Source organism: Pseudomonas sp. RL_5y_Pfl2_73, from assembly GCF_963970515.1.
Classification (GTDB): Bacteria; Pseudomonadota; Gammaproteobacteria; order Pseudomonadales; family Pseudomonadaceae; genus Aquipseudomonas.
Genome location: NZ_CAXAPD010000010.1, coordinates 1 through 56,030 on the forward strand (window position 1 = coordinate 1; position 56,030 = coordinate 56,030).

A 56,030-nucleotide genomic window follows, 5' to 3' on the forward strand; every position below is an offset into this window, starting at 1 on the left:
CGATTCACTCGGGCTGTGTCCTTGCTTGATCGGTGTGTGTTCGCAACTATCACCGTAGACCAAGGCCAGCCTTTTTTCATTTTTTGCAGCCGTATCAGTTAGTTAGCCGTTAAGTAAGTGCCATTCCTGTCAGACCCCATTTCTGACAACGATTTATCATTCATGGATTCTTATCTCCTTACGGTCGACATTTGGATCATTGACCAACAGTGCGCCATCCCTGTAATGACTTCTTCGGTAAAATGTCACGAAAAGACTATTTCTCTCATAAGAAACACTGGGATGGTGTGTAGCGCCATGCCAGCTATCGTCTGATCTCAAAAAAGCAAACGCTATATTAGGTTCATAAGGAATTCTTCTGAATTCTTCAAAGCCACCTTCAGTTTTTACAAACAGCCCAAGCCCTGATTCTTTATAATCCGCACTTTCTGGCAAATACCATCCAAATGTCATTGCCTTTTCAACAATATCCGTATGCGGAGGCAAATCAAAACCGGCAAAATCTTTATACAAATGCGGATAAGGTGTCACATCAAGATCAGAGCCAAACTTTCCCAGCAAAAGACGCTTGAATGGCTCACTGCAAAGAAGCTCAACAATATCAATAGCAACTTTAGACCTCGAAAAAACCTTACCAAGATCAATCGAAATTCCTTCCAGAGACAAAGGCAATTCAAAACGAGTCGAACTCCCATTTCTCAAGGTGCTTTTATGCATCAACGGCTTGTATAAATCCAACGCTGGCAAGCTGGAAATAAACTCTCTGTACAATTCTGCTGGAACAAAGTCCTTTACTTCAAAAAAACTGAACGGCTCACTCACCAGTTCAGCGCCTGTTATTTTTTGAGAAACATACTTCATAAGTCCGGACACACCCACCTCCATACGGCTTTTTCGAGATCCATCTCAACATGAATGAAACATTTAACCACCCGTATCTTTTATAGGCTTCGCCCTCACACCCAGCAACGGAATTCTTGTAGTTAAATTCCCAAAAAATCGAAGGAAGCTTCTTACACTAAATTTGTTTTAGTAGAAATCAAGTCGCGGGCCGGGTTATTATTTTTTCAAGATCAATGCCCTACGCTGTTTATCGATACCCATCGGTATTTAGGAAAAGGACTTTTATGAAACGCACCCTCATCGCCTTCCTGTCATTGATCGTCACCGCCATCATCGTCGCGGGCGGCTACCTCTACAGCAAGCAGCCCACCCGCCAAGGCACGGTGCAGTTGCAAGGGTTGCAGGGCTCGGTGACGGTGCGCTACGACGAACGCGGTGTGCCGCATATCCACGCGGAGACCGAAACCGACCTGTACCGCGCCCTCGGTTATGTCCATGCCCAGGATCGGCTGTTCCAGATGGAGATCATGCGCCGCCTCGCCCGTGGTGAACTGGCCGAGGTGCTAGGGCCGAAACTGCTCGACACCGACAAACTGATGCGCAGCCTGCGAATCCGCGAACGCGCCGCGGCCTATGTGACCGAGCAGGACCCACAATCCCCGGCCTGGCTCGCCATGCAAGCCTACCTGGACGGGGTCAACGCCTATCAGGACAGTCACACCCGGCCCGTGGAGTTCGATGTGCTGGGTATTCCCAAGCGCCCCTTCACCGCCGAAGACACCGTGAGCATTACCGGCTACATGGCCTATAGCTTCGCCGCCGCCTTTCGCACCGAACCCCTGTTGACCTACGTGCGTGATCAACTGGGCGCCGAGTACCTGAGCATCTTCGACCTCGACTGGCAGCCCCAGGGCGTGCTGGCCGAAGGTCGCAAGGTCGGCCTGCCCCTGGCCGCCGCCGACTGGAAAGACCTCAACGCCCTGGCCCGCCTGAGCGAGCAGGCCCTGGCCGATAACGGCCTGCCGCAGTTCGAGGGCAGCAATGCCTGGGCGGTCTCTGGCAGTCGAACCCACAGCGGCAAGCCTTTACTGGCGGGTGACCCGCATATCCGTTTTTCCGCGCCGTCGGTGTGGTACGAAGCGCATCTGTCCGCGCCGGGTTTCGAACTCTACGGGCACTATCAGGCCTTGATGCCCTTTGCGACGCTGGGCATGAACAAGGATTTCGGCTGGAGCGTCACCATGTTCCAGAACGACGACCTTGACCTGATCGCCGAGAAGGTCAACCCGGACAATCCCGAGCAGGTCTGGTATCGCGACAAATGGGCGGACATGACCCGCAGCGAACAGCAGATCGCGGTCAAGGGCCAGGCGCCGGTGACGCTGGTGCTGCGCCAGTCGCCCCACGGTCCGATCGTCAACGATGCCCTCGGTGCGAACGCCGGCAAGACCCCGGTCGCCATGTGGTGGGGATTCCTGAAAAGTCGCAACCCGATCCTCGGCGCCTTTTACCAGCTCAACCGCGCCGATACCCTGGCCAAGGCCCGTGGCGCCTCGGCCAAGATCCACGCCCCCGGGCTGAACGTGGTGTGGGCCAACGCCAAGGGGGACATCGGCTGGTGGGCCGCCGCGCAATTGCCCAAGCGGCCGGCCGGCGTCAAGCCTGGGTTCATCCTCGACGGCAGCAGCCCGGAGGCGGAAAAGGAAGGTTTCTATCCGTTCAGCAGCAACCCCCAGGAAGAAAACCCGGCGCGGGGCTACATCGTCTCGGCCAATTTCCAACCCGTACCGGCCGGCGGCATCGAGATCCCGGGGTACTACAACCTCGCCGACCGCGGCCAGCAACTCAACCGTCCGCTCAGCGACAAGCAGGCGAAGTGGGACATCGAAACCACCCAGAAACTGCAACTGGGCACCACCACCGCCTATGGCCCTCGCCTGCTCGCGCCTTTGCTGCCGGTGCTGCGTGAAGGGGTCAGCGACCCGCAGGAACGCAAATGGGTGGAACAACTGGCCCAATGGCCAGGCGATTACCCCCTGGACTCCACCAGCGCCACGCTGTTCAACCAGTTCCTGTTCAACCTGGCCGACGCCGCCCTGCACGATGAACTGGGCGACGGCTTCTTCGAAACCTCGCTGTCGACCCGGGTCATCGATGCGGCCCTGCCACGCCTGGCGGCCTCAAAGGATTCACCGTGGTGGGATGACCGCACGACCCTCGGCACAGAGACCCGTGCCGACACCGTAAAAAAGGCCTGGGACAAGAGCCTGGCCCACCTGAAGGTCACCCTCGGCGACGATGCCACGCAATGGCAATGGGGCAAGGCCCATACCCTGACCCACGGCCACCCGTTGGGCCTGCAAAAGCCGCTGGACCGGCTCTTCAACGTCGGCCCCTTCGCGGCACCCGGCACCCACGAGGTGCCCAACAACCTCTCCGCCAAAATCGGTCCGGCACCGTGGCCGGTGACCTATGGGCCTTCGACGCGGCGCATCATCGATTTCGCCGACCCGAGCCACAGCGTCACCATCAACCCCGTTGGCCAGAGCGGCGTGGCGTTCGACAAGCATTACGCGGACCAGGCCGAGGCGTACATCGAGGGGGTCTATCACCAGGCGCACTTGGCCGAGGAGGAAGTGCTGGCCAATACCCACTCGACCCTGAAGCTGCTACCGGGCCGGGCCGCACCCTGATTCTGGCCAGTGTAATTTTTCATCGCCAACGCGCTCAATCGTCATTGTTGGTCAAGACTACCGGGGGTCAACGCCCCCCCTCTCATAGGAGTCAACGCGATGTTCAATAACTGGTCCGAACTGCTGCCCACCATCAAGAGCGCCTTTGGCGCCCTGGGCAAAAGCAATCCGAAGATGGTCAAGGCCTACATGGCCCTGGATGAAGCCGCGGCTGAAAACGACGTGCTCGATGCCAAGACCCGTGAGCTGATCTCCATCGCCGTCGCCATCACCACGCGCTGTGACGGTTGCATTGGCGTACACACCGACGCGGCCATCAAGGCCGGCGCCACCCGCGAAGAAATCGCCGCCACCCTGGCCACCGCGGTGTCCCTGAACGCGGGCGCGGCGTACATCTACTCCCTGCGCGCGCTGGAGGCTCACGACGCGTTAAAGAAGTGAAGGACCAATAGCCTGCCCGCCGCTATCGCGAGCAGGCTCCCACACAATGGGATCTGCATTCGGCTGCGGATTTATAGGCAATCCAAAAAACCTGTGGGAGCCAAGCTTGCTCGCTCCCACATTTGCTCCCTGTGTCGGTTAGACCGACGTGGTCTCGGCCCGGCGGACTTCCGGTTGTTTCCAGGAGTCGGCGGCGCTTTCTTCGATGGCTTGCTGGATCGCGCGCTTGCGGTTTTCTTCGGCGCGACGGCTGAAGTACCAGACCAGGAAGGTCACCAGCGACACCGCCAGCAGGATCAGGCTCGCCACGGCGTTGATTTCCGGTTTCACACCCAGGCGCACGGCCGAGAAGACTTCCATCGGCAAGGTCGTCGAGCCGGGGCCGGAGACGAAACTCGCCAGCACCAGGTCATCCAGGGACAACGCGAAGGACATCATGCCCCCCGCCGCCAGTGACGGCGCGATCATCGGGATGGTGATCAAAAAGAACACCTTCCACGGCCGCGCACCGAGGTCCATGGCCGCTTCTTCGATGGACAGGTCCAGTTCACGCAAGCGCGCCGAGACCACCACCGCCACATAGGCCGCGCAGAACGTGGTGTGGGCGATCCAGATCGTGACGATGCCACGCTCTTGGGGCCAGCCGATCGTCTGTGCCATGGCCACGAACAGCAGCAACAGCGACAGACCAGTGATGACTTCCGGCATCACCAGCGGCGCGGTGACCAGGCCACCGAACAGCGTGCGGCCCTTGAAGTGGGTAATGCGGGTCAGTACGAAGGCTGCCAGGGTACCCAGGGCCACCGCGGCAATCGCCGTGTAGCAGGCGATTTCCAGCGAGCGCAGCACCGACCCCATCAACTGGCTGTTGTCCAGCAGGCCGACGTACCACTTGATCGACCAGCCGCCCCACACGGTCACCAGTCTCGAGGCGTTGAACGAGTAGATCACCAGGATCAACATTGGCGCGTAGATGAACAGAAAACCCAGCACCAGCATCAGGCTTGAAAAACTGAAGCGCTTCATTCCTTGCCCTCCATTTCTTTGGCCTGGCTGCGGTTGAACAGGATGATAGGCACGATCAGGATCGCCAGCATCACCACCGCCAGGGCGGATGCCACCGGCCAGTCTCGGTTATTGAAGAATTCCTGCCACAGCACTTTGCCGATCATCAGGGTTTCCGGGCCACCCAGCAGTTCCGGAATCACGAACTCGCCCACCACGGGGATGAACACCAGCATTGCGCCTGCGATGATGCCGTTCTTGGACAGCGGCACGGTGATTTTCCAGAAGCTGTTGAAGGTGCTCGAACCCAGGTCCGACGCGGCTTCCAACAGGCTGGGGTCATGCTTCACCAGGTTGGCGTACAACGGCAGGATCATGAACGGCAGATAGGAGTAGACGACCCCGATATACACCGCCAAGTTGGTATTGAGGATCTGCAGCGGTTCGCTGATCCACCCCATGCCCAGCAAAAAGCTGTTGAGCAAGCCGTTGTTGCTGAGGATGCCCATCCACGCATAGACGCGGATCAGGATCGCGGTCCAAGTCGGCATCATGATCAGCAGCACCAGCACCGTCTGCATCTCTTTGCGGGCATTGGCAATGCCGTAGGCCATTGGATAACCGATCAGCAGGCACAAGACGGTGCTGATCAGCGCCATCTTCAGCGAGCCGAGGTAGGCGGCAATGTACAACTCGTCCTCGCTCAGCAACACGTAGTTGGCGAGGTTGAGCAGCACCTGCAGTTTCTGATCGACGTAGCTGTAGATCTCGGTGTACGGCGGGATGGCCACGTCGGCTTCGGCGAAGCTGATCTTCAGGACAATGAAGAACGGCAACATGAAGAACAGGAACAGCCAGATGAAGGGCACCCCGATGACCAACTGGCGGCCACCGGGCGTTATTCGATCGAGTCGGCGTTTGAATTTGCGCAGGTTCATGAGCGAAGCACCACGCCGCTGTCATCTTCCCACCAGACGAACACCTGATCGCCCCAGGTCGGGCGCTGGCCGCGACGTTCGGCGTTGGCGACGAAGGACTGCACCAGCTTGCCGCTCGGCAACTCGACGTAGAACACCGAGTGGCCGCCCAGGTAGGCGATGTCATGGACCTTGCCGCTGGACCAGTTGTGCTCGCAATCCGGCTGCTCGGCGGTGACCAGCAGTTTTTCCGGGCGGATGGCGTAAGTGACGGACTTGTCCTGCACCGAAGTACTGATGCCGTGACCCACGTAGATGTTGCGGTCCAGGTCCTTGCAAGTCAGCACCGCGTGGCCTTCGGCGTCGTCCACCACTTCGGTCTCGAAGATGTTGACGTTGCCGATGAACTCGCAGACCAGCCGACTGGTCGGGGTTTCGTAGATGTCGATCGGGCTACCAATCTGGGCGATCCAGCCCAGGTGCATGATCGCAATGCGTTCGGCCATGGTCATGGCCTCTTCCTGATCGTGGGTCACCATGACACACGTCACGCCGACCCGCTCGATGATTTCCACCAGCTCAAGCTGCATTTGCGAGCGCAGTTTCTTGTCGAGAGCCCCCATCGGCTCGTCGAGCAACAACAGCTTGGGCCGTTTGGCCAGGGAACGAGCCAGGGCCACACGCTGACGCTGGCCGCCGGAGAGCTGGTGCGGCTTGCGCTTGGCGTACTGGCTCATCTGCACCAGCTTGAGCATTTCAGCCACACGGGCATCGACCTCGGCTCTCGGGATCTTGTCCTGTTGCAAGCCGAAGGCGATGTTCTGCGCCACGGTCATGTGAGGGAACAAGGCGTAGGACTGGAACATCATGTTGATCGGCCGCTCATAAGGCGGCAAGTCGGTGATGTCTACACCGTCGAGGAAAATGCGCCCCTCGGTGGGCCGCTCGAAACCGGCCAGCATGCGCAACAAGGTGGACTTGCCCGATCCCGAACCGCCGAGCAGGGCGAATATCTCGCCTTTCTTGATTTCCAGGGACACATCGTCCACGGCAATCGTCTCGTCGAACTTCTTCGTGACCCGGTCGATTTTGACCAACACCTGCTTGGGTGTCTGGTCGCCCTCGAGGGCTTTCTTATAGGCGCCGGAGGCAACTGCCATTTACGAAACTCCCACAGATTTTGCAGATTTTCAGTTCGCCCCACGCGGACGAACCTTAAGAGTGTTGACGTTATTTACCCGACTTGACCTTGGTCCAGCTGCGGGTCATGAGTCGTTGGATCTTGCGCGGCAACTCGGAGTTGACGTAGAGCTTGTCGACGACCGCTTGCGGTGGGTAAACCGCTTCGTCGGTGCGTACTTCCTGATCCATCAGTTCGCCAGCCCTCGGGTTGGGGTTGGCATAACCGACTGCGTCGCTGACCTGGGCGATGACCTCAGGCTTGAGCAGGTAGTTGATGAAGGCATGCGCTTGCTTGACGTTGGTGGCGTCGCGCGGGATCGCCAGCATGTCGAACCAGAGGTTGGCGCCTTCCTTGGGGATCACATAGACGATTTCGATGCCTTTACCGGCCTCACTGGCACGGGCGCGGGCCTGGAAGACGTCACCGGAGAAACCGGCGGCCACGCAGATCTCGCCATTGGCCAGGTCAGAGATGTACTTGGAGGAGTTGAAGTAGGTCACGTAAGGCCGGATCTTGAGGAGCTGGGCCTCGGCCTTCTTGTAGTCTTCAGGGTCTTCGCTGTTGGGATCCAGGCCCAGGTAATTGAGCATCGCCGGGATCATCTCGTCACCCGAGTCGAGGAACGAAACGCCGCAGCTGGACAGCTTCTTGATGTTTTCCGGCTCGAACAGCATGGCCCACGAATCGATCTTTTCGACCCCCAGCACCGCCTTGATCTTCTCGACGTTGTAGCCAATGCCGTTGGTGCCCCACAGATAAGGCACGGCGTACTGGTTGCCCGGGTCGTTCTTTTCCAGGCGCTTGAGCAGCACAGGGTCGAGGTTGGCGTAGTTGGGCAACTGCGCCTTATCGAGCTTCTGGAACGCTCCGGCCTTGATTTGCTTGCCCAGGAAGTGGTTGGACGGCACCACCACGTCGTAGCCGGTGCGCCCGGCCAGCAACTTGCCTTCCAGGGTTTCGTTGGAGTCGAACACGTCATACACCGGCTTGATGCCAGTGGCTTTTTCGAAATCCGCCAGGGTGGTCTCGCCGATGTAGTCCGACCAATTATAAATATGCACGGTGGAGGCGGCCTGGACGCTGACGGCGAGCGTCAGGCCGGCACCGACCAGCAAGGCGTTACGTAACAAAGAAAAGACTGGCACGTGGAGGTCCTCTTAAATAGTTGGGCCCAAGTTGCCCCCGTTACTTGGCCAAGAGAGGCCCTGCAACAAAACCGGCGCGCAACTTACCCTCGATAAACCGATCCAGCAAAACTTTTAGTTATTTAATGGCTCCTGTTGCCGCCACCGCGATGGCAGCGACAACAGGAAGATGCTTCAGGCCGGCTTATCTACCGGATTTGATCTTGGTCCAGCTGCGGGTCATGATCCGCTGGGTCGCGGCGGGCAGGTCGGCAATCGCGTAAAGCTTGGCTTGCACGTCTGCCGGCGGGTAGATGCCCGGGTCGCTGGTGATTTCCTTGCTGACCAGCGGCGTGGAGGCCGCGTTGCCGTTCGGGAAGCTCACGGTGTCGGTGATTTCAGCCATGATTTCCGGCTTTTGCAGGAAGGTCATGAACTTGTAGGCACCCTCGACGTTCTCGGCATCCTTGGGGATGGCGACCATGTCGAAGAAGCTGCCAGCACCTTCCTTCGGAATGTTGTAGCTGACTTTAACCTTGCCGCCGGCTTCGGCAGCACGGGACTTGGCCTGGTAGATGTCGCCCGAGTAGCCGACCGCTACGCAGATGTTGCCGTTGGCCAGGTCGGAGATGTACTTGGAGGAATGGAAGTAACCAATCGAAGGACGGATCTTGAGGAACAGTGCCTCGGCTTCAGCCAGTTGTTTCTTGTCCTGGCTGTCGGTCGGGTAGCCCAGATAATGCAGCGCCACCGGGATCATCTCCGTCGGCGAGTCGAGAAAGCTGATGCCGCAGGATTTCAGCTTGGCGGCGTTTTCCGGCTTGAACAGCAGGTCCCACGAGTTGGTCGGCGCGTCGGCCCCCAGGGCCGCCTTGACCTTCTCGGCGTTGAAGCCGATGCCGATCGAACCCCACATGTACGGGAAGGCATGCTCGTTGCCCGGGTCGCTCACTGAAACGGCCTTGAGCAGGTCGGTGTTCAGGTTTTTCCAGTTAGGCAATTTGGACTTGTCGAGTTTCTGGTAGACCCCGGCCTTGATCTGCTTGGCGAGGAAGTTGTTCGACGGCACCACGATGTCATAACCGGACTTACCGGCCAGCAACTTGGCTTCCAGGGTTTCGTTGCTGTCGAACACGTCGTAGACGACTTTGATCCCCGATTCTTTCTCGAACTTGGCGACGGTGTCCGGCGCAATGTAGTCAGACCAGTTATAGACGTGCAGCACTTTGTCGTCCGCCTGGACAGCGCCCGCCATCACGCCCATCAGGGACATGGCGAGGAGGGTCTTGCCAGCTATCTTCATACCTAATGCCTTCATGAAAAATGCTCCAGTTATTCTTCTTAGCCACAGTTCAGTAGCCGGCTCGCGGGCAACTTGAACAGCCATCGGTGTCCTGTATCACAAATCTTGTTCCTTTTTGACGGCGTCAGTGGCCGTCATGCTGCGTTGCCGCTCCTCGCCGTAGCGGGCTATGACTCGCCGCGGCGCCTTGCTTGACGACAACAGCCATTCGTCAAAAAGGAACGTATTGGTGATACAGGACACCAGTCTGGCAAGTTACGGGCCAGGCTTTCAACACAAGTCCAGCCTTTTATTCTCGCTGGGAGAGGCCCTTGCAGGCACCTCGCTCAGAGCCTAGCACTTAGCCTTGCAACGCACTGAGCGTCAGGTCCAGGCACTGCCGCGCCTTGGTCACCAATTCATCGATCTCGGCCTTGCTGATCACCAGCGGCGGCGCAATGATCATGGTGTCGCCCACTGCGCGCATGATCAGCCCGTTATCGAAGCAGAACTGCCGGCAGATCATGCCCACGCCCTTGCCTTCGTAGCGCTTGCGCGTGACCTTGTCCTGGACCAGCTCGATTGCCCCCAGCAAACCGACCCCGCGCACTTCACCCACCAGCGGATGATCGTTCAGTTCCCGCAAACGCTTCTGCAAATAGGGTGCCGTTTCAGCATGGACGCGCTCGATGATCTTTTCGTCGCGCAGGATGCGGATGTTTTCCAGGGCCACCGCCGCGGCCACCGGGTGACCGGAATAGGTAAACCCGTGGTTGAAGTCGCCGCCTTCGTTGAGCACCGCGACCACGTCATCACGCACGATCAGCCCACCCATGGGGATGTAGCCGGAGGTCAGGCCCTTGGCGATGGTCATCATGTGCGGTTTCAACCCGTAATGGTCGGTACCGAACCACTCACCGGTACGGCCGAAGCCACAGATCACTTCGTCGGCCACGAACAGGATGTCGTACTTGGCGAGGATTTCCTTCATGCGCGGCCAGTAGCTGTCCGGCGGCACGATCACGCCACCGGCGCCCTGGATCGGCTCGGCGATGAAGGCGCCGACGTTGTCCACACCGATCTCCAGGATCTTTTCTTCCAACTGGTTGGCCGCCCACACGCCGAACTCTTCGGGGCTCATGTCGCCGCCTTCACCGAACCAGTAAGGCTGGGCGATGTGGACAATGCCCGGGATCGGCAGGTCGCCCTGTTCGTGCATATAGGTCATGCCGCCCAGGCTCGCGCCGGCCACGGTGGAGCCGTGATAGCCGTTCTTGCGACTGATGATGACTTTCTTGTTCGGTTGGCCCTTGATTGCCCAATAGTGGCGGACCATCCGCAGCATGGTGTCGTTGCCCTCGGAGCCGGAGCCGGTGAAGAACACGTGGTTCATGCCTTCAGGAGCGATGTCGGCGATGGCTTTGGACAATTCCAGCACCGGCGGGTGGGCCGTCTGGAAGAACAGGTTGTAGTACGGCAGCTCGCGCATCTGTTGGCTGGCGGCGTCGGCCAATTCCTCCCGGCCATAACCGACGGCCACGCACCAGAGGCCGGCCATGCCGTCGAGGATCTTGTTGCCTTCACTGTCCCAGAGGTAGACACCCTTGGCGTGAGTGATGATGCGCGGGCCTTTCTCTTTGAGCTGCTTGAAATCGCTGAACGGCGCCAGGTGGTGATCGTTGCTCAGGGCCTGCCATTCACGGGTTTGCGGGTTGTTGCGGGTCATGCCAGTTCTCCTTTAATCGGTGAGGGCGAAGCTGCCTGAAGCAGCCCCGTCCGGCGCTTCAGACGGCGAAGAGCAGGAATTCCCGCTCCCACGAACTGATGACGCGCTTGAAATTTTCATGCTCGGCCCGCTTGACCGCGACGTAGCCTGTGATGAATTTCTTGCCCAGGTATTTCTCGATGGTGGTGCTGTTTTCCATGCGTTCCAAGGCGTCTTCGATGGTCAGCGGCAAACGCAAGTTGCGGCGTTCGTAGCCTCGGCCCACCACTGGCGCGCTCGGGTTGATGCCTTCGACCATACCGATGAAGCCACACAGCAGGCTGGCGGCAATCGCCAGGTACGGGTTGGCATCGGCGCCCGGCAAGCGGTTTTCCACCCGACGGTTCTGCGGCCCGGCATCCGGCACGCGCAGGCCCACGGTGCGGTTCTCTTCGCCCCACTCCACGTTCACCGGCGCCGACGTGTCCGGCAGGAAGCGGCGGAACGAGTTGACGTTGGGGGCGAACAGCGGCAACAGCTCGGGGATGAATTTCTGCAGGCCACCGATGTGGTGCAGGAACAGATCGCTCATGGTCCCGTCTTCATTGGAGAAGACGTTCTTGCCGGTTTCCTTGTCGATGATGCTCTGGTGCAGGTGCATCGCACTGCCCGGCTCGCCAGTCATGGGCTTGGCCATGAAGGTGGCGGCCACGTCGTGCTTGAGTGCTGCCTCGCGCATGGTGCGCTTGAACACCAGGATCTGGTCGGCCAGGGACAGGGCATCGCCATGACGGAAATTGATTTCCATCTGCGCCGTGCCGTCCTCGTGGATCAGGGTATCGAGGTCCAGTTCCTGCAGTTCGCACCAGTCGTAGACGTCTTCGAACAGTGGGTCGAACTCGTTGGCCGCTTCGATCGAGAAGGACTGCCGGCCGGTTTCGGGGCGGCCGGAGCGACCAACGGGCGGTTGCAGCGGAAAGTCCGGGTCGTCGCTGCGCTTGGTCAAGTAGAACTCCATTTCCGGCGCGACGATCGGCTGCCAACCTCTGTCGGCGTAGAGCTTGAGCACTTTCTTGAGCACGTTGCGCGGCGACAGCTCGATGGGGTTGCCCTGCTTGTCGTAGGCGTCGTGAATGACTTGGGCTGTGGGCTCGATGGCCCAGGGCACAAGGAATACTGCGTTCTCGTCCGGACGGCAGATCATGTCGATGTCGGCGGGGTCGAGCAGTTCGTAATAGATGTCGTCTTCGACATAGTCGCCCGTAACGGTCTGGAGCAGAACGCTCTCGGGCAGGCGCATGCCTTTCTCGGCGATGAACTTGTTGGTCGGCGAGATCTTGCCCCGGGTGATACCGGTCAGGTCGCCAATCATGCATTCGACTTCTGTGATCTTGTGGTCTTTCAACCAATCGGTGAGCTGGTCGAGGTTGTTACTCATAAATGCCTCTAGGCGTGAGTTTCCTGACTGCTATTAGTCGTCAGGCGTTGTTTGACGCATCGGCGTCGCGTTGTACTGCCCTTGCTCGGCAGGCATCGCCAAATGCCTGGAAAATCGCAAGGTAGTGCGGGTTAGAGCTTACCTCCCATTCGGGGTGCCATTGCACACCTAAAGCAAAAGCCTTGCCTTCTGGCACCGAAACAGCCTCGATCAGGCCATCGGGCGCCACCGCTTCGGCCCGCAACCCAGGCGCCAGGCGCTCGATGCCCTGGCTGTGGATCGAATTGACCGCTATCTGTTGAGGCAACCCCAGGCCTGCCAGTACACCGCCAGGCTGGACATGCACGGCGTGAGCAGGGCCGTATTGAACATCCACCGCTTGAGTATCGTCTTCACGATGATCGATGAACGTTCCGACTTCATGAACGTTCTGATGCAGGCTGCCGCCAAAGGCTACGTTCATCTCCTGGAAACCACGGCAAATGCCCAGCACCGGGATGCCCGCAGCGACAGCGGCGCGGATCAGCGGCAAGGTGGTGGCGTCCCGTGCAGGATCATGAGCAGTGCCAGGTGAACTGGCCAGGCCCTGGTAATGAAAAGGTTCTACATTAGAAGGAGAGCCCGTCAGAAGAATACCGTCCAGGGCGTCCAGAATATCGGACGGCGGGAACAGATCCGCCAGGGACGGAAGCAGCACTGGCAGGCCCTTGGCGGCTGTCGCGACAGCCCGGGAATATTTATCGCCACTGGTGTGATAAGTATGCAGACCAATCTGCCTGGAGCAGGTGGTGACGCCGATTAACGGCAGGCGAGACATGAAGCACCCCGGTATTATTGCTGTTATGGGTTTGAATCGAGCTTAGCCTTGTTCATTTTTTTACACAACACCCCCGTAAAAAATACAACACGGCCCGCTCAAGGCTGCGGGCGCCAAGCCCCTTAAAGGGAAAAAAACGCCCTAAATTGCCTCAAAAAAGCCCTGCCGGTGCTTTTTTAGGGCAAAAAACGCCCTGCTTGACTTCGGCATGCCGTTCGGGTTGACTGGCTTTCAAAGAGATCAATGATTGATATTTTTAACAACAAAGGTGTTGCATCATGTCGGTACCCCCGCGTGCCGTTCAGCTTAACGAAGCGAACGCGTTCCTTAAGGAACATCCTGAGGTTCTGTACGTTGACCTTCTGATTGCGGATATGAATGGTGTGGTGCGCGGCAAGCGCATAGAACGCACCAGCCTCCACAAGGTTTACGAGAAAGGCATCAACCTGCCGGCCTCTTTATTTGCCCTGGATATCAATGGCTCTACGGTGGAAAGCACCGGCCTGGGTCTGGACATCGGCGATGCCGACCGGATCTGTTATCCAATCCCTGACACCCTGTGCAACGAGCCTTGGCAGAAGCGCCCAACTGCGCAACTGTTGATGACCATGCACGAACTCGAAGGCGAGCCTTTCTTCGCCGACCCGCGTGAAGTCCTGCGTCAAGTCGTGACCAAGTTCGATGAACTGGGCCTGACTATCTGCGCCGCATTCGAGCTGGAGTTCTACCTGATCGACCAGGAGAACGTGAATGGACGCCCACAACCGCCCCGCTCGCCGATTTCCGGCAAACGCCCGCATTCGACCCAGGTCTACCTGATCGATGACCTCGACGAATACGTCGATTGCCTCCAGGACATTCTGGAAGGGGCCAAGGAGCAAGGCATCCCCGCCGACGCCATCGTCAAGGAAAGTGCCCCGGCGCAGTTCGAAGTGAACTTGCACCACGTGGCCGACCCGATCAAGGCCTGTGACTACGCGGTCCTGCTCAAGCGCCTGATCAAGAACATCGCCTACGACCATGAAATGGACACCACCTTCATGGCCAAGCCTTATCCGGGCCAGGCGGGTAATGGTCTGCACGTCCACATCTCGATTCTTGATAAAGATGGCAAGAATATTTTTGCCAGCGAGGATCCCGAGCAGAACGCCGCATTGCGTCATGCGATCGGCGGTGTGCTCGAGACCCTGCCCGCGCAGATGGCTTTCCTCTGCCCGAACGTCAACTCCTACCGTCGTTTCGGCGCACAGTTCTATGTGCCGAACTCGCCGACCTGGGGTTTGGACAACCGCACCGTGGCCTTGCGCGTCCCTACCGGTTCGGCCGATGCCGTGCGCCTGGAACACCGCGTCGCCGGTGCCGATGCCAACCCGTACCTGCTGATGGCCTCCGTGTTGGCAGGTGTGCACCATGGCCTGGTCAACAAGATCGAGCCCGGTGCGCCGGTGGAAGGCAATAGCTACGAGCAGCACGAGCAAAGCTTGCCGAACAACTTGCGCGATGCTCTGCGCGAGCTGGACGACAGCGAAGTCATGGCCAAGTACATCGACCCGAAATACATCGATATCTTCGTGGCCTGCAAGGAGAGCGAGCTGGAGGAGTTCGAACACTCCATCTCTGACCTCGAGTACAACTGGTACCTGCATACCGTGTAAGCGGCTGCGGTAAACAAAGAAACGCCGCAGGCCTTATGGCCTGCGGCGTTTTCTTATTTGGGTGAATGGCCGCCTTCGGCGGATCGCGAGCAAGCTCAGCCCCCACAGGGGCTCTTTGTGATCATTTGGTCTCATTCACAATATATTGCTCTGGGAGCAAGGCTGCCCGCGATGCCAGCCTGGCAGACAACACAGGACCCGACTCGTACAATGCCCGGCAGCCCCGCAGGAGACGCCCATGACGCGCATCGCCCCCCCCCGCAAACCCCGCGCACGCAGCCAGGCCCGGATCGACAGCATTCTTGATGCCGCCCGTACGCTGCTTGCTGCCGAAGGCGTGGCCAGCCTATCGATCTACAGCGTCGCCGAGCGCGCCGGGATCCCGCCCTCTTCCGTGTACCACTTCTTCGCCAGCGTCCCGGCCCTGCTCGAAGCCCTGACCGCCGACGTCCACGCCGCCTTTCGCGCCAGCCTGCAAGCACCGATCGATCACGCGACGTTGAACCACTGGCACGACCTGTCACGGCTGGTGGAACAGCGCATGCTCATCATCTACAGCCAGGATGCCGCCGCTCGCCAACTGATCCTGGCCCAGCACGGCCTGACCGAAGTCACTCAGGCCGACCGCCAGCACGACCTCGAACTGGGCGACCTGATGCATAAGGTGTTCGATCACCATTTCGCCCTGCCGCCCCTGCCCGGCGATGTCGACGTGTTCGCCCTGGCCATGGAACTGGCCGACCGCGTCTACGCCCGCTCGGTACAACAACATGGCCAGATCACCCCGCGCATGGCCGAAGAAGGCATGCGGGTGTTCGATGCGTACCTGGGGCTGTATCTGCCGCCGTATTTGCCCAAGCGCTCTGATTGATCGCTGATCGCCAGGAACCAGAAAGCCCCGAAGGGCTCACACCGTCCGGGGCTGTGGGTCAGGCATCGCTCACAACTTGGCGATAGACACCTCGGTGGATTTGACGAAGGCAATCACTTCGCTGCCGATCGCCAGTTCCAACTCCTTGACCGAGCGGGTGGTGATGACCGAAGTGACGATGCCCGACGCGGTCTGCACGTCGATTTCCGACAACACGTCGCCTTCGACGATTTCCTTGATGGTGCCTTTGAACTGGTTGCGTACGTTGATGGCTTTGATGGTCATGGTGTCGATTCCTGTCTGGAGGATGTTATTGCGCCCAACGCAATTGCGTGGGCAAGGGTGAAACGGGTTCCGGTTCCGGCGGTTGACCGGGCAAGGACAGCACGCGGTTGAGGACTTCGGTTTCCAGGCTCGCCAGGCGATGAGAGCCGCGAACCCGTGGGCGTGGCAGGTCGATGGGCAGGTCGAGGCCGATCTGGCCGTCCTCGACCAAGATCACCCGATCGGCAATCGCCACCGCTTCGCTGACATCGTGGGTCACCAGCAACACCGTGAAGCCGTGCTGTTGCCAGAGATTTTCGATCAGTTGCTGCATCTCGATACGGGTCAGGGCGTCCAGGGCTCCCAAGGGTTCATCGAGCAGCAACAGGCGTGGCTGATGAATCAGCGCGCGGGCCAGGGCCACCCGTTGTTTCTGTCCGCCGGACAACGCCGCCGGCCACTCATGGGCACGGTCGGCCAAGCCGACGGCTTCCAGTGCCTGCAACGCCTGCGCACGCCAGTGGCCCTTGAGCCCGAGGCCGACGTTATCAATGACTTTTTTCCAGGGCAGCAAGCGCGCTTCCTGGAACATCAACCGTGTTTCCTGTTGCACAGCACTCAACGCTGCCGAGCCCGCCCACAGTTGGCCGTCCGTGGGTTGATCGAGGCCGGCCAGCAACCGCAGCAAGGTACTTTTGCCACAGCCGCTGCGACCGACCACGGCCACGAACTGTCCGGCCGGGACATGCAGGTCGATATCACGCAGCACTTGGCGCGTGCCGAAGGTTTTTTGCAGCTTGCGCACGGCCAGCGGGATGCCACGCAGCAGGCGCGAAGGTTGTTGGGCGTTCATGCGGCACCTGCCTTGTTCACTTGGTACGCCGGGTGCCAGCGCAGCCAGACCCGCTCAAGCCCGCGGGCGGCAAGGTCAGCCAATTTGCCCAGCACGGCGTACAGGAGAATCGCCAGCACCACCACATCGGTTTGCAGGAACTCCCGGGCATTCATTGCCAGATAGCCAATGCCGGAGCTGGCCGAGATGGTTTCCGCCACGATCAGCGTCAACCACATGAAGCCCAGGGCGAAGCGCACGCCCACCAGGATCGAAGGCAAGGCGCCCGGCAGGATCACCTGGCGAAACAGGCGCAAGCCGGACAAGCCATAACTGCGGGCCATCTCCACCAGCGCCGGATCGACGTTGCGAATCCCGTGGTAGGTGTTGAGGTAGATCGGGAACAACGTGCCCAGCGCCACCAGGAAAATCTTCGCCGACTCATCAATGCCAAACCACAGGATCACCAACGGAATCAGCGCCAGGTGCGGGACGTTCCTGAGCATTTGTACGGAACTGTCCAGCAGGCGCTCGCCCCATTTCGACAAACCGGTGATGAAGCCCAGCGCCAGGCCGATGCCGCCGCCGATCAGAAAGCCCACCGCTGCGCGCCAACCGCTGATCGCCAGGTGCGTCCAGATCTCACCGCTACGCACCAGGTTGACCCCGGCCTCGATCACGGCCACGGGTGCCGGCAGGATCCGCGTGGACAACCCACCGGCCGACACCGACAGTTGCCATGCCGCCAGCAACAGCAGCGGCACCACCCAGGGGGCGAGGCTGTGAATGATTTTCTTCATGGTTGCCTCAGCTCTGGGATGCGGTTTTGGGAAAAATATCGTTGGCGACCATTTCACCGAACGGGCTCACATAGCCCTGGCTCTTGGGCAACTCCGGACGCTCTACGTCCAGGTGGGGAAACAGCAGTTCCGCCACGCGATAGGCCTCTTCCAAGTGTGGATAACCGGAAAAGATAAAGGTGTCGATGCCAAGGTCGGCGTATTCCTTGACCCGCGCCGCCACGGTCAGACCATCGCCCACCAGCGCCGTACCGGCACCGCCGCGAACCAGGCCAACGCCGGCCCAGAGATTGGGGCTGACTTCCAGCTTGTCGCGACTGCCACCGTGCAGGGCGGCCATGCGTTGCTGGCCCACTGAGTCGAAGCGCGCCAGGGAAGCCTGGGCACCGGCAATGGTGTCGTCGTCCAAGTGGGAAATCAGCCGGTCGGCCGCTTGCCAGGCTTCGGCGTTGGTTTCACGCACGATCACATGCAGGCGGATGCCGAAGCGCACGGTACGGCCAAGCTTCGCGGCTTTGGCTCGCACTTGTTCGATTTTCTGCGCAACGGCCGCGGGCGGCTCGCCCCAGGTCAGCACCATGTCCACCTGCTCGGCCGCCAGGTCCTGGGCGGCTTGCGACGAGCCACCGAAATACAGCGGCGGACGCGGTTGCTGGATCGGTGGATAGAGCAACTTGGCGCCCTTCACACTGATGTGCTCACCGTCGTAATCCACGGTTTCGCCTTCCAGCACCCGGCGCCAGATGCGGGTGAATTCCACCGACGCCTGGTAGCGTTGCTCGTGGTCGAGGAACAGGCCGTCGCCGGCCAACTCATCCGGGTCGCCGCCGGTCACCAGGTTGAACAGCGCGCGCCCGCGGGACAATCGGTCCAGGGTTGCGGCCTGACGCGCTGCCACCGTCGGGGAAATGATCCCGGGGCGCAGGGCGACGAGGAATTTCAGGCGCTGGGTCACCGGAATCAACGAAGCGGCCACCAGCCAAGAGTCCTCGCAGGAACGCCCGGTGGGGATCAGCACGCCGCCAAAACCCAGTCGATCCGCAGCCTGGGCAACTTGTTGCAGGTAACCGTGATCGACGGCGCGGGCGCCTTCGGCAGTGCCGAGGTAATGGCCGTCGCCGTGGGTAGGCAGGAACCAGAAAATATTGAGGCTCATGGTGTGGTCTCCTAAGGGATCGAATTACTGCGCGTTCGCAACGGTCGCCGGCGGCGTCCAGATCACGTCCTTGATGCTCAAGGGTTTGGGAATCAATTTGAGCTGGTAGAAGCTGTCGGCGATTTTCTGCTGCGCCGCCACCACTTCCGGCGTGAGGAACAACGCCCCATAGTCTTGGCGTTTCACCGACGTCAGGGTGATGTCGGCGGGCAGACCGAGCAGCGGCGATAGTTGCTTGGTCACGTCTTCAGAGTTGGCCCTGGACCACTCCCCCACTGCGCGCACCTCTTCCACCAGCGTCGTGATGACCTGGGGATTTTTTTGCGCGTAAGGTTTGGTGGCGAGGTAGAACTGGTGGTTATCGACGATGCCTTTACCATCACGCAGGGTGCATGCCTGCAACTGTTGTTCGGCGGCAGCCTGGTACGGATCCCAGATCACCCAGGCATCGACGCTGCCACGCTCGAAGGCGGCGCGGGCGTCGGCCGGCGGCAGGAAAACGGTCTGGACATCGGAATACTTCAGGCCTGCATCCTCCAGCGCCCGCACCAACAGGTAGTGGACATTGGAGCCTTTGTTCAGCACGACTTTCTTGCCCTTGAGGTCTTGCACCGACTGGATGGCCGACCCCTTGGGCACCAGGATCGCCTCGCTGGTGGGCGCCGGTGGCTCGTAAGCGACGTAGAGCAGGTCGGCGCCCGCGGCCTGGGCAAACACCGGCGGGGTTTCACCGGTCACGCCGAAGTCGATGGAGCCGACGTTCAAGCCTTCAAGCAACTGCGGGCCGCCGGGGAACTCGGTCCATTGCACATCCACGCCGAGGACTGCGAGACGTTTCTCCAATGAACCCTTGGCCTTGAGCAGCACCAGGGTGCCGTGTTTCTGATAACCGATCCGCAAGGTTTCGGCTTGAGCTTGGGTGATGACGCCGAGGGACACAGCCGCAGCAAACAGAGCGACCAGCCCGCGACGCAAAATGACAGTGCGCATGGCGCCTCTCCTTTTTGCTGTGGGGTTTTGGCTGCACCTGCTGGGCCGTTGGCGGCTGAGTAAGGTGAGTTGAATCAGGGTATTCGGGGTTCAAATGCTCCAGCGAGCACTCAACAAACGTTCGTTCAATACACTGGGGGCCGGCGGGCCATGGCGCTGAAAAACTGTTCCAGCGCCTCGTCCAGGCGCTGTTGCAGGGCCGCTGCCAATTGCGCCTGGGCGCTGCCTTCGCCATAAGCGATCTGGTTGTCTTCGGCAAAGATCCCGTGGAGCATTTCCTGGGCCTTGAGCGCCGACAACACCGGCTTGAGTGCGTAATCCACTGCCAGCATGTGGGCGATGCTGCCGCCGGTTGCCATCGGCAACACCACTTTATGGGCCAGGGCCCATTCAGGCAGCAGGTCCAGCACGGTCTTCAACGCACCGGAAAAAGACGCCTTGTACACCGGCGTGGCGATCAACAGGCCGTCGGCATTTTCGATCTGCTGGAGCAGGTCGACCACCTTTGGGCTGTCGAAACGGGCATGGAGCAGGTCTTCGGCCGGGAAGTCGCGCACCTGATAACTCACCACGTCCACACCTTGCTGCTGCAACCAGCGTTGCGAGCGCTCCAACAGCACTCCGGAGCGGGAGCGTTGGCTGGGACTGCCACCGAGTGAGACGACCAACATGCCTGCTATTCCTTAACTGTCACGTGCGATTCGCGGTGGGCGATCTCGCTGCATGGGTCAAACCATACCAGGGGATCTATATACCTTTAAATTATATTTATTCATTTGGTTATGCAGTTTAGAGATATGCAACTCAGTTTCCTTGGCGCAATACAAAAAGGCCGTCGAAACAGCCAAAACCCTTGGTGCACAGAGCACCTTGTGGGAGCGAGCCAGCTCGCGATAGCGGTTTATCAGCCAACCTCGACGCAGGCAGATCCGACACCCTCGCGAGCAGGCTCGCTCCCACAAGTTTTTGCGTTAGCGGTTAGGTTGGGGGGTCAACCGCAGGTAAGGTTTCACAGCGCGGTAGCCCTTGGGAAAGCGCTGCTTGAGTTCCTCTTCATCCTTGAGCGACGGCACGATCACCACGTCATCACCGTCCTGCCAGTTGGCCGGGGTGGCGACTTTGTAGTTGTCGGTCAGTTGCAGGGAGTCGATCACTCGCAGGATTTCGTTGAAATTGCGCCCGGTGCTGGCCGGGTAGGTGATGGTCAGGCGAATTTTTTTGTTCGGGTCGATCACGAACAGTGAGCGCACGGTCAAAGTGTCGCTGGCGTTGGGGTGGATCAGGTCGTACAGGTCCGACACCTTGCGGTCAGCATCGGCCAGGATCGGAAAATTGACCACAGCGTTTTGCGTCTCGTTGATGTCCTCGATCCACTTGTGGTGTGAGTCCACCGGGTCCACCGAGAGGGCAATAGCCTTGACTCCGCGCTGGGCGAACTCGTCCTTGAGCTTGGCGGTGAGGCCCAGTTCGGTAGTGCAGACCGGCGTGAAGTCCGCCGGGTGGGAAAACAGCACGCCCCAGCTGTCGCCGAGCCATTCGTGGAAGCGAATCTTGCCGGCGCTGGAATCCTGTTCAAAGTCGGGGGCGATGTCGCCGAGTCTGAGGCTCATGGTGCGGCTCCTGGATGAGAGGGTTGTGAGTCCAAACTTTGCACCGCTTTCGATTGCTTTAAAAAGAATGAATATCCATTTATGTAGATCTTTAGTGAATATAAAAAACTGTTCACTGGCGCCATAACGCATACCGGCACAAGATCGTCAGCGAGGTTCGAGAAGGCCTCGAGTTGCTGTAAAGAGGAGAAGGTTCGGGGAAGGCTACAGGGGTGGGCCAGACCCGAAACGCAAAAGCCCCGCCCGGCGTGTTGCCGGGCGGGGCTTTTTTTTGTTTTGTACCCACACTACTGCGGAAATTATTGACGCGATTTCAGGACGAGCGGCTAGGATAGGCAGCATGAACACTCAAGCCTTGTTGGCCCATCTGCAAAACCATCTCCCTGGACTGCTGGCGGTTTACCTGTTCGGCAGCCATGCACAGGGCACCGCCGGGCCTGACAGTGATGTCGATTTGGCTGTGCTCTTGTCCGGCGAGGTCGATCCTGTGTCGTTATGGCAGCTTTCAGGTGATTTGGCGGATATCGCGGGCAGTCCGGTGGATCTGATCGATCTACGCGAGGCAACGACCGTGATGCAGTACCAGATCCTTACCCGAGGTCAGAGGCTCTGGGCCAGAGACGTACAGGCGGGGTTGTTCGAGTGTTTTATTCTCAGCGAAAAAACCGCTCTCGATGAGGCTCGGGCGGGATTGCTCAAGGATATTCAGGAAGAAGGCAGCGTGTATGGCCGATGACGTACTGATCAATAAAGCAGCGAGTATCGAGCGTTGCGTCGCCAGGGTGCGAGAGGAATACGAGAAAGATCCCGCTACGTTTGCCACCGATTTCACTCGCCAGGATTCGGCCGTCCTGAACATCCAGCGTGCGTGCGAAGCGGCACTGGATATGGGACAGCATTTGATTCGACGTGAGCGATTGGGGGTCCCGCAAAGTGCCCGCGATACATTCGAGTTGCTTTTTCAAGGGGGCTGGGTGGAAGAAGGCCTGGTGAAGAACCTGAAGAACATGGTGGGCTTCAGGAATATCGCCGTGCATGACTACCAAGCCCTGCAGTTGCCGATCATGGTCGCGATCATTACCGGACATCTGGATGACTTTCTTGCATTCAGCACATTCATCCTGCGTAAGGACGCGGCGGAGTCCGCACCATAGCGGCGGGAACGCTAAAAGAACCCTCTCGCGTCCCCAAAAACGCAAAAACCCCGCCCGGCGTGCTGCCGGGCGGGGCTTTTTTTACTTCGCTACGTCTTACATGAAGTTGTAAGTGTAGTTGAAGATCAAGCGGGTCTGATCCTGGTCGGCAATACCGGTGCTGCTGCCACGGTAGGTACCGTGACGCAGGGTGGTGCCGAAGCCTTTCAGAGGGCCTTGCTGGACGACGTAGTCCAGGCGCATGTCACGTTCCCACTCGGAAGTGTCGCTGCCGCCGGTAGCCGACTTGATGTCATCACCGTGCAGGTAGGCAATCGAAGCCTTCAGGCCTGGAGCACCCAGGGCCGTGAAGTCGTAGGAGTATTGACCGAAGGTGGTGTTTTCACCAGCACGGACAAACGCGTTGATCATGCTGTCGGTGAACAGGTAGAAGCTGGAACCACCCGCGCCTTCGTTACGACCGGCGTCATTGAGCAGGCTACCCTGGTTCAGGTAGACGAAGCCACCGTCATCACCGACTTGTTGATGACCCAACAGGAACGCGCTGCCACCCAGGGTGTAAGTGAACATGGCGCTCCAGGTCTTGTTATCGACCTCGCCCGGGTTCTTGGCGTAGCCACCGTTGTTGTTGAAGCGATAGCCCGCATCACCGTTGCGGCCATCCGAGCTGCTGTCGAAGTAACGCAGGTCAGTCTTGAACGACTGGCCTTCGCTGATCGGGAAAACGTGTACTGCGCCCAGGAAGTGCTGCTTGTAGTAATCCTGCAGGTTGGCGTAGTAGTACTGCAGCGTCAGGTCCTTGGTGACCTTCCAGTCGGCACCGCCGTAACGGAACTGGTTGCTGTCTTCAGTACCGCCGTTTACCGACATGCCAGTGCTGTTGGTGCCGGCACGACCCACAACGTGTTCCAGCTGACCGGCGTTGAACGTCACATTGTCGATTTCCTTGGAGGTGATGGTGCCACCTTCAAAGGTTTGCGGCAGCAGACGACCGTCGCTGGCGACCAGGATCGGCAGGTTAGGCGCCAGGGCGCCACCCAGGTGGGCCTCGGTCTTGGAGAACAGCGCTTTCACGTTGCCGGACAGACGGCTCCAGTCGTGTACGGCGGAGCCATCGGAATCGCTTGGAACGAAGGAGTTGGTATCCGGGTGATGGCCTCTGCCGCCATCGAGGTGGATACCGACCAGTGCTTGGGCATCGATACCGAAACCAACAACACCTTGAGTGAAGCCGGACTTGTAGTCGAATTTCAGGCCAGTAGCCGTCTCACGCTGGTCATTGCCGCCTTCGCGGTTATCGTTATCAAAGTACAGGGTACGAGAACTGACAGACGCCTTGCTGTCCTCGATAAAACCAGCGGCGCCTGCCTGCTGCGCCAAAACCCCAACGGCCACAGCCAGGGCCAAGGTGGACTTGTTCATGCTTCGCTCCTCTCGTTTTCTAATTCTTGTGTGCCTTTGGCTCCGGGTCGAACGCCCGGAATCCGCGGATGCGCGATTAGCGCCAGACCGTGACTGACAAGTCAATCGTAACCATTTATGACTACGACCAAGGTCTAACTCCTCTACACCGGCCCGCAGGACAATGAATTCTTTATCATTCAAAAAATAATTGTTTCAACAGTTTTCAGCCCGCTTCGACATAAGGCCACTGCAACAGCACCATCAGGCCGTGACAGGACTTATCGGCGACGCAGGGGATTACTGAACGATGACTCGTCGGGAATTTACAAGGCCGAGAATTCTTGGCAGCGAGCTATGTTTGCGCGCCTCCTGCGCCTTCGATTCCTGTTCACGACAGCTCGCGCATGCCGCGATCTTGACGTGTTCCAGGCTAGCTGCTCATTGTCTGAAATCAAGAAGATCGCGGCAGGGAGAATTTCCCGAAGATCGCCTACAAGGATTTTTCGAAAATCTTCGAATTACGCTGATAGTTGTAGAGCGATGCCCGCGCCGCCGGCAGGCGCTCGACGCTGCTGGGCTCGAAACCGCGTTCGCGGAACCAGTGGGCAGTCCGGGTCGTCAGTACGAACAACGTCTTGAGCCCCTTGGCGCGGGCCCGGGCTTCGATCCGCTCCAGCAGTTCATCGCCCCGGCCACCGTGGCGGTACTCCGGGTTCACGGCCAGGCAGGCCAGTTCCCCGGCATCCGAATCGGCAATCTGGTACAACGCCGCGCAGGCGATGATCATACCTTCGCGCTCGACCACGCTGAACTGCTCGATCTCGCGCTCCAGCACTTCGCGGGAGCGACGCACCAGGACCCCCTGTTCTTCCAGCGGGCTGATCAGGTCCAACAGGCCGCCAACGTCCTCGATGGCCGCTTCGCGTACCACCTCGAATTGCTCCTGGGCCACCAGCGTACCGCTGCCATCGCGGGTGAACAGTTCGGCCAGCAGCGCACCGTCCTCGGCATAGCTGACGATATGGCTGCGGGCCACGCCGCCACGACAGGCCTGGGCTGCCGCATCCAGCAATTCGGCCTGATAGTCGCCGCCCAGGCGTTGCATATGGCCCGGAACCTGTTGCGGGCGCAATTCGCGAACCAGCCGCCCGTCCTCACCGATAAGCCCCTGCTCGGCACCGAACAGCAGCAGCTTGTCGGCTGCCAGGTCGATGGCCGCCCGGGTGGCAACGTCTTCACAGGCGAGGTTGAAGATCTCTCCGGTGGGCGAATAACCCAACGGCGACAGCAGCACGATGGAGCGCTCGTCCAGCAAACGATTGATGCCCTTGCGATCGACCCGGCGCACCTCACCGGTGTGGTGATAATCCACGCCTTCGAGCACACCGATCGGCCGTGCCGTGACCAGGTTGCCGCTGGCAACCCGCAGCCGCGAGCCCTGCATGGGCGAGGACGCCATGTCCATGGACAGGCGAGCCTCGATGGCGATGCGCAACTGACCGACCGCGTCGATCACACACTCCAGGGTCTCGGCATCGGTGATGCGCATGCCATGGTGGTAATGGGGCGTGAGGCCCCGTGCGGCGAGGCGGGTCTCGATCTGCGGCCGCGAACCATGGACCAGCACCAGGCGCACGCCGAGGCTGTGCAGCAGGACCAGGTCATGGACGATGTTGCCGAAATTAGGGTGTTCCACCCCGTCGCCGGGCAGCATGACGATGAAGGTGCAATCGCGGTGGGCGTTGATGTAGGGCGAAGCGTGACGAAGCCAATTGACGTATTCGGGCATGAACCTGGACCTGTAATAAATAACAGCCAAAAAAAAGACGAAACAGAACGCACAACGGGCTGGTGGTTATCGTCGGAACAGGCTTGGCGACACGCGCGCTCTCCTCAAGTGATGAATACGGCCCCGCGAGGGGGCAATTTAACCGACCGTGGCCGGTGTCAGGCAGTAATGACCGATCAATTGTTGCAACAGCTGTACGGTAGGTTGCAAACGTGACATTTCAAGGTACTCGCCCGGCTGGTGGGCGCAGGCGATATCGCCAGGGCCGAGCACCAGGGTTTCGCAGCCAAGGCGCTGAAGATAAGGCGCTTCGGTGCCAAACGCCACTGCTTCGGCACGATGGCCGGTGAGTCGCTCGGCCACCCGTACCAGCTCGCAGTCTTCGGCCTGCTCGAAGGGTGGCACTTCAGGGAACAGCGGTGCGTAGTCGATCTTGACTTTATGGCGTTCGGCGATGGGGTCGAGCTTCTGTTGGATCGCTGCCCGCAGCACTTGCGGGTCCATGCCCGGCAAGGGCCGCAAGTCGAATTCCATGGAACACTGGCCGCAGATCCGGTTGGGGTTGTCGCCACCATGGATGCAGCCGAAGTTCAGGGTCGGTTGCGGCACAGTGAACTGCGGGTTACGGAACTCACGCTGCCATTGCAGGCGCAGCCCGCGCAGTTCGCCCATGGCATCGTGCATGGCTTCCAGCGCGCTGTGGCCCAGGCTCGGGTCGGAGGAGTGGCCGCTGCGCCCGAGAATGTCGATGCGCTCCATCATCACGCCTTTGTGCAGGCGAATCGGCCGCAAGCCCGTCGGCTCACCGATCACCGCCGCACGCCCCAGCGGTCGCCCGGCATCGGCCAGGGCCCGGGCGCCGGCCATGGAGCTTTCTTCATCACAGGTGGCGAGGATCAGCAACGGTTGCTTGAACGGTTGGTCCAGCAGCGGCTTGACCGCTTCAATGACCAAGGCGAAAAAGCCCTTCATGTCACAGCTGCCCAGGCCAACCCAACGGCCATCGACCTCGGTGAGCTTCAGCGGATCGGTCTGCCACAACGCGCCGTCGAACGGCACCGTATCGCTGTGGCCAGCCAGCACCAGGCCGCCGGGGCCACTGCCGAAACTGGCCAGCAGGTTGAATTTGCCGGGGCTGACCTGCTGGATATCACAGCAGAACCCAAGCTCAGTGAGCCAGCCTGCCAGCAGCTCGATCACGGCACCGTTGGACTGGTCCAGCCCAGGCTGGGTACAACTGACCGAAGGCGTGGCGATCAGGGCAGCGAATTGATCTTTCATGGACGGCAAAGGCATCGCTGACTCCGGGCTTACAGATTGATGTCCATCATAGAACCATCCGACGCCAGGAATAAACCGTCGCAGCACCTAGGGCGGGTGACTCCTGTACACTGCACGGCCTTGGCAGCCACACTTTCCCCCGGCTGCGCACCCGATCCCTGGATTTTCCGGCCATGCAGAAAGAAACCGAAATCAAACTCCGCGTCAGCCGCGAGACCCTGGCAGCCTTGCGCGAGCATCCGCTGCTGAAAAAACGCAACAAGAGTGGCTGGGAACGCCACGAACTGATGAACCAGTATTTCGACACGCCGGAGCGTGACTTGGCCCGGGCCAAGGTCGCCCTGCGCCTGCGTCGCGACGGCGAAGAGGTGATCCAGACCCTCAAGACCCGCGGTCAGAGCGTTGCCGGCCTGTCCGAGCGCAACGAGTACGATTGGCACCTGCCCAAGGCCAAGCTCGACTTGAAAAAACTCGACGGCGAATGCTGGCCCGAGGCCTTGGCCGAACTGGACAAGAAAACCCTCAAGGCCATCTTCACCACCGATTTCGTTCGCGAACGCGCTGAAATCGCCTGGGGCCGTGGCAAAAGCAAGGTGGTCATTGAAGCCGCCCTGGACCTGGGCTACGTCGTGGTCGGCAAGCAGAAGGAAGAAATCTGCGAACTGGAGCTGGAACTGCGCGAAGGTGAACCCGCCGCCCTGCTGGAACTGGCCGCCGAGCTGGCCGCGACCCTGCCCTTGATGCCTTGCGACATCAGCAAGGCCGAGCGTGGCTATCGCCTGTATGACGCAGGCAGCTACGCCCTGAGCCTGCCGGCCCCGCAACTGACCGCCGAAACGCCATTGGATGACGCCTTCGCCGCGCTGAGCTGGCATTTGCTCGGCAGCAGCCAGCGCCTGGCCGAACAATACCGTTTCAACGGCCACTGGCGCCTGCTGCAGGACTGGGTGGAAAACCTCGCCGAGCTGCGTGCCTTGCTCAGCAGCCTCGGCCAGGCCGCGCCGCGCCAATCGACCCACGACTTGCGCCTGGCCCTGGACGCGTTGCTGGAAGACTGGCGCCCACTGGTCCAGGCCGGCCTGGATGACGAAGACGTGCGCAAGGCGGCGCCGGAACAGTTCCTGGAAGAGCTGCAAGACCCACGCTGGGGCCTGTTTTCCCTCAACACTTCACGCTGGCTGCTGGCTCGCAGCTGGGCCGCCGAGCGCAACACCCGGGGCAATCGCCAGGGCGCGGCGCAACTGGGCAGCTGGCTGCCGCGCCTGCTCGGCGAAGAATCCTCGTCCCTGCAACTGCAACGCTACCAGCAGCAGCCGGAAGACCTGGCCGAGCAACTGCCGCGCATCGAGCGCATCCAGGCCTGGCTACACCACGCCCGCCTTGCGCTGGATATCCCGGAAATGGATCGCCTCTACGGCGAGCTGAACAAACTAGCGCAACTGGCCAACCAACCGATCACCGACGAAACGCTGGATGCGCGTAAGCAGCAGGCAATCGCGGTTTACCAGAATCGGGCTTGGAAGACTTTGCTGCGCCTGTAATACCGCCATCGCGAGCAAGCTCGCTCCCATATGGGCTATCGGTCGTACGCGCTATTCGTGTTCACTGAAGGATCCATGGTGGGAGCGGGCCTGCTCGCGAAGAGGCCAGCACATCCTCCATAGAACTCAGCGCAACACCGGTAGACTCGTCGTCGACTTGATCTCCGACAGCGCCACGATCGAGTTCACTTCCTGGATCCCCGGCACCATCGACAGCTTTTCAAAAAAGAATCGCTCATACGCCTCGATGTCCGCCGTGACGATGCGCAGCAGAAAATCCACCGACCCCATCAGCACGTAACACTCCAGCACTTCGGGGAAGCCGCGGATCGCCTCGGTGAACTCGGTGAAGTTCGAGCGACCGTGGGCGTTGAGTTTGATTTCGGCGAAGATCTGCGTGTTGAGGCCAATTTTCTTGCGATCCAGCAAGGTCACCTGGCCGCGAATGATGCCCTCCTCCTTCATCCGCTGGATCCGCCGCCAGCACGGCGATTGAGACAAACCGACCTGTTCGGCGATCTGCGCACTGGATAGCGAGGCGTCCTCCTGTAGCAGTGCCAGTATCCTGCGGTCGTAGCTATCCAGTTCGCCGTGCATAATCAAACCCGAAATGATTGATTTTGAGAATAAAGGGAATCGAAATATCGCGATAATCACTCATCTTAGATAAGAAATACCCCGGAGCGCATGTAAATATTTCTCCCGCCACCAAGGAGACGAACATGCCCCCACTCGAAGCCATTGCCATAACCCCGACCCGCGCCGACGTCTGGCACGCCGCCAATCCCCATTGCCGGGTGCAGTACCAGATATTGGCCGAAGCCGAGCCGGATTTACTGTGCCGGGCGTTGAACCTGTTTGCCTTGCAGGGCCTGACGCCGCAGCAGGTTCGTATCGAACGCCTCGACGAGATGCTGTCGCTGGACATCGTCATGGATGGACTGAGCTGGCACCGTGCCCAGGTCATCGCTGAAAAATTACGTAACTTGATCAGCGTCTGCTCGGTGGACCTGCAGGACGCCGATATTGCGCACGCTGGGCCGGCCCAAGCCGTCTGCTGAACGCCTACGGGCAAGAATTGGTAACGCATTGTTCAGGTAGTGGCCCAACGGCCTACGGCGTCGGGACTATTCTTTTGCAGACCGAGCGAGGACGCCGAAGCGTCTGTATCGCGGCTTTGCTGCAATTGTCCAATAGGAACCCGCATGTCCACCAAACACGCCACTCAGGACCGCTGGCTGGACCTCAACGATCTGCTACGCCAACTGGTCGCCCAGGGCCTCATCAGCCAGGATTCAGCCGAAACCGCGCTGAACGCCCGCCGACGTCACAGCGCCAATAGCCAGTTGCATCCGCTGGAGTTCATCGCCAACCAGCACCTGGACGATCTCAGCCGACCTGGCAAGCACCTGGACCTGGAGAACCTGAGCCTGTGGCTGTCCCAGCAGGCCGACCAGCCGTACATGCGCATCGACCCGTTGAAAATCAACGTCGCGGCCGTGACGCCCTTGATGTCCTATGCCTTTGCCCAGCGCCACAAGATCCTTGCGGTGGCGGTCGATCGTGACGCCGTCACCATCGCCAGCGCACAGCCCTACGTCAACAGCTGGGAAGCCGACCTGACCCACGTGCTCAAACTGCCGATCAAGCGGGTGGTCGCCAACCCGGTGGACATCCAGCGCTTGAGCGTGGAGTTCTATCGCCTGGCCAAATCGGTCAGCGGCGCCACCACGGTCGATCAGCAACCGAGCAACCTGAGCAATTTCGAACAGTTGCTCAACCTGGGCGCCAGCGACCAGGAGCCGGACGCCAACGACGCCCACATCGTCAATATCGTCGACTGGCTGTTCCAGTACGCCTTCCAGCAGCGCGCCAGTGATATCCACATCGAACCGCGCCGCGAGCAGGGCACCGTGCGGTTTCGCATCGACGGGGTGCTGCACACCGTCTATCAGTTCCCGCCGCAGGTCACGATGGCAATCGTCAGTCGTCTCAAGAGCCTGGGGCGGATGAACGTCGCGGAAAAACGCAAACCCCAGGACGGTCGGGTCAAGACCAAGACCCCGGACGGCGGCGAAGTGGAATTGCGCCTGTCGACCTTGCCCACCGCGTTCGGCGAAAAAATGGTCATGCGGATCTTCGACCCGGAAGTGTTGCTCAAGGACTTCGACCAACTCGGTTTCTCCGCCGATGACCTGCGTCGCTGGCAGGACATGACCCGCCAGCCCAACGGCATCATCCTGGTGACCGGCCCCACCGGTTCCGGCAAGACCACCACGCTCTACACCACCCTCAAGAAACTGGCGACGCCGCAAGTGAACCTCTGCACCATCGAGGACCCGATTGAAATGGTCGAGGCCTCCTTCAACCAGATGCAGGTCCAGCACAACATCGACCTGACCTTCGCTGCCGGGGTGCGGGCGCTGATGCGACAAGACCCGGACATCATCATGATCGGTGAGATCCGCGACCTGGAGACCGCCGAAATGGCGATCCAGGCGGCGCTCACCGGGCACCTTGTCCTGTCGACGCTGCACACCAACGACGCGCCGAGCGCCATCAGTCGCCTGCTGGAGCTGGGTGTGCCCCATTACCTGATCAAGGCCACCGTGCTCGGGGTCATGGCCCAGCGGCTGGTGCGCGTCCTGTGCCCGCAATGCAAGGCCCCCCTGACCCTGGATGAAGATGACTGGCAAGCCCTGACCCGGCCCTGGCAGGCGCCGCTGCCGGGCAATGCCCAACAAGCCGTCGGTTGCCTGGAATGCCGTGACACCGGTTACCGCGGCCGTGCCGGCGTCTACGAAATCATGCAACTGACCGACAGCGTCAAGGCCTTGATCCACCCCGACACCGACCTCCTGGCGGTGCGCCACCAGGCATTCAAGGAAGGCATGCGCAGCCTGCGACTGTCCGGGGCGCAAAAAGTGGCGGCAGGCTTGACCACCGTTGAGGAAGTGCTGCGGGTGACGCCGCAGAGCGAACAGAAATAGCGACGGGAAGTTGATCCCCGCTGAGCCGTAGGGGCTGGGTAGGAGCTGTCGAGTGCAACGAGGCTGCGATCTTGTCCCAGACAATTGAGCCGGAAGCGAAAGATCAAGATCAAGATCAAAAGATCGCAGCCTTCGGCAGCTCCTACAGGGCTCAACGTGTCACTAAATCTCCACGGCACAAGGACTATAGGGAAGATAATGGTCGCTTGCCTTACACTCAGGGCTCGCAGGTCCATCTCAATTCGCACAGGGAACCGTCATGCAGATTGGTAGCGTACTTTTACTTTTCATCGGCCTCGTGGTCGCCATTCTCTTCATGGGTTTCAAGGTCGTGCCCCAGGGCTACCAATGGACCGTCGAACGCTTTGGCCGCTACACCAACACGCTCAAGCCCGGCCTGAACATCATCATTCCGGTGATGGATCGTATCGGGCACAAGATCAATGTCATGGAAAGCGTACTGGATATCCCGCCGCAGGAAGTCATTACCTCCGACAACGCCACCGTGCAGATCGACGCCGTGTGTTTCTTCCAGGTGGTCAATACGGCCCAGGCGGCCTACGAGGTCAACAACCTCGAGCACGCCATCCGTAACCTGTTGCAAACCAATATCCGTACCGTGCTGGGGTCCATGGAACTGGACGCGATGCTGAGCCAGCGCGATGGTATCAACGAAAAATTACTGCGCACCGTCGATGAAGCCACAGCGCCGTGGGGCATCAAGATCACCCGGATCGAGATCAAGGACATCAGCCCGCCGGCCGACCTGATGGCCGCCATGTCGGGGCAGATGAAAGCCGAACGTATCAAGCGTGCCCAGATCCTCGAAGCCGAGGGCCTGCGAGCGTCGGCGATTCTCACCGCCGAAGGCAAGAAGCAGGCGCAAATCCTCGAGGCCGAAGGCAGCCGCCAGGCCGCGTTCCTGGAGTCCGAGGCCCGCGAGCGCCAGGCACAAGCCGAAGCGCTGGCCACCCAGGTGGTGTCCCAGGCAATTGCCGACGGCAACGTCCAGGCCGTGAACTACTTCGTCGCGCAGAAATACATCGATGCGCTGGGCAAACTGGCTTCGGCCAACAACAGCAAGGTGATCCTGATGCCACTGGAAGCCAGTCAGGTCATCGGTGCGGTCGGCGGCATTGGCGAGATCGTCAAGGCCACCTTCGACAGCAAGAAAGCCTGAGGCACGCGTATGTGGATGTTCCTGCAACACATGTCGTACTGGGACTGGCTGGCGCTGGGCGTCATCCTGCTGATCCTTGAAGTGTTCGGCGCCGGCGGCTACTTGTTGTGGATCGGCATGGCCGCCGCGGCAGTCGGTGTGCTCACGTTCATCTTGCCGCAGATGCCGTGGGAGCTGCAGTTCCTGTTGTTCGGCCTCTTCTCCATCGCAACAGCATTGTACTGGTGGCGGCGCCAGCGCAGCGCGGTGCGCCAAAGCGATCAACCGCACCTGAACCTGCGCGGGCAAGAGCTGATCGGCAAGGTCTTCCAGGTTCATGAAGCGATTATCGATGGCCGCGGCAAGATCAAGGTGGCCGACAGCGTCTGGCTGGCCAAGGGGCCCGAGTCATCCGTGGGCACGCGGGTCAGGGTGGTGGCGCAGGAAGGCGTGGTGCTGCAGGTGGAACGGGCTGACTGAGAAGCCATGGAACTGAACAACGGCGCAGGTAATCCAACGTCATAGTTAACCCAGTGGAGTCACCTATCATGCGTCTCAAACTTGCTGTCGCGACCCTAGCCTTGCTATCTCTTTCTGCTGGCTCGGCAATGGCCGACACGTTTTGGCGTAACGTCATCTCATCCGGTGCGACCACCGGTTCCACCTACCTGACTTTCAAGGATCACAAGCTGATCGCCGCCGCCCAGGACGACGCCGGCAGCTTCGTCGCCAGTGACGGCGGTATTCGGGGCCCCTACCTGGAAGCGGCGATGCAGAAAGTGCGTGCCGACAACCCAGGCCTGCAAGCCACCGACATGGAACTGGCCAACGCGATCCTGGCGAAAAACGCCGTCGCCCAGGACTGATGCCCGGCCAATAAAAAATGCCGCTCGATTGAGCGGCATTTTTTTGCCCGGTGAACACCCCAGGCTGTCCCACAGGTATCAGGCGTTACTCGCCGATAGCGGCCTTGTAGCCCGCCGCATCAAGCAAGTTGGCCAGGTCAGCCTCAGCATTGGATGGCTTGACCTTGAAGATCCACGAATCGTAAGGCTTGTTGTTCAATGCTTCCGGCTCGCTGCCCAGGGCTTCGTTGACTTCGACGACTTCACCTGCCACGGGCGAATAGATGTCCGAGGCAGCCTTCACCGACTCCACCACACCCGCCGCATCACCGGCCGCGAACACCTTGCCGATTTCCGGCAACTCGACAAACACCACGTCACCCAGTGCCTCCTGGGCATGGTCAGAGATGCCCACGACGATCAGGTCGTCGTCCTTTTTCGCCCACTCATGGCTTTCGGCAAAACGCAGTTCGGCAGGGATATCGCTCATATTCTGTGTCCTCAAGAGAAAGTGTCAGCGGCCAGCGGCCCGCCGCAAAAAGGTTAGATCAGGGTTTTGCCATGGCGGACGAAGGTCGGTTTGACCACCCGTACCGGGTACCACTTACCGCGAATTTCCACCTCGGCCCGGTCAGCCGTAGCCATCGGAACACGTGCCAGAGCGATCGACTTGCTAAGCGTAGGAGAAAAGCTACCACTGGTGATCTCCCCTTCGCCAACATTGGCGATGCGAACCACCTGATGGGCGCGCAAAACACCCCGTTCTTCCAGCACCAGCCCGACCAATTTGTGCTGCACACCGCTGGCAAGCTCGGCTTCCAGGGCGCTGCGCCCAATGAACTGGCGGCTCGCCGGCACCCAGGCGATACTCCAGGCCATGTTCGAGGCCAACGGCGAAGCGTCCTGGCTGATGTCCTGGCCGTAGAGGTTCATGCCGGCCTCCAGGCGCAAAGTATCGCGGGCGCCGAGGCCAATCGGCGAAATACCAGCACCTACCAGGTCGTTGAAGAAACCCGGCGCCTCCTGGGCGGGCAGGACGATTTCCAAGCCATCTTCGCCAGTGTAGCCGGTCCGGGCGATGAACCATTCACCGTCGGCGCGACCTTCGAAAGGCTTGAGTTGCTGGATGATTTGCCCACGCGGCTGTGTCACCAGTTCGGCTATCTTCTGCCGGGCCTGGGGCCCCTGGATCGCCAGCATCGCCAGTTCGGGGCGCTCATGCAACTGCACGTCGTAGCCACCGAGCTGTGCCTGCATCCAGGCCAGATCCTGATCGCGAGTCGAGGCGTTGAAAACCAATCGATAACCGTCCTCGACACGGTAGATGATCATGTCGTCGACGATGCCGCCGCGCTCATTGAGCATCGCGCTGTACAAGGCACTGCCTGTGTCCTGCAAACGATCGACATCATTGGCCAGCAAACGCTGCAGCCAAACCTTGGCCTGGGGGCCGTCGACATCGATCACGGTCATGTGGGATACATCGAACACTCCGCAGTCTCGACGCACCTGATGGTGCTCTTCGACTTGCGAGCCGTAATGCAAAGGCATATCCCAACCGCCAAAATCGACCATCTTTGCGCCGAGGGCGAGATGAAGGTCATACAGAGGCGTACGCTGTCCCATGGGTTTCTCCTTCCGGGCTTGGCGAAGGTGCGGACGGGCACTGCATAGCGCGAACGTTTGAAAAAAGGAGTTTTCTGACGTTCTCAGTTGCCCGGTCCGACAGACGGACCGCACCGAATGCCGCGCATTGTAGCCGCATGAGGTGGGACTGGCACCTAGCTGTTTCGATGGGCCGAACGTCGTATCAATCCGATGACTGGCAACAACCCCACCAGTACCAACGTCAGCGCCGGTAGCGCGGCCCGGGCCCACTCCCCTTCGCTGGTCATCTCGAAGATCCGCACCGCCAGCGTGTCCCAGCCGAACGGGCGCATCAGCAGGGTCGCGGGCATTTCCTTGAGCACGTCGACGAACACCAGCAACGCCGCGCTCAAGGTGCCGGGCAACAGCAAGGGCAGATACACTTTGAAAAACAGTCGTGGCCCACTGACCCCAAGGCTGCGTGCCGCCTCGGGCAAGGACGGCCGAATCCGCGCCAGGCTGCTCTCCAACGGACCGTAGGCCACGGCCAGGAAGCGCACCAGATACGCCAGCAACAGCGCCGACAGGCTACCCAGCAACAACGGCTTGCCTGCCCCGCCGAGCCAGGTCGACAGCGGGATGACCAACTCACGGTCCAGGTAGCTGAATGCAAGCATGATCGAGACCGCCAGCACTGAACCGGGCAAGGCATAGCCCAGGTTCGCCAGGCCGACGCCGGCACGAATCGGGCGGGTTGGCGCCAGCCGGCGGGCGAACGCCAGCAGCAAGGCCACGCAAACGGTGATCAACGCGGCCAGGCCGCCCAGGTAGAGGGTGTGGACGATCAGCCCGGCATAACGTTCGTCCAGGTCGAAACGACCGCGTTGCCAGAACCACACCACCAACTGCAGCATCGGAATGACAAAGGCACAGGCGAACACCAGGAAGCACCAACTGCTGGCTGCCACGGCCTTGAGACCACGCAACGTATACAAAACCTTGGCTCGGGGGCGCTCGTTACTGGCTCGGTGGGCACCGCGGGCCCGGCGTTCGCCGTAGAGCACCAGCATCACCGCCAGCAACAGCAAGCTGGCCAGCTGGGCAGCGCTGGAGAGGCTGAAGAAGCCATACCAGGTCTTGTAGATCGCGGTGGTAAAGGTGTCGAAGTTGAACACCGACACCGCGCCGAAATCCGCCAGGGTCTCCATCAGCGCCAACGCCACGCCCGCACCGATGGCCGGCCGGGCCATCGGTAGCGCCACGCGCCAGAACGCCTGCCACGGCGACTGCCCGAGCACTCGGGCAGCTTCCATCAAACCCTTGCCCTGGGCCAGGAATGCACTGCGCGCCAGCAGATAGACGTAAGGGTAAAAGACCAGCACCAGCACCAGGATCACCCCACCGGTGGAACGAACCCGGGGCAGGCGCAGGTCGCTGCCGAACCATTCACGCATGAGCGTCTGTACGGGGCCTGCAAAGTCCAGCAGGCCAACGAAGACAAACGCCAACACGTAGGCTGGAATCGCAAACGGCAGCATCAACGCCCAGTCGAGCCAGCGTCGCCCGGGGAATTCACACAGGCTGGTCAGCCAGGCCAGACTGACACCCAGCAACGTCACCCCGACACCCACGCCAAGGATCAACGTGAGGGTGTTGCCCAACAAACGCGGCATTTGCGTCTCCCACAAGTGGGACCAGATCTGTTGGTCGATGCTCTGCCAGGACAGCAGCAAGACACTCAGGGGCAACAAGACCAGCGCGGCGATGGCGAAGACCAGGGGATACCAGCGGCGTTGGGCGGGGTGGGCCAAGGAATACTCTCGTTAAGCAAACGGTCATGTGGCGAGGGAGCTTGCTCCCGCTGGGCTCTGTAGGAGCTGGCGAAGCCTGCGATCTTTTGATCTTTCGCTTGAGATTCAAGTGGCTGGGGAAAGATCGCAGCCTCGTTGCACTCGACAGCTCCTACACAGCTCCTACGCAGGTCCGACAGGTCCGACAGGTCCGACAGGTCCGACAGGTCCGACAGGTCCGGTGGGAGCGAGCTCCCTCACCACAGGTTCAGTTCCAGCCAGCGCGATCCATCATGCGAATGGCTTCGGCCTGGCGTTTACCCGCGACTTCCACCGGCAAGGTATCGGCCTTGAACTTGCCCCAGGCCGCCACTTCCTTGGATGGCTCGACTTTCGGGTTGGCCGGGAATTCCTGGTTCACGTCGGCGAAAATGTTTTGCGCTTCTGGCGTGGTCATCCACTCCACCAGCTTCTTCGCGGCATCCGGATGCGGTGCATGCTTGGTCAAGCCAATTCCCGAGAGGTTGATGTGCACGCCGCGGTCGGCCTGGTTTGGCCAGAACAGCTTCACCTTCAGGTCCGGCTTCTGCTGGTGCAGGCGGCCATAGTAGTAGGTGTTGACGATGCCGACGTCGCACTGCCCGGCGTTGATTGCCTCAAGCAGTGCGGTGTCATCGGAGAAGACGTCGGTGGACAGGTTCCGGACCCAGCCCTTGAGAAGTTCCTCGGTTTTTTCCGTCCCGTGGGTTTCGATCAGCGTGGCGGTCAGGGACTGGTTATAGACCTTTTTCGAGGTCCGCAGGCACAGGCGGCCTTCCCACTCTTTGCCAGCCAGCGCTTCATAGGTGGTCAATTCACCAGGTTTAACCCGGTCGGTGGAGTAGACAATGGTCCGCGCCCGCAGGCTCAAGCCGGTCCAGGCGTGGGAAGAAGCGCGGTATTGAGAAGGGATGTTGGCATCGATCACCGGCGAGGTGAACGGTTGGAGGATGCCCATTTGCTCGGCCTGCCAGAGGTTCCCGGCGTCGACGGTGAGCAGCAGGTCGGCGGTGGCGTTTTCGCCCTCGGCCTTGATCCGCTGCATCAATGGCGCTTCCTTGTCGGTGATGAACTTCACTGACACGCCGGTCTTCTTGGTGTAGGCATCGAAAACGGGCTTGATCAGTTCATCGATACGCGAAGAGTAGACCACCACCTCATCGGCGGCCTGGGCAGCAGTGGTACCGATCAGGGTCAAGGCGAGGGCGGACAGCAGGCGCTTGGATGCCAACATGGTAGCGGTCTCTGGATTGTGAACGAAGCGCAAATGATAAGGAGTCACATTTGGCATCTCAATCGAACAATGGCCGGACACATTTCCAAATGTTGCAGCCTTGAGACGCGCTGTGTTTTGGTGTCCGCCATCGCGGGCAAGCCTTGCTCCCACAAAAGCTCGTCCCACATTGCACACCTGTGGGAGCAAGGCTTGCCCGCGATGAGGCCATAAGCCCCAACGCACATCTCAGGCCTTGGCCAGATCCGGCAAATCCCCAATCAACCCCAGCGCCTCGCGCACAAACAACGCCTTGGCCTCAGGCATCCGGTCTACCAGCTTCAGCCCGGTGTTACGCAACCAGCGCACCGGCAGTGGATCGGCCTGGAACAAGCGCTCGAAACCCTCCATCGCCGCCATCAACGCCAGGTTATGGGGCATGCGTCGCCGCTCGTAGCGGCTCAGCACCTTCACGCCTGCCAGACGTTCACCACGCCCGGCCGCTTGTAACAGCACTTCGGCCAGCATGGCGGCGTCGAGGAAGCCCAGGTTCACGCCCTGCCCGGCCAACGGATGAATGGTATGGGCGGCATCGCCGATCAGCGCCAGCCCTTCGGCCACATAGCGCTTGGCATGTCGTTGGCGCAGCGGCACGCATAGGCGCGGGTCGGCACTCAGTACCGTACCGAGCTGGCCTTCGAAAGCTCGTTCCAGTTCGCTGCAGAATTCAGTTTCATCGAGCGCCATCAAGCGCTGCGCTTCACCGGGGGGGGTGGACCAGACGACCGAGCACCAGTCGTGCTGGCCGTCACGCTCAAGTGGCAGGAACGCCAGCGGGCCGCTGTCGGTGAAACGCTGCCAGGCCGTCATTCGATGCGGCCGGGCGCTGCGCACGCTGGTGACGATGGCGTGGTGCAGGTAATCCCATTCGCGCGTGGCGACGCCGGTCAGGCGACGCACCGCGGAGTTCGCGCCGTCAGCCGCGATGACCAGGGGCGCCCGCAACGTGCGGCCATCGGCCAGGGTCAGCAGCCAGTCGTCACCGGAACGACGCATCTGTTCCAGCCGGGCATTTGCCAGCAGGCCCAGGTCACCGTCATGCAGCCGATCCAGCAAGGCGTCCTGCACAACGCGGTTTTCAACGATGTGCCCAAGCGCCTCGGCGTGCAGGCTGGCGGCCGAGAAATGGATCTGCCCGGTGCCGCTACCGTCCCAGACGTGCATGTCGGTATAGGGGCTGGCGCGCCGGGCGGTGATGCCGTCCCAGACGCCCAGGCGATCGAGGATCCGCTGGCTGGCCGTCGACAAGGCACTGACCCGGGGCTCGAACGCGGCCTGGGGATCGAAGGGTTTGACGCTCATCGGGCTGCCGTCGAGCAACAGCACTTGCAGGCCACTGCCCTGCAACGCCAGCGCCAGGGCGCTGCCGACCATACCGGCGCCGACAATCAGCAGATCTGCACGCAATTCCATGCTCTAAGCCTGTTTTGCGGGCGACATCAGCCGCCCATGAGAAGAAATGACAGCCCCTGCCTCAAGCATCGGGACGCGTCCCCAGCCCCATGGCCTGACGGGCGAACCAGCGCTTGGCCGGAGGCAGCAAGTCGAGGCCCAACAGGCCGAGATTGCGGCCCAGGGACACCAACGGCAGGCTGCTGGCGAACAGCCGCGTGACCTGGTCGGAGAAGCCCACGGTCAGGGCCTGATCCATTCGCTGGCGCTCGCGATAGGCTTGCAACACGGCAAAATCCCCAGGCTCGCTTTCGCTGTCGAGCAAGGCATCGGCCAGGGCCTGGGCATCGCGCAGGGACAAGTTGAACCCCTGCCCGGCAATCGGGTGCAGGCTGTGGGCGGCGTTGCCCAGGATCGCCAAGTGCGGACGGACCTGTTCTTCGGCCTCCACCAGCGCCAGCGGGTACAGATGTCGCACGCCCACCTGTTTCAGGGTGCCCAGGCGATAACCGAACACGCCCTGCAATTCGCTGAGGAAACTGCGCTCGTCGAGCGCCGCCAGCCGTTGCGCGTCCATGCCCTGGCGGGTCCAGACCAGCGCACAACGATTCTCCGGCAGCGGCAACAAGGCCATCGGGCCGTCATCGGTGAAACGTTCGAAGGCCATGCCGTTGTGGGCTTCGCTGGGGGTGATGTTGGCGATCAAGGCGCTCTGGTCGTAGGGCCGACTGCGCACGCCGATACCCAACTGCTCGCGCAGGCCGGAGCGGCCACCATCAGCCAGTACGGCAAGGTCGCATTCCAGGGTGGTTTCGTCGTCGAGGGTCAGGCGATAACCACCGACCAGCGGTTCCATCCGGGTGACCTGCGCCGGGCAGCGCCAGCTGACCACCTCAGGGTCCAGGCCTTGCCACAGGCATTGGCCGAGCCAGGCGTTCTCCACCACGTAGCCCAGCGCCGGCACGCCCTCCTCCATGGCGGACAGCCGCGCCGTGGAAAACCGCCCGCGGTCGGAGACATGGATCTGTTTGATCGGCTCGGCGCGGCGGGAAATCTCCTGCCAGACACCCAAGCGTTGATAAATTTGCCGGGCACCGTAGGACAATGCCGAGGACCGGGCATCGTAGCTTGGCTGCCAGGCATCGCCGGGGGCGAAGGGCTCGATCAGCATGATCTTCCAGCCCCGGGTCTTGGCACCGACCTGCAGAGCCAGCGCCAGGCTCGCGCCGACCAGGCCGCCGCCGATGATCACCACGTTGACCCGGCTCATGTCGCTTGATCCCGTGCGGCGGTTATCAGGGCCTCGATGTCGGCGACCGTCTTCGGTACGCCGTGGCTCAGGATTTCACAACCGGTTTTGGTCACTACCACGTCATCCTCGATGCGCACGCCAATGCCGCGCCATTTTTTCGCTACGCTGCGGTTGTTCGGGCTGATGTAGATGCCCGGCTCGACCGTCAGCGTCATGCCGACCTCAAGTACCCGCCACTCGCCACCAACCCGGTATTCACCCACGTCATGCACGTCCATGCCCAGCCAGTGGCCAGCGCGGTGCATGTAGAACGCCTTGTAGGCCTCGCTGGCGATCAACGCATCCACCTCACCCTCCAGCAGCCCAAGGTGCACCAACCCCTCGGTAATCACCCGCACCGTCGCTTCGTGGGCCTGATTCCAATGCTTGTCCGGCGCGATCTGGGCAAACGCGGCTTCCTGAGCCGCCAGCACCACTTCGTAGATCGCCTTCTGCTCGGGTGAAAACTTGCCACTGATCGGCCAGGTTCGGGTGATATCGCTGGCGTAGCAGTCGATTTCACAGCCGGCGTCGACCAGCACCAGGTCACCGTCCTTGAGCAGCGCGTCGTTCTGCTGGTAATGCAGAATGCAGCTGTTGCGCCCCGCCGCGACGATCGAGCCATAGGCCGGCATCTTCGCCCCGCCCTTGCGGAACTCATAATCGAGCTCGGCTTCCAGGCTGAACTCATGCAGCCCCGGGCGCGCCGCCTGCATCGCCCGGATGTGCGCCTGGGCGGAGATCCGCGCCGCTTCGCGCATCACCTTCACTTCCGCCGCCGATTTATACAGGCGCATGTCATGCAACAGATGATCCAGGGCAACGAATTCGTTCGGCGGTTGGGCGCCGAGGTGGGCCTTGGAGCGAATCACGTTGATCCACTCCATCAGGTGCCGGTCGAATTCCGGGTTGCTGCCCATGGCCGAATACACCCGGTCGCGGCCTTCGATCAGGCCCGGCAGGATGTCGTCGATGTCGGTGATGGGAAATGCATCGTCGGCGCCGTAGTCACGGATCGCCCCTTCCTGGCCGGCGCGCAGGCCGTCCCACAATTCACGTTCGGCGTTGCGTTCGCGGCAAAAGAGGATGTATTCGCCATGGGCGCGGCCCGGCATCAGCACCAGCACCGCTTGCGGCTCGGGAAAGCCGCTGAGGTACTGGAAATCGCTGTCCTGGCGGTAGACGTGCTCGACATCACGGTTGCGGATCGCAACCGCGGCGGCGGGCAGGATTGCGATGCTGTTGGGTTCCATCTGCGCCATCAGGGCCTTGCGGCGACGGCTGTATTCCGATTTCGGGATATGAATCATGGGCAGATGGGGTTCCCTCTAAAAATTAATGCAAGGACGGCTTGGGGGCCGCTGCATCGGTTTTCTTGGTCTCGGTGAACAGCAGCAATGGGGCGACCCGCAGGTACTCCATCACTTCCATGTAGTCGCTTTCGCCGTCATCGGATTCTTCCAGGGCATCCTGGACCTGGGAGATCGCGGCCAAGTCCTGCAACACCTCCGTGACCTCTTCGCTCAAGGCGTATTCGCGGCGGGTCAGGCCGAAGCCGGCGAGGAAACCCTGGCACCATTGGCCCAGCGCAGCGGCGCGTTCGGCCAAGGGGGCGTCGTCAGTGGGCAGCAGCAGGACGACGGTCATGTCATCGCTGGTCAACTCACCCTTGACCATTTCCTGCAGGCCGATGAGCGCATTGCGCACTTGGTCCGTCGGCTCGCCTTCCAGCAGCTCGGCGGCGTCGACCAACCAGCCATCGGCATCGAAACCGGCACCGGCGCAGCTGCGACCGAGCAGCAGGCCATGCAGTTCGGCAGGCGTGACAGGATGACCGTTGTTGCTCAGCAGGACGGCGAATGCTTGATACGGGGATTTCTGAATGGGCATGGGCAGCTAGGCGCCAGACGGCGCTATGTCTAGAATGGAGGCCTTGTATCCTACATCGACAGACTCGCCAAGACTATCAGAGGCTGTGCGACCCATACCCTCCATCAGACACAATCTTCAGTGGACACAATGGAAGACACCGACCTGCAAGCGCTGATGGCCAGACTCGAACTGCTAATTGACCGGGTCGAGCAACTTAAGAGCCAAAACGGACTCCTATTAGCTCAGGAAAAAACCTGGCGCGAGGAACGCGCGCATCTCATTGAAAAAAACGAAATCGCCCGGCGTAAGGTCGAATCGATGATTTCGCGCCTCAAGGCCCTGGAGCAAGACTCATGAGTTCAAGCAATAGCGTTACAGTGCAGATCCTCGACAAAGAATATTCGATCATCTGTCCCCAGGAAGAACGTAGCAACCTGGTGAGCGCCGCCCGTTACCTGGACGGCAAGATGCGCGAGATCCGCAGCAGCGGCAAAGTCATCGGCGCCGACCGCATCGCCGTGATGGCCGCCTTGAACATCACCCACGACCTGTTGCATCGCCAGGATACGCCTGACCTGCAGGTCAGCGGCTCGACCCGTGAACAGGTGCGCGACCTGCTCGATCGGGTGGATCTGGTGCTCGCCACCGATCCAGATGTCAGCAAAGGCTGATTCGCGAGGCTGCCTGGGGTATACTCGCCTCACTCCCTGGGGTGCTTGCCAGTTGGTGATGTCCCTGAGCCGATACGCACAACCACGGGGGTTGCACGTTGGGGCCGGTGTGCATGTCCGCTTGACGGAAAGCCTTAACGCCCCCTGCAACTTCCACCTTGAACTTTCGGGTTCAAGGGCTAAGCCGACAGCGGTTCATCCGGGGAGCCTGACTCCAGACAATGCCAGTCCATGTGGACTGGCATTGTCGTTTCTGGCGCAGGGATTTCTGAGCAGCCGGTTTTGCGGTTACGCTGTGGCATCGCCACTGCGTGAAGCACTGATATGACCGAACCTGCGTTGCTGCCCCGCCCGCAACTTCGACGCCTGCTGCGCCAGGCCCGTCGCGCCCTGACGCCCGCCCAGCAACGGCAAGCCGCCCGTGGGCTGTACAAACAACTGGCCCAGCATCCGCTGTTTCGCCGTGCGCGGCACATCGCCTTGTACCTGCCCAACGACGGCGAGATCAACCCGCGCCTGCTGCTGCGCGCAGCACAGCGCCGAGGCAAGGCCACTTACCTGCCAGTACTCAGCCCCTGGCCGCAGACCAAGATGGTGTTCCAGCGCATCCACCCCGGCGAAAAAATGCAGCCCAACCGATTTCGTATTCCTGAGCCGCGCAAGAACATCGCCCGGCAACGCAAGGTCTGGACGCTGGACCTGGTGTTGTTGCCACTGGTGGGGTTTGACGATGCGGGTGGTCGACTGGGCATGGGCGGCGGCTTTTATGACCGCAGCCTGGCGTATCTGGCACGGCGCAAGCAGTGGCGCAAGCCGACGCTATTAGGGCTGGCCCATGAATGCCAGAAAGTCGAACGATTGGCGCAGGCAAGCTGGGACGTGCCGCTGCAGGGAACGGTCAGCGACAGGCATTGGTATATCGCGGGGTAGACGCCGCGGTCATCAGCGGCGCCAGGAACGCGGGTTCAGCGTTTGAGCGATGGCGCGGGTTGGGTGATTTCCACCGGCGCGTCGGCCTTGTTGGCCCACAGGCTTTGGGCGTAACCCGTGGTCACGACACCCAGGCCGAACAGAATGACTAAGATCCACAACAAATCCGGTTTGCGTTTCATCGATTGCCCCCCTCAAGGCATATCACACACGATGACAGCAGCGGTTTTCTTATTGGCCGTGCAGCAGCGTCAAGCTTGGAAGGCCGGCATTTTGCGGCAACCGGCCCCGACACGCAAACTCTGACGTCAACCGACTGTCGGTTTGTCATAAAATCGCTGAACTATTTTTATCCCCACTGCCAAGGAGAAGAAAGCATGGCCTACTGGTTGATGAAGTCCGAGCCTGACGAATTGTCCATCCAAGGTCTGGAAAAGCTCGACCAGGCACGCTGGGATGGGGTTCGCAACTACCAGGCGCGTAACTTTCTGCGGAACATGGCGGTGGGCGATGCGTTCTTTTTCTACCACTCCAGTTGCCCCGAGCCAGGCATTGCGGGGATCGGCCGGATCGTCCGCGCGGCCTATCCTGACCCAACGGCGCTGGAACCCGACAGCCATTACTTCGACTCCAAGGCCGGCCCGGACAAAAACCCCTGGACCGCGATCGACGTGGCCCACGTCGAAACATTTCCCCACGTGCTGAAGCTCGACTACCTCAAGCAACAGACCGCCCTGGCTGAAATGCCACTGGTGCAGAAAGGCTCGCGACTGTCGGTGATGCCTGTCACGGCCGAACAATGGGCCGCAGTGATTGCCCTGCGCTGATCGCCAATGAGTTGATGGACATCAAGCTGGGTCGGCCATTGATCCCGCAGACTTCGATGCTATAGCCGCAGGATGCCGGACATGTCGACGAACCATCGTACCTCTCGTTTTTTTGCCCTCGCCTTGATGACGGTGTTGCTGGCCGCTGGCGGTTTCGGCTACTGGAAATCACGCCACGATCGCCTGCCGGAAGGCTTGAGCATGGGCAACGGTCGCCTGGAGGCCACTGAAGTACAGATCGCCAGCAAGACGCCCGGGCGCCTGGCCGACGTTCATGTCGACGAAGGCGACAACGTCATCAAGGGCCAAGTGCTGGCGCGCATGGATACCCGCACCCTGGAGGCCCAGCGCAACCAGGCCGAGGCAGAAGTCGTGCGCGCCCGGCAGAACGTCGCCGCCACCGAAGCCAACGTGCAGTTGCGCCAGAGCGAGCAATTGCTCGCTCACCAGGAGCTCAAGCGGAGCCAGGAACTGTTCAAGCGCGGTTACGCCAGCGGCCAGGTCATCGACCAGCAACAAGCCCGCGTCGACACCGCCAACGCCGCGGTCAACGCCGCCCGGGCCCAGGTAGCGGCGGCGAATGCGGCCATCGGTGCGACCCTGGCCCAAGTGGCCCAGCTCACCAGTGAAATTGATGACAGTACGTTGCGGGCACCGCTCGACGGCGTGATCCAGTTGCGCCTGGCCGAGCCAGGTGAAGTGCTGGGAGCCGGCGGCCGTGTACTGCTGATGATCGATCCGCACGACCAATACATGAATCTTTACCTGCCAGCGTCGGTGGCCGGGAAGCTGGCGGTGGGCGATGAAGCGCGACTGCTGCTCGACGCCCTGCCCGAGCGACCGCTGCCGGCCAAAGTCAGCTTCGTCGCGGCCAAATCACAGTTCACCCCGAAAGAAGTCGAGACCCGTGATGAGCGCCAGAAACTGGTGTTCCGCGTCAAAGTGCGCCTGACCCAACCCGGCGAAGTGCCCCAGGCCAAACCCGGCATGCCCGGCGCCGGCTACGTACGCACCGCCCCCATCGACTGGCCGGCCAACTTGCAATGAGCGCTACCCTCGACGAGGCATTGCACGCCTCGGGCATCGCGCATCGCTACGGCCAGCAGGTGGCGCTGAGCGATATCGCCTTCAGCTTGCCCGTCGGCACTCGCTGCGGCCTGATCGGCCCGGACGGCGCCGGCAAGTCGAGCCTGCTGGGGCTGATTGCCGGAGTGAAGAAACTCCAGCACGGCCAACTGGACGTGCTCGGCGCCTCGATCGACGACCGACGCCATCGCAATACCCTCTACCGACGCATTGCTTTCATGCCCCAAGGGCTGGGGGGCAACCTTTACCCGGACCTGTCGATACGCGAGAACATTCGGTTCTTCGGCACGCTGTTCGGGCTATCGCGGGCTGAATGCGAACAACGCATGGGCACCTTGCTGCTGGCCACCGACCTGCAGCGCTTTGCCGATCGCCCGGCGGGCAAGCTGTCCGGCGGCATGAAGCAAAAGCTCGGCCTGTGTTGCGCGCTGATCCATGAACCGGACCTGCTGATTCTCGACGAACCCACCACGGGCGTGGACCCGCTGTCCCGACGACGCTTCTGGGAACTGATAGAAGACGTGCGCCGACAACGCCCGCAACTGACCCTACTGGTCGCCACCGCGTACATGGAAGAGGCCGAACAATTCGAGCATTGCCTGATGCTCGATAACGGTCGCCTGATCGCCAAGGGCCTGAGCACAGAGCTGGCCAAGGTCACCCCGGACGGCAAGCTCGACGCGGCCTTCACCCATTTCCAGGGCGACAGCGGTCGCGATGCCGAACCGCTGGTGATTCCCCCCAGGAGCGCCAACACCACCGACATTGCCATCCAAGCCCACGACCTCACCTTGCGCTTCGGCGATTTCACCGCCGTCGACAACGTCAGCTTCGCCATTGGTCGCGGTGAAATTTTTGGCTTCCTGGGCTCCAACGGTTGCGGCAAGACCACCACCATGAAGGTGCTGACCGGGCTGATCCCCGCCAGCGAAGGCAGCGCCCAGTTGTTGGGCAACCCGGTCAACGCCAAGGATCTGGCCACCCGCAAGCGGGTGGGTTTCATGTCCCAGAGTTTTTCGCTGTACGGCGAACTGAGCGTGCGCCAAAACCTGGAACTGCACGCCAAGCTCTTCGACCTGCCTACGACGCAGAGCCGCCAGCGCATCGACGAACTGATCCAGCGTTTCAATCTTCAGGCACTGGCGGACCAGCCCTCCGGCGCGCTGCCACTGGGCTTGCGCCAACGTTTGTCCTTGGCGGTGGCCGTGCTGCATCGCCCGGAAGTGCTGATCCTCGATGAGCCGACCTCGGGTGTCGACCCCGCTGCACGGGATGATTTCTGGCGGCTGTTGATCGAGCTGTCTCGCGAACAGGGCGTGACGATTTTTCTTTCCACGCACTTCATGAACGAAGCCCAGCGCTGCGATCGCATTTCGCTGATGCACGCCGGCAAGGTCCTGGCATGCGACACACCAGCGGCCTTGCAGGCGCAGTTCAACGGCCAGACGCTGGAAGCCGCGTTCGTCACATGCCTGGAAAAAGCCCAGGGCCAGACGCAGCAAGACGCCCCCCCCGTGACCCTCGACAGTGCCGACGCCCCCCGGGACCAGCGCGGCCTGAGCCTCGGTCGCCTGTGGGCCGTCGCCAGTCGGGAAGGCAAGGAGCTGCTGCGCGACAAAGTGCGGATGGCTTTCGCCCTGCTGGGAGCTTTGTTCATGATGGTGGTCTTCGGCTTTGGTATTTCCCTCGATGTGGAGAAACTCGCCTTCGCCGTGTATGACCAGGATCAGAGCCCGCAAAGCCGTGCCTACCTGGAAGCGTTCCGCAGCTCGCGCTACTTCGAGGAGCAGCCGATCATCCGCGACGCGAAGGAGCTGCATCGACGTTTGCAGCGCTCGGAAATCAAGCTGGCCCTGGAGATCCCCCCAGGCTTCGGTCGTGACCTTTACGCCGGCCGCCAGCCAACGGTGGGCGCCTGGCTGGACGGCGGCATACCGTTCCGGGCCGAGACCAGTCGCAACTACGTCCAGGCCGTGCACCAGGCCAACCTTGAGCAACTGGCTGAATTCAGCAGCCGCGCGCCGACCCGGCAACCCGGCGCGACACTGGAGACGCGCTTTCGTTATAACCAGGACGTGGTCAGCGTCAACGCCATCGGCCCCGGAGTCATGGCGCTGATCCTGGCGTTCATTCCGGCCATGTTGACGGCGCTGGGCATCGTGCGGGAGAAGGAACTGGGCTCGATCACCAATTTCTACGCCACGCCGCTGACCCGCCTGGAGTTCCTGCTGGGCAAACAAGTGCCCTACCTGGCCGTCAGCCTGATCAACCTGGCCCTGCTGACAGCGATGAACCGCTGGCTGTTCGGCGTGCCGTTCAAGGGCAGCGGCCTGACGCTGGCGGTGGGCGGCCTGCTCTATGTACTGGCGACCACCAGCATGGGAATGCTGATATCGGCGTTCACCCGCACCCAGATCGCGGCGATCCTCGGCACCATGATCATCACCAGCCTGCCGACCATCCAGTTTTCGGGGCTGATCGTGCCGCGCTCGTCCCTGGAAGGTGCCGCTTCGGTGATGGGCCAGTTGTTTCCCGCCGGTTACTTCCTGGATATCGCCGTCGGCACCTTCACCAAAGCCCTGGATCTACGACAGCTATGGCCGCAATGCCTGGCGCTGGGCGGATTTTTCCTGGGTTTCACCGGGCTCAGCCTGATCATGCTGAAAAAGCAGGAGGCCTGATGCACACGCTTTCACATATCTGGCGTCTGGGGCTCAAGGAGCTGACCAGCCTGCGCTACGACTCCGTCCTGCTGCTGTTTTTGGGCTACGCCTTCACCGTGGCGATCTACATGCCGGCCGCCGGCTCGGTGATCGGCGTCCACAACGCCAGTGTCGCAATGGTGGACGAAGACCAGAGCCATCTTTCGCGCCAATTGGCCCAGGTCCTGCAACCGCCGGAGTTCCAGCACCCGGTGGCCTTGCCCTATGCCGAACTGGACAAGGTCATGGACAGTGGCCGCTACACCTTTGTCATTAACGTGCCCGCCAACTTCCAGGCCGACCTGCTCGCCGGACGCGAACCGACGCTGCAACTCAACGTCGATGCCACGGCCATGAGCCAGGCGTTCATGGGCGCCGGCTACATCGGACGGATTTTCCAACAGGAACTGACGACCTACGCCGGCCAGGCACAAACGCGCGAAGCAACACCCGTGAGACTGACCACGCGTTCGCTGTTCAATACCAACCTGGAAGGTGGCTGGTTCCTGGCGGTGATCCAGATCGTCAACAACATCACGATCCTGGCGATCATCCTGACGGGAACCGCGCTGCTGCGCGAGCGCGAACACGGCACCCTCGACCACTTGCTGGTGCTGCCGCTGACGGCATTGGAAATCATGCTGGCGAAAATCTGGAGCAACTTGCTGGTGGTGGTGCTGTGCACCTGGGCGTCGCTGGAAATCATCGTCAAGTTCGCCCTGGGCGTACCGCTTGCCGGCTCCATGCTGCTCTTCCTGCTGGTGACCGCACTCTACCTGTTCGCCAGCACCTCACTGGGCATCTTCCTTGCCACCCTCGCCCGTTCGACGCCGCAATTCGGCTTGCTGGCGATCCCGGTCATCATCCCGATGCTGCTGTTGTCGGGCGGCAGTACACCGCTGGATAGCATGCCGCAATGGTTGCAATGGGTGATGCAGGGCTCGCCCTCGACGCATTTCGTCAGCCTCAGCGCGGCGATCCTGTTCCGAGATGCCGGCCCTGGCGTGATCTGGCCGGACCTGTTGGCGCTGGCGGCCATTGGGTTGTTGTTCTTTGCAATCGCCCTGGCCAGGTTTCGGAAAAGCCTGGCGTCTTGACGATAAAAAGCAGCCTTTGGCAGCGCCAGGAGAACCAGGCACTGCCAAAGGCTGCGATCGAGCCGGCTTACTGAATGATCAGGTTATTGAACAACAGGTCATCGACCATCGGCTTGCCGGTTTCGTCGTTCATCACCTGCTGGGTCTGTTTCAACGCTTCCTGGCGCAACTTCTCCTTGGCTTCCAGGTTATTCATGGCCTCGGTGGTCTGCTGGGCGAACAACGCCACCAACTGGTTGCGAATCAACGGCTCATTGGCCTTGACCGCCGCGGCAGCGGCATCTCCGCTCACGCGCAGGGCCACATCGGCCTTGTAGACCCGCAGCTTCGCCGAGCCGTCGAGCCCGTAGTTGCCGACAAAGGGTGGGCTGAGGGTGATGTAGCTGACTTTCGGCGCCTCGCCTTCCTTCGCTTCCTTGCCCTCTTCGGCCATTGCTGCCACAGGCAACGACAGGGCCAGCATTAACATGATCCACGCTTTCACAATCGACTCCTCATCCGGTTTGCGGCCCAGCATACCGACCCGCCGTTCAAGCACAAGCTTATGGCCGGCTATCAGGGCGGGGCATGCTCGTTGACCCGCTGTCTCTCACACCTACACTTATCGGCCATCACTCCCAAAGGAATAGCCCTGATGAAAGCCGTGCTGTGCAAAGAATTCGGCCCCGCCGAATCGCTGGTGCTGGAAGACGTCGCCAGCCCCGTCGCCAAGAAGAACGAAGTGCTGCTGGACGTGCATGCCGCCGGGGTGAACTTCCCTGACACGCTGATCATCGAGGGCAAATACCAATTCAAACCCCCCTTCCCGTTTTCCCCCGGCGGCGAAGCGGCGGGCGTCGTTAGCGAAGTGGGAGAGAAAGTCAGCCACTTGAAGGTCGGCGACCGGGTGATGGCGCTGACCGGCTGGGGCAGCTTTGCCGAACAGGTGGCGGTACCTGGCTACAACGTGCTGCCGATCCCTGCGTCCATGGACTTCAACACCGCCGCCGCCTTCAGCATGACGTATGGCACCTCGATGCATGCCCTCAAGCAACGGGCCAACCTGCAACCCGGCGAAACCCTGCTGGTGCTCGGCGCCTCCGGAGGTGTCGGCCTGGCGGCGGTGGAGATCGGCAAGGCCATGGGCGCCCGGGTGATCGCCGCTGCCAGCAGCGCGGAGAAACTCGCCGTGGCCAAGGCGGCCGGCGCCGACGAATTGATCAACTACAACGAAACCAGCCTGAAGGATGAAATCAAGCGCCTCACCGACGGCCAGGGTACCGATGTGATCTACGACCCGGTAGGTGGCGACCTGTTCGACCAGGCCGTCCGCGCCATCGCCTGGAACGGCCGGTTGCTGGTGGTCGGCTTTGCCAGCGGACGCATCCCCGAACTGCCGGTGAACCTGGCCCTGCTCAAGGGCGCCGCCGTAGTGGGGGTATTCTGGGGCTCTTTCGCCCAGCGCCAGCCCCAGGACAACGCCGCCAACTTCCGGCAATTGTTCGACTGGTTCGCCGAGGGCAAGCTCAAGCCGCTGGTGTCGCAGGTGTACCCGCTGAGCAATGCTGCCCAGGCGATCAATGACCTGGGGCAGCGCAAGGCGGTGGGGAAGGTGGTGGTTCAGGTGCGTTGAAACCAGGCGGACAAAAAGGCCAGAACCGCTGATGAGGTGGTTCTGGCCTTTTTTATTCCAATTAGCCTGTGTTGGATTGTTCAGCAGCCATAAATAAAAACTGATTTGGCGGTAGATATATACCGCACCCCCGCCGAAAAAAAACGCAAACCTTCTTCGCACACAACAACCCCTCGCAGCAGCGTGGAGCCATTCAGTAACGGACAAGCCGACATGGATAAGTCATATGTGCGATGCAAATACATATTTAGGACCTCACAAACAATTGGGCCCCGGCTCATACGAAATAGGTCCTTTATCGATCAAAGGTAACAATTCCACTGGGGGATATTTCCAAGGAGCTTGGGGCCCGTACGAGGGGCCTCCTAGAGGGGTCACTAGAACTTCAAAAAGACACAACGCGTCTATTCCCTACGCATGGGATGACATGATGAGAGAGCGAATAGAAAACAGCAAAGTCATCGATGCCGAGTATCGCAATATATTTATAAAACTTACCGAAACAACCATAAAAGAACTAGATCAAGCGAAAAAATCAGCAATAGGTGCTCGTCCACTTTCGCCTTTGGAAAAAGCTAAGACAGAGCATGATGTAACGCTAAAGGCTATTCATTCCAAAGAATCCGAGTATCAAGCACGCACCAAAAATGCTTACTCGCTGTACGGTCACAATCCATTTTTCCTGATGAAGGAATTGTCTTTCAAAAGAGTAATGGAAAGCCTGCAGACCTCCCCACCCAATATCGCCGTCGCTTACTCAGCGATCGATAACGCATACCGATCAGCGTTGGAGCTGAAACGACTTTCATTGCAAAAAGACATTCTTGCCGAACAACTGGGACAATCATCAAAAAAAGTCGAGCAGGCTGCTGTCAAAGTCGGACAAAAGGACTCCGCATCAGCAGCAAATGAAAACCTTAGGATTATCAATCAAGAAAAAAATATTCACCTCCAGCTTCTACCAGGCTTTTTACTAAAAAAGTCTCATCAACGCTGGGTGCAACAGGCGGACTAACCTCCTTCCAGTCGCTTAGGAACTATAAAGCAGCCTTAGCCAAGATTATTGCAACTGAGCGTGCAGCTATCGCTGCTTTTGCGAAAGCCAATCCGAACATCAAGCCTCCCTTGAGTAAACCTGAGCTCGAAGCCCTTAACAATCTTGTGGCGCTACAGGTAAAAACAAACCTAGGAAAGCGATGGCAGGACTACCATGTATCTCTTCTTCACTCAGAATCCGTTCGACATTTAACAAAAACAACTAACACCTTTACCGGGCTCATCGACCGGGCTTTATCCGCCGAACGCTTACAGGAACAGCTACGTGTTGCTGCCGAGAAAAAAGCACAAGCACTAAAGCAAGCGCAAGCCCGAGCTGCCGCGCAACGAGTCGAACAAGAACGAAAACAGAAAATCGCGGCGGCATTGGCAGACCGTTTCCACGAGCTGCTCCATCAGTTCAACCACGCCCAGCCTGAAGACATCAATCAAAAACTGCCCTGGATGCAGCAAACGCACCGGGAATTGTCTATCGCGCACCAGGACGCAACCAAAGCAGAGCATGCAGTGGGCAATCTTTACAATGTATTGAGGAGTGATTCACGAAAGACGTCGCTGCGTAAAGCACAAGCCGATATCGATGCAACTTTTCGGTTGAAGCATCACATCGAAAATATCCAGCTATCCACCGCCAGCGGCGCGATGGCCTCCGCGCGGCCACTCATGACGACTCCCGACGGCCTGATCGCTGGGTATGAGGGGTCACCTGTTTCGTTGCAAGGCACCATCGACCTACTAAAAAAAGCGAGCGCCACAATGGCGGGTGGTCCATTAGCGGTATTTGGCGTGGCGGTGTCTTATTCCCCGACAATCGGCAATAGCGAGCTTCAACGCAATCCAGTGGTGATCAGTATTCCGCTGTCCCAACTGGATGAGAATTTCAAACTAACCCCAAATATTGAAACAGACCATTTACCCCTTCGCGTCGTGTCATCGGTTCGCGGGGAGCATACTCAGTTTTATCTTTCACCGACCGGTGGAAGTTTATCCAGCGAGGTCCGGATCAGAGACGTAACACTTGATCCACACACCAATCTCTACACTTTCACGACCGAGGGGATTCTTCCAAGGACACTGACTTGGACGCCGAACAGCCCTCCAGGGGATAGCCTCCTTGGATCGACCGAATTGCCTGTGACGCAGCCGGAAATCAGGATCCTTCCAGGGGCCAGGATTACCCAGATAGAGGGGAGAATAGATGAGCATCCAACGTGCGATGACGCTGACATTGACGATTATGTGCTGGTATTCCCCATGGAATCGGGAATCCAGCCAGTCTATGTCATGGCGAGTCGTACCGGGCCACGATATGAGCCGGGGACGGTGACTGGAGCAGGTCAGGAGGTTGGGGAAAACTGGCTAGGAAGTACCGAGCACGGCGTTGGTGCCCCCATTCCTCGCGAGATAGCAAATCTACTTCGGGGTCAGGACTTCAGAGACTTTGATGCCTTCCGAGAAAAATTTTGGGAGAGGGTAGCCAATGATAAAAAATTATCAGCACAGTTCAGTAGATCCAACCTGAAACTGATGCGTAACGGCGCTGCCCCGTTCACTATTCCAGACGGCCACGTAGGTGAAAGGAACAAATTTGAAATTCATCATATACAATGGATTTCCAAGGGCGGTGCAGTTTACGATTTGGACAACCTAAGCATTATGACGCCTAAAGAACACATTGAACTTCACAAAAAAGGAACAAAGCCATGATCTTCAAAGACAAAATCGAGGACTATACCGAAGCAGAGTTTCTATCCTTTCTTAAGGAGTTTTTCGAAGACAATAACGAGCTTACTGGAGATGAGCTGGGTGAATACACCAGTAAACTTGCAGAGCATTTTGAGAAGGTTACTGAGCACCCAGAAAAATCCGCACTTATTTTCTACCCTAAACAAGGTCGAGAAGACAGTCCGGAAGGAATCCTGAATGAAATTAAAATCTGGCGAGAACAAAACGGAAAACCCGGTTTCAAGCCAGAATAACAAGTAGGGGCATCGCCAACGGCGATGTCCTAAAAACGAGGCTAAAGCAACTCGCGAATCTCCTTCGGCAACATCCGCATATACCGCGCCGCCGGAAAACTCCCGCAACGCTGCACGATCGAGGGCAGGAGCCTGTTGAACCGGGCGATCAAGGCCAGGCGCTCGGTTTCCGGTAGCTGTTTGACGAGAAATACATTGGATAAATAGAGGCGTGTGTAGTGGAACGGGAGCAAGTCCTGCACCCATAGCTGGCCCTTGGCGTGTGCGTTGATGTCCGAGCACTTCCAAGTCTTGATCCATTTATTGGCATCCAGTGGTAAGCCATCCAGGCGGAACTCGAAGGGCACTATAACGTGCGTCTGCGCTGGGTGTTCGTGATCCACCGTCCACGACTTGAAACGCCATTGACTCACAGCCTCCCGTGCGGCCTTGGCGAATTCCGGATGATCGCTGTGCAGGATCGCGACTTCATCGACACGACCATCGGCATGCACCGTGAAGCCGACCCGGGCCACACCCGCGATGCCCTTCCCGACCAGAGTCGTCGGGTAATCCGGGTTGGGATTGTGTTCGGGCACCAACAACACATCCGCTACCCCGCTCGTACCAGACAAGCACAGCAACAGCATCACCACGGACCACCTCATACCCCTACCCCTTAGCTCAATGCCAGACCTGGCAGAAACGTAAAGGGTAAAGGCCATGGCTCATGGGCCCTATAGCGAGACTTCCCATTCGGGCGAAGGATGTTTCCCACCGTTTTGCCCCGTACTCACCAATACAGCCCATGAAAAGGCTTTGCGAGGACATTTCCTACGACGCCCTTCTCTTACGCCTGAACGACATGTTCACTTAAGAACATGATCAATCGAAATTTCTGCTATTTATGCGACAACGAGCGATGCTATTTTCGGTAACGAAACTGTAACATTCGTATCCGCAGTCATAACAAGAACCAGGAGCACTTGAATGTTTGCTTTCTTTCGACCTGCCACACACCAGGCAGCCCTGCCTGAAGAAAAAATAGACAGCACCTA

General features: G+C 60.1%; 54 protein-coding genes, 1 other RNA gene and 1 pseudogene (1 of these 56 running past the window's edge). 25 read left to right on the forward strand and 31 right to left on the reverse strand.

Annotation, left to right across the window (positions count from 1 at the left end):
- Window positions 1-156: 156 nt before the first annotated feature.
- Window positions 157-873 (reverse strand): hypothetical protein, encoded by a 717-nt coding sequence (locus AACY42_RS11720; RefSeq protein ID WP_339479461.1) that lies wholly within the window; start codon window positions 871-873, stop codon window positions 157-159.
- 254 nt (window positions 874-1,127) lie between these two features.
- Between AACY42_RS11720 and AACY42_RS11725 the strand changes: the two genes are divergently transcribed.
- Both AACY42_RS11725 and AACY42_RS11730 read left to right on the forward strand, forming a co-directional pair.
- Entirely contained in the window at window positions 1,128-3,536 is a 2,409-nt protein-coding gene (locus tag AACY42_RS11725) for a penicillin acylase family protein (protein ID WP_339479462.1), read from the forward strand.
- Window positions 3,537-3,635: 99 nt separating this feature from the next.
- Window positions 3,636-3,977: a carboxymuconolactone decarboxylase family protein gene (locus AACY42_RS11730; RefSeq protein WP_003206631.1), complete on the forward strand. Its 342-nt coding sequence runs from the start codon at window positions 3,636-3,638 to the stop codon at window positions 3,975-3,977.
- Between the two features lie 138 nt (window positions 3,978-4,115).
- Here AACY42_RS11730 and AACY42_RS11735 read toward each other — a convergent pair whose 3' ends face one another.
- The 8 genes from AACY42_RS11735 to AACY42_RS11770 all read right to left on the reverse strand — a co-directional run bounded on the left by AACY42_RS11735 (window position 4,116) and on the right by AACY42_RS11770 (window position 13,448).
- Window positions 4,116-5,003 (reverse strand): ABC transporter permease subunit, encoded by an 888-nt coding sequence (locus tag AACY42_RS11735; RefSeq protein ID WP_339479464.1) that lies wholly within the window; start codon window positions 5,001-5,003, stop codon window positions 4,116-4,118.
- Window positions 5,000-5,920 carry an ABC transporter permease subunit gene (locus AACY42_RS11740; RefSeq protein ID WP_339479466.1) on the reverse strand — a complete coding sequence of 307 codons (921 nt, stop codon included), beginning with the start codon at window positions 5,918-5,920 and terminating at the stop codon, window positions 5,000-5,002. The genes AACY42_RS11735 and AACY42_RS11740 overlap by 4 nt, the downstream gene beginning before the upstream one ends.
- On the reverse strand, window positions 5,917-7,059 hold the full coding sequence (locus AACY42_RS11745; protein ID WP_339479468.1) for an ABC transporter ATP-binding protein: 1,143 nt from the start codon (window positions 7,057-7,059) through the stop codon (window positions 5,917-5,919). The genes AACY42_RS11740 and AACY42_RS11745 overlap by 4 nt, the downstream gene beginning before the upstream one ends.
- A gap of 70 nt (window positions 7,060-7,129) precedes the next feature.
- Window positions 7,130-8,227, reverse strand: coding sequence for a polyamine ABC transporter substrate-binding protein (locus tag AACY42_RS11750; RefSeq protein ID WP_339479469.1), 1,098 nt, complete (start codon window positions 8,225-8,227; stop codon window positions 7,130-7,132).
- Between the two features lie 184 nt (window positions 8,228-8,411).
- A complete protein-coding gene (locus AACY42_RS11755) occupies window positions 8,412-9,509 on the reverse strand; it encodes a polyamine ABC transporter substrate-binding protein (RefSeq protein ID WP_339479717.1) in 1,098 nt (365 codons plus the stop codon).
- Between the two features lie 340 nt (window positions 9,510-9,849).
- Entirely contained in the window at window positions 9,850-11,214 is a 1,365-nt protein-coding gene (locus AACY42_RS11760) for an aspartate aminotransferase family protein (protein WP_339479471.1), read from the reverse strand.
- 58 nt (window positions 11,215-11,272) lie between these two features.
- Window positions 11,273-12,631 carry a glutamine synthetase family protein gene (locus AACY42_RS11765; protein ID WP_339479472.1) on the reverse strand — a complete coding sequence of 453 codons (1,359 nt, stop codon included), beginning with the start codon at window positions 12,629-12,631 and terminating at the stop codon, window positions 11,273-11,275.
- Window positions 12,632-12,671: 40 nt separating this feature from the next.
- On the reverse strand, window positions 12,672-13,448 hold the full coding sequence (locus AACY42_RS11770; protein WP_339479474.1) for a gamma-glutamyl-gamma-aminobutyrate hydrolase family protein: 777 nt from the start codon (window positions 13,446-13,448) through the stop codon (window positions 12,672-12,674).
- 278 nt (window positions 13,449-13,726) lie between these two features.
- Here AACY42_RS11770 and AACY42_RS11775 point away from each other — a divergent pair, with 278 nt between their 5' ends.
- Together AACY42_RS11775 and AACY42_RS11780 are read left to right on the forward strand one after the other, a co-directional pair.
- Entirely contained in the window at window positions 13,727-15,103 is a 1,377-nt protein-coding gene (locus AACY42_RS11775) for a glutamine synthetase family protein (protein WP_339479475.1), read from the forward strand.
- Between the two features lie 238 nt (window positions 15,104-15,341).
- Window positions 15,342-15,974 carry a TetR/AcrR family transcriptional regulator gene (locus AACY42_RS11780; RefSeq protein ID WP_339479476.1) on the forward strand — a complete coding sequence of 211 codons (633 nt, stop codon included), beginning with the start codon at window positions 15,342-15,344 and terminating at the stop codon, window positions 15,972-15,974.
- Window positions 15,975-16,043: 69 nt separating this feature from the next.
- On the opposite strand, the gene AACY42_RS11785 is transcribed toward AACY42_RS11780, so the two are convergent.
- The 7 genes and pseudogenes from AACY42_RS11785 to AACY42_RS11815 all read right to left on the reverse strand — a co-directional run bounded on the left by AACY42_RS11785 (window position 16,044) and on the right by AACY42_RS11815 (window position 21,626).
- Window positions 16,044-16,259: a TOBE domain-containing protein gene (locus AACY42_RS11785; protein WP_003177394.1), complete on the reverse strand. Its 216-nt coding sequence runs from the start codon at window positions 16,257-16,259 to the stop codon at window positions 16,044-16,046.
- Window positions 16,260-16,284: 25 nt separating this feature from the next.
- Window positions 16,285-17,091: an aliphatic sulfonates ABC transporter ATP-binding protein gene (gene ssuB, locus AACY42_RS11790; RefSeq protein ID WP_339479477.1), complete on the reverse strand. Its 807-nt coding sequence runs from the start codon at window positions 17,089-17,091 to the stop codon at window positions 16,285-16,287.
- Window positions 17,088-17,870, reverse strand: coding sequence for an aliphatic sulfonate ABC transporter permease SsuC (gene ssuC, locus AACY42_RS11795; protein WP_339479479.1), 783 nt, complete (start codon window positions 17,868-17,870; stop codon window positions 17,088-17,090). Before ssuC ends, ssuB begins: the two co-directional genes overlap by 4 nt.
- Window positions 17,871-17,877: 7 nt before the next feature.
- Window positions 17,878-19,026: an FMNH2-dependent alkanesulfonate monooxygenase gene (gene ssuD, locus AACY42_RS11800; protein ID WP_339479481.1), complete on the reverse strand. Its 1,149-nt coding sequence runs from the start codon at window positions 19,024-19,026 to the stop codon at window positions 17,878-17,880.
- Between the two features lie 24 nt (window positions 19,027-19,050).
- Window positions 19,051-20,016: a sulfonate ABC transporter substrate-binding protein gene (locus tag AACY42_RS11805; RefSeq protein ID WP_339479483.1), complete on the reverse strand. Its 966-nt coding sequence runs from the start codon at window positions 20,014-20,016 to the stop codon at window positions 19,051-19,053.
- Window positions 20,017-20,106: 90 nt separating this feature from the next.
- Window positions 20,107-20,687: pseudogene (gene ssuE / locus AACY42_RS11810) on the reverse strand (NADPH-dependent FMN reductase).
- 300 nt (window positions 20,688-20,987) lie between these two features.
- Window positions 20,988-21,626, reverse strand: a complete 639-nt coding sequence (locus tag AACY42_RS11815) for a peroxiredoxin (RefSeq protein WP_339479485.1) — start codon at window positions 21,624-21,626, stop codon at window positions 20,988-20,990.
- Between the two features lie 340 nt (window positions 21,627-21,966).
- Between AACY42_RS11815 and mntA the strand changes: the two genes are divergently transcribed.
- The gene (gene mntA / locus AACY42_RS11820; RefSeq protein WP_014340760.1) at window positions 21,967-22,362 is read left to right on the forward strand and encodes a type VII toxin-antitoxin system MntA family adenylyltransferase antitoxin; all 396 of its coding nucleotides are present in this window, start codon (window positions 21,967-21,969) and stop codon (window positions 22,360-22,362) included.
- Window positions 22,352-22,780, forward strand: a complete 429-nt coding sequence (gene hepT, locus AACY42_RS11825; protein WP_214510042.1) for a type VII toxin-antitoxin system HepT family RNase toxin — start codon at window positions 22,352-22,354, stop codon at window positions 22,778-22,780. The genes mntA and hepT overlap by 11 nt, the downstream gene beginning before the upstream one ends.
- A gap of 96 nt (window positions 22,781-22,876) precedes the next feature.
- On the opposite strand, the gene AACY42_RS11830 is transcribed toward hepT, so the two are convergent.
- The 3 genes from AACY42_RS11830 to argE all read right to left on the reverse strand — a co-directional run bounded on the left by AACY42_RS11830 (window position 22,877) and on the right by argE (window position 27,269).
- Window positions 22,877-24,202, reverse strand: coding sequence for an OprD family outer membrane porin (locus tag AACY42_RS11830; protein WP_339479487.1), 1,326 nt, complete (start codon window positions 24,200-24,202; stop codon window positions 22,877-22,879).
- 472 nt (window positions 24,203-24,674) lie between these two features.
- Window positions 24,675-25,973, reverse strand: a complete 1,299-nt coding sequence (argA, locus tag AACY42_RS11835; protein WP_339479488.1) for an amino-acid N-acetyltransferase — start codon at window positions 25,971-25,973, stop codon at window positions 24,675-24,677.
- 138 nt (window positions 25,974-26,111) lie between these two features.
- Window positions 26,112-27,269, reverse strand: a complete 1,158-nt coding sequence (gene argE, locus AACY42_RS11840; protein ID WP_339479490.1) for an acetylornithine deacetylase — start codon at window positions 27,267-27,269, stop codon at window positions 26,112-26,114.
- Window positions 27,270-27,427: 158 nt separating this feature from the next.
- Between argE and AACY42_RS11845 the strand changes: the two genes are divergently transcribed.
- Window positions 27,428-28,795 carry a CYTH domain-containing protein gene (locus AACY42_RS11845; protein WP_339479491.1) on the forward strand — a complete coding sequence of 456 codons (1,368 nt, stop codon included), beginning with the start codon at window positions 27,428-27,430 and terminating at the stop codon, window positions 28,793-28,795.
- Window positions 28,796-28,921: 126 nt separating this feature from the next.
- Here the strand turns inward: AACY42_RS11845 and AACY42_RS11850 are convergent, their stop codons facing one another.
- Complete coding sequence (locus tag AACY42_RS11850) at window positions 28,922-29,392, reverse strand: Lrp/AsnC family transcriptional regulator (protein ID WP_339479492.1); 471 nt, start codon at window positions 29,390-29,392, stop codon at window positions 28,922-28,924.
- 125 nt (window positions 29,393-29,517) lie between these two features.
- Between AACY42_RS11850 and AACY42_RS11855 the strand changes: the two genes are divergently transcribed.
- The 5 genes from AACY42_RS11855 (at window position 29,518) to AACY42_RS11875 (ending at window position 33,810) form a co-directional block, all read left to right on the forward strand.
- Window positions 29,518-29,856 carry a hypothetical protein gene (locus tag AACY42_RS11855; RefSeq protein WP_339479493.1) on the forward strand — a complete coding sequence of 113 codons (339 nt, stop codon included), beginning with the start codon at window positions 29,518-29,520 and terminating at the stop codon, window positions 29,854-29,856.
- A 144-nt stretch (window positions 29,857-30,000) separates the two neighbouring features.
- Window positions 30,001-31,785 carry a GspE/PulE family protein gene (locus AACY42_RS11860; RefSeq protein WP_339479494.1) on the forward strand — a complete coding sequence of 595 codons (1,785 nt, stop codon included), beginning with the start codon at window positions 30,001-30,003 and terminating at the stop codon, window positions 31,783-31,785.
- Between the two features lie 259 nt (window positions 31,786-32,044).
- Window positions 32,045-32,965 carry an SPFH domain-containing protein gene (locus AACY42_RS11865; protein ID WP_339479495.1) on the forward strand — a complete coding sequence of 307 codons (921 nt, stop codon included), beginning with the start codon at window positions 32,045-32,047 and terminating at the stop codon, window positions 32,963-32,965.
- Between the two features lie 9 nt (window positions 32,966-32,974).
- On the forward strand, window positions 32,975-33,424 hold the full coding sequence (locus AACY42_RS11870; RefSeq protein ID WP_339479496.1) for an NfeD family protein: 450 nt from the start codon (window positions 32,975-32,977) through the stop codon (window positions 33,422-33,424).
- A gap of 68 nt (window positions 33,425-33,492) precedes the next feature.
- The gene (locus AACY42_RS11875; RefSeq protein WP_339479497.1) at window positions 33,493-33,810 is read left to right on the forward strand and encodes a DUF2388 domain-containing protein; all 318 of its coding nucleotides are present in this window, start codon (window positions 33,493-33,495) and stop codon (window positions 33,808-33,810) included.
- Window positions 33,811-33,895: 85 nt separating this feature from the next.
- On the opposite strand, the gene gcvH is transcribed toward AACY42_RS11875, so the two are convergent.
- The 8 genes from gcvH to AACY42_RS11915 form a co-directional block, all read right to left on the reverse strand.
- Complete coding sequence (gene gcvH, locus AACY42_RS11880) at window positions 33,896-34,279, reverse strand: glycine cleavage system protein GcvH (protein ID WP_339479498.1); 384 nt, start codon at window positions 34,277-34,279, stop codon at window positions 33,896-33,898.
- A gap of 53 nt (window positions 34,280-34,332) precedes the next feature.
- Complete coding sequence (gene gcvT, locus AACY42_RS11885) at window positions 34,333-35,415, reverse strand: glycine cleavage system aminomethyltransferase GcvT (protein WP_339479499.1); 1,083 nt, start codon at window positions 35,413-35,415, stop codon at window positions 34,333-34,335.
- A gap of 155 nt (window positions 35,416-35,570) precedes the next feature.
- On the reverse strand, window positions 35,571-37,187 hold the full coding sequence (locus AACY42_RS11890) for an ABC transporter permease (protein WP_339479501.1): 1,617 nt from the start codon (window positions 37,185-37,187) through the stop codon (window positions 35,571-35,573).
- A gap of 247 nt (window positions 37,188-37,434) precedes the next feature.
- A complete protein-coding gene (locus tag AACY42_RS11895; RefSeq protein WP_339479502.1) occupies window positions 37,435-38,439 on the reverse strand; it encodes an extracellular solute-binding protein in 1,005 nt (334 codons plus the stop codon).
- Window positions 38,440-38,667: 228 nt separating this feature from the next.
- A complete protein-coding gene (locus AACY42_RS11900; RefSeq protein WP_339479718.1) occupies window positions 38,668-39,885 on the reverse strand; it encodes a 2-octaprenyl-3-methyl-6-methoxy-1,4-benzoquinol hydroxylase in 1,218 nt (405 codons plus the stop codon).
- A 67-nt stretch (window positions 39,886-39,952) separates the two neighbouring features.
- Window positions 39,953-41,140 carry a 2-octaprenyl-6-methoxyphenyl hydroxylase gene (ubiH, locus tag AACY42_RS11905; RefSeq protein WP_339479503.1) on the reverse strand — a complete coding sequence of 396 codons (1,188 nt, stop codon included), beginning with the start codon at window positions 41,138-41,140 and terminating at the stop codon, window positions 39,953-39,955.
- A complete protein-coding gene (gene pepP / locus AACY42_RS11910; RefSeq protein ID WP_339479505.1) occupies window positions 41,137-42,471 on the reverse strand; it encodes a Xaa-Pro aminopeptidase in 1,335 nt (444 codons plus the stop codon). Before pepP ends, ubiH begins: the two co-directional genes overlap by 4 nt.
- Window positions 42,472-42,496: 25 nt before the next feature.
- A complete protein-coding gene (locus tag AACY42_RS11915) occupies window positions 42,497-43,051 on the reverse strand; it encodes a YecA/YgfB family protein (RefSeq protein WP_339479507.1) in 555 nt (184 codons plus the stop codon).
- A 129-nt stretch (window positions 43,052-43,180) separates the two neighbouring features.
- Between AACY42_RS11915 and AACY42_RS11920 the strand changes: the two genes are divergently transcribed.
- The 4 genes from AACY42_RS11920 (at window position 43,181) to AACY42_RS11935 (ending at window position 44,634) form a co-directional block, all read left to right on the forward strand.
- Window positions 43,181-43,390: a TIGR02449 family protein gene (locus AACY42_RS11920; RefSeq protein ID WP_003177365.1), complete on the forward strand. Its 210-nt coding sequence runs from the start codon at window positions 43,181-43,183 to the stop codon at window positions 43,388-43,390.
- On the forward strand, window positions 43,387-43,704 hold the full coding sequence (locus AACY42_RS11925; protein ID WP_003177364.1) for a cell division protein ZapA: 318 nt from the start codon (window positions 43,387-43,389) through the stop codon (window positions 43,702-43,704). The genes AACY42_RS11920 and AACY42_RS11925 overlap by 4 nt, the downstream gene beginning before the upstream one ends.
- Window positions 43,705-43,734: 30 nt before the next feature.
- Window positions 43,735-43,914: non-coding RNA, 6S RNA (ssrS, locus tag AACY42_RS11930), on the forward strand.
- A gap of 114 nt (window positions 43,915-44,028) precedes the next feature.
- Window positions 44,029-44,634 carry a 5-formyltetrahydrofolate cyclo-ligase gene (locus tag AACY42_RS11935; RefSeq protein WP_339479509.1) on the forward strand — a complete coding sequence of 202 codons (606 nt, stop codon included), beginning with the start codon at window positions 44,029-44,031 and terminating at the stop codon, window positions 44,632-44,634.
- Window positions 44,635-44,669: 35 nt separating this feature from the next.
- Here the strand turns inward: AACY42_RS11935 and AACY42_RS11940 are convergent, their stop codons facing one another.
- Window positions 44,670-44,816, reverse strand: coding sequence for a hypothetical protein (locus AACY42_RS11940; protein WP_018610636.1), 147 nt, complete (start codon window positions 44,814-44,816; stop codon window positions 44,670-44,672).
- Between the two features lie 195 nt (window positions 44,817-45,011).
- Between AACY42_RS11940 and AACY42_RS11945 the strand changes: the two genes are divergently transcribed.
- The 4 genes from AACY42_RS11945 (at window position 45,012) to AACY42_RS11960 (ending at window position 50,346) form a co-directional block, all read left to right on the forward strand.
- Window positions 45,012-45,461, forward strand: coding sequence for an EVE domain-containing protein (locus AACY42_RS11945; RefSeq protein WP_339479514.1), 450 nt, complete (start codon window positions 45,012-45,014; stop codon window positions 45,459-45,461).
- Window positions 45,462-45,542: 81 nt separating this feature from the next.
- On the forward strand, window positions 45,543-46,508 hold the full coding sequence (locus AACY42_RS11950; RefSeq protein WP_339479515.1) for an HlyD family secretion protein: 966 nt from the start codon (window positions 45,543-45,545) through the stop codon (window positions 46,506-46,508).
- A complete protein-coding gene (rbbA, locus tag AACY42_RS11955) occupies window positions 46,505-49,228 on the forward strand; it encodes a ribosome-associated ATPase/putative transporter RbbA (RefSeq protein ID WP_339479516.1) in 2,724 nt (907 codons plus the stop codon). Before AACY42_RS11950 ends, rbbA begins: the two co-directional genes overlap by 4 nt.
- Window positions 49,228-50,346: an ABC transporter permease gene (locus AACY42_RS11960; protein ID WP_339479517.1), complete on the forward strand. Its 1,119-nt coding sequence runs from the start codon at window positions 49,228-49,230 to the stop codon at window positions 50,344-50,346. The genes rbbA and AACY42_RS11960 overlap by 1 nt, the downstream gene beginning before the upstream one ends.
- 67 nt (window positions 50,347-50,413) lie before the next feature.
- Here the strand turns inward: AACY42_RS11960 and AACY42_RS11965 are convergent, their stop codons facing one another.
- A complete protein-coding gene (locus tag AACY42_RS11965) occupies window positions 50,414-50,830 on the reverse strand; it encodes a flagellar basal body-associated protein FliL (protein WP_339479519.1) in 417 nt (138 codons plus the stop codon).
- Window positions 50,831-50,980: 150 nt separating this feature from the next.
- On the opposite strand from AACY42_RS11965, the gene AACY42_RS11970 reads away from it, so the two are divergent.
- The 4 genes from AACY42_RS11970 to AACY42_RS11985 all read left to right on the forward strand — a co-directional run bounded on the left by AACY42_RS11970 (window position 50,981) and on the right by AACY42_RS11985 (window position 54,993).
- Entirely contained in the window at window positions 50,981-51,958 is a 978-nt protein-coding gene (locus tag AACY42_RS11970) for an NADPH:quinone oxidoreductase family protein (protein ID WP_339479520.1), read from the forward strand.
- 226 nt (window positions 51,959-52,184) lie between these two features.
- Window positions 52,185-52,973 carry a hypothetical protein gene (locus tag AACY42_RS11975; protein WP_339479521.1) on the forward strand — a complete coding sequence of 263 codons (789 nt, stop codon included), beginning with the start codon at window positions 52,185-52,187 and terminating at the stop codon, window positions 52,971-52,973.
- A 110-nt stretch (window positions 52,974-53,083) separates the two neighbouring features.
- Window positions 53,084-54,721, forward strand: coding sequence for an S-type pyocin domain-containing protein (locus tag AACY42_RS11980; protein WP_339479522.1), 1,638 nt, complete (start codon window positions 53,084-53,086; stop codon window positions 54,719-54,721).
- Complete coding sequence (locus AACY42_RS11985) at window positions 54,718-54,993, forward strand: bacteriocin immunity protein (protein ID WP_339479524.1); 276 nt, start codon at window positions 54,718-54,720, stop codon at window positions 54,991-54,993. The genes AACY42_RS11980 and AACY42_RS11985 overlap by 4 nt, the downstream gene beginning before the upstream one ends.
- 41 nt (window positions 54,994-55,034) lie before the next feature.
- Here the strand turns inward: AACY42_RS11985 and AACY42_RS11990 are convergent, their stop codons facing one another.
- Window positions 55,035-55,640 carry an energy transducer TonB gene (locus AACY42_RS11990; protein ID WP_339479526.1) on the reverse strand — a complete coding sequence of 202 codons (606 nt, stop codon included), beginning with the start codon at window positions 55,638-55,640 and terminating at the stop codon, window positions 55,035-55,037.
- A gap of 322 nt (window positions 55,641-55,962) precedes the next feature.
- Here AACY42_RS11990 and glpT point away from each other — a divergent pair, with 322 nt between their 5' ends.
- On the forward strand, window positions 55,963-56,030 hold the 5' portion of the coding sequence (gene glpT / locus AACY42_RS11995) for a glycerol-3-phosphate transporter (RefSeq protein WP_339479528.1). It continues 1,282 nt past the right edge of the window; 68 of the gene's 1,350 nt are visible here — the first part of the coding sequence; it begins with the start codon at window positions 55,963-55,965; the stop codon falls past the right edge of the window.

What these genes read in the sequence shown, in the direction of transcription:
- AACY42_RS11725 (WP_339479462.1), top strand. Translation starts at nt 1,128, where the DNA reads ATGAAACGCACCCTCATCGCCTTCCTGTCATTGATCGTCACCGCCATC.
- AACY42_RS11730 (WP_003206631.1), top strand. Translation starts at nt 3,636, where the DNA reads ATGTTCAATAACTGGTCCGAACTGCTGCCCACCATCAAGAGCGCCTTT.
- AACY42_RS11735 (WP_339479464.1), bottom strand. Translation starts at nt 5,003, where the DNA reads ATGAAGCGCTTCAGTTTTTCAAGCCTGATGCTGGTGCTGGGTTTTCTG.
- AACY42_RS11740 (WP_339479466.1), bottom strand. Translation starts at nt 5,920, where the DNA reads ATGAACCTGCGCAAATTCAAACGCCGACTCGATCGAATAACGCCCGGT.
- AACY42_RS11745 (WP_339479468.1), bottom strand. Translation starts at nt 7,059, where the DNA reads ATGGCAGTTGCCTCCGGCGCCTATAAGAAAGCCCTCGAGGGCGACCAG.
- AACY42_RS11755 (WP_339479717.1), bottom strand. Translation starts at nt 9,509, where the DNA reads ATGAAGATAGCTGGCAAGACCCTCCTCGCCATGTCCCTGATGGGCGTG.
- AACY42_RS11760 (WP_339479471.1), bottom strand. Translation starts at nt 11,214, where the DNA reads ATGACCCGCAACAACCCGCAAACCCGTGAATGGCAGGCCCTGAGCAAC.
- AACY42_RS11765 (WP_339479472.1), bottom strand. Translation starts at nt 12,631, where the DNA reads ATGAGTAACAACCTCGACCAGCTCACCGATTGGTTGAAAGACCACAAG.
- AACY42_RS11770 (WP_339479474.1), bottom strand. Translation starts at nt 13,448, where the DNA reads ATGTCTCGCCTGCCGTTAATCGGCGTCACCACCTGCTCCAGGCAGATT.
- AACY42_RS11775 (WP_339479475.1), top strand. Translation starts at nt 13,727, where the DNA reads ATGTCGGTACCCCCGCGTGCCGTTCAGCTTAACGAAGCGAACGCGTTC.
- AACY42_RS11780 (WP_339479476.1), top strand. Translation starts at nt 15,342, where the DNA reads ATGACGCGCATCGCCCCCCCCCGCAAACCCCGCGCACGCAGCCAGGCC.
- AACY42_RS11785 (WP_003177394.1), bottom strand. Translation starts at nt 16,259, where the DNA reads ATGACCATCAAAGCCATCAACGTACGCAACCAGTTCAAAGGCACCATC.
- ssuB (WP_339479477.1), bottom strand. Translation starts at nt 17,091, where the DNA reads ATGAACGCCCAACAACCTTCGCGCCTGCTGCGTGGCATCCCGCTGGCC.
- ssuC (WP_339479479.1), bottom strand. Translation starts at nt 17,870, where the DNA reads ATGAAGAAAATCATTCACAGCCTCGCCCCCTGGGTGGTGCCGCTGCTG.
- ssuD (WP_339479481.1), bottom strand. Translation starts at nt 19,026, where the DNA reads ATGAGCCTCAATATTTTCTGGTTCCTGCCTACCCACGGCGACGGCCAT.
- AACY42_RS11805 (WP_339479483.1), bottom strand. Translation starts at nt 20,016, where the DNA reads ATGCGCACTGTCATTTTGCGTCGCGGGCTGGTCGCTCTGTTTGCTGCG.
- AACY42_RS11815 (WP_339479485.1), bottom strand. Translation starts at nt 21,626, where the DNA reads ATGAGCCTCAGACTCGGCGACATCGCCCCCGACTTTGAACAGGATTCC.
- mntA (WP_014340760.1), top strand. Translation starts at nt 21,967, where the DNA reads ATGAACACTCAAGCCTTGTTGGCCCATCTGCAAAACCATCTCCCTGGA.
- hepT (WP_214510042.1), top strand. Translation starts at nt 22,352, where the DNA reads ATGGCCGATGACGTACTGATCAATAAAGCAGCGAGTATCGAGCGTTGC.
- AACY42_RS11830 (WP_339479487.1), bottom strand. Translation starts at nt 24,202, where the DNA reads ATGAACAAGTCCACCTTGGCCCTGGCTGTGGCCGTTGGGGTTTTGGCG.
- argA (WP_339479488.1), bottom strand. Translation starts at nt 25,973, where the DNA reads ATGCCCGAATACGTCAATTGGCTTCGTCACGCTTCGCCCTACATCAAC.
- argE (WP_339479490.1), bottom strand. Translation starts at nt 27,269, where the DNA reads ATGCCTTTGCCGTCCATGAAAGATCAATTCGCTGCCCTGATCGCCACG.
- AACY42_RS11845 (WP_339479491.1), top strand. Translation starts at nt 27,428, where the DNA reads ATGCAGAAAGAAACCGAAATCAAACTCCGCGTCAGCCGCGAGACCCTG.
- AACY42_RS11850 (WP_339479492.1), bottom strand. Translation starts at nt 29,392, where the DNA reads ATGCACGGCGAACTGGATAGCTACGACCGCAGGATACTGGCACTGCTA.
- AACY42_RS11855 (WP_339479493.1), top strand. Translation starts at nt 29,518, where the DNA reads ATGCCCCCACTCGAAGCCATTGCCATAACCCCGACCCGCGCCGACGTC.
- AACY42_RS11860 (WP_339479494.1), top strand. Translation starts at nt 30,001, where the DNA reads ATGTCCACCAAACACGCCACTCAGGACCGCTGGCTGGACCTCAACGAT.
- AACY42_RS11865 (WP_339479495.1), top strand. Translation starts at nt 32,045, where the DNA reads ATGCAGATTGGTAGCGTACTTTTACTTTTCATCGGCCTCGTGGTCGCC.
- AACY42_RS11870 (WP_339479496.1), top strand. Translation starts at nt 32,975, where the DNA reads ATGTGGATGTTCCTGCAACACATGTCGTACTGGGACTGGCTGGCGCTG.
- AACY42_RS11875 (WP_339479497.1), top strand. Translation starts at nt 33,493, where the DNA reads ATGCGTCTCAAACTTGCTGTCGCGACCCTAGCCTTGCTATCTCTTTCT.
- gcvH (WP_339479498.1), bottom strand. Translation starts at nt 34,279, where the DNA reads ATGAGCGATATCCCTGCCGAACTGCGTTTTGCCGAAAGCCATGAGTGG.
- gcvT (WP_339479499.1), bottom strand. Translation starts at nt 35,415, where the DNA reads ATGGGACAGCGTACGCCTCTGTATGACCTTCATCTCGCCCTCGGCGCA.
- AACY42_RS11895 (WP_339479502.1), bottom strand. Translation starts at nt 38,439, where the DNA reads ATGTTGGCATCCAAGCGCCTGCTGTCCGCCCTCGCCTTGACCCTGATC.
- ubiH (WP_339479503.1), bottom strand. Translation starts at nt 41,140, where the DNA reads ATGAGCCGGGTCAACGTGGTGATCATCGGCGGCGGCCTGGTCGGCGCG.
- pepP (WP_339479505.1), bottom strand. Translation starts at nt 42,471, where the DNA reads ATGATTCATATCCCGAAATCGGAATACAGCCGTCGCCGCAAGGCCCTG.
- AACY42_RS11915 (WP_339479507.1), bottom strand. Translation starts at nt 43,051, where the DNA reads ATGCCCATTCAGAAATCCCCGTATCAAGCATTCGCCGTCCTGCTGAGC.
- AACY42_RS11920 (WP_003177365.1), top strand. Translation starts at nt 43,181, where the DNA reads ATGGAAGACACCGACCTGCAAGCGCTGATGGCCAGACTCGAACTGCTA.
- AACY42_RS11925 (WP_003177364.1), top strand. Translation starts at nt 43,387, where the DNA reads ATGAGTTCAAGCAATAGCGTTACAGTGCAGATCCTCGACAAAGAATAT.
- AACY42_RS11935 (WP_339479509.1), top strand. Translation starts at nt 44,029, where the DNA reads ATGACCGAACCTGCGTTGCTGCCCCGCCCGCAACTTCGACGCCTGCTG.
- AACY42_RS11940 (WP_018610636.1), bottom strand. Translation starts at nt 44,816, where the DNA reads ATGAAACGCAAACCGGATTTGTTGTGGATCTTAGTCATTCTGTTCGGC.
- AACY42_RS11945 (WP_339479514.1), top strand. Translation starts at nt 45,012, where the DNA reads ATGGCCTACTGGTTGATGAAGTCCGAGCCTGACGAATTGTCCATCCAA.
- AACY42_RS11950 (WP_339479515.1), top strand. Translation starts at nt 45,543, where the DNA reads ATGTCGACGAACCATCGTACCTCTCGTTTTTTTGCCCTCGCCTTGATG.
- rbbA (WP_339479516.1), top strand. Translation starts at nt 46,505, where the DNA reads ATGAGCGCTACCCTCGACGAGGCATTGCACGCCTCGGGCATCGCGCAT.
- AACY42_RS11960 (WP_339479517.1), top strand. Translation starts at nt 49,228, where the DNA reads ATGCACACGCTTTCACATATCTGGCGTCTGGGGCTCAAGGAGCTGACC.
- AACY42_RS11970 (WP_339479520.1), top strand. Translation starts at nt 50,981, where the DNA reads ATGAAAGCCGTGCTGTGCAAAGAATTCGGCCCCGCCGAATCGCTGGTG.
- AACY42_RS11975 (WP_339479521.1), top strand. Translation starts at nt 52,185, where the DNA reads ATGTGCGATGCAAATACATATTTAGGACCTCACAAACAATTGGGCCCC.
- AACY42_RS11985 (WP_339479524.1), top strand. Translation starts at nt 54,718, where the DNA reads ATGATCTTCAAAGACAAAATCGAGGACTATACCGAAGCAGAGTTTCTA.
- AACY42_RS11990 (WP_339479526.1), bottom strand. Translation starts at nt 55,640, where the DNA reads ATGAGGTGGTCCGTGGTGATGCTGTTGCTGTGCTTGTCTGGTACGAGC.